Origin of the sequence: Bartonella sp. AP20NXHL, from assembly GCF_042196165.1 — a bacterium.
Lineage (GTDB): Bacteria > Pseudomonadota > Alphaproteobacteria > Rhizobiales > Rhizobiaceae > Bartonella.
The window spans coordinates 1-57671 of record NZ_JBHIPV010000010.1; the positions used below are offsets into that span (position 1 = coordinate 1).

At 37.8% G+C, this 57671-nt stretch carries 45 protein-coding genes, 1 tRNA gene and 1 pseudogene (1 of these 47 running past the window's edge); 35 read left to right on the forward strand and 12 right to left on the reverse strand.

All coding sequences use genetic code 11. The features are described 5' to 3' along the window. The 13 genes and pseudogenes from ACFILL_RS06670 to ACFILL_RS06730 form a co-directional block, all read left to right on the forward strand. Positions 1–65 (forward strand): annotated as a pseudogene (locus ACFILL_RS06670) (elongation factor Tu); the annotation flags it as partial. Between the two features lie 46 nt (positions 66–111). Continuing rightward, positions 112–187 (forward strand) — tRNA-Trp (locus tag ACFILL_RS06675). Positions 188–388: 201 nt separating this feature from the next. Then, complete coding sequence (secE, locus tag ACFILL_RS06680; RefSeq protein WP_273790652.1) at positions 389–601, forward strand: preprotein translocase subunit SecE; 213 nt, start codon at positions 389–391, stop codon at positions 599–601. A 20-nt stretch (positions 602–621) separates the two neighbouring features. Next, complete coding sequence (nusG, locus tag ACFILL_RS06685; RefSeq protein WP_273790740.1) at positions 622–1152, forward strand: transcription termination/antitermination protein NusG; 531 nt, start codon at positions 622–624, stop codon at positions 1150–1152. Between the two features lie 149 nt (positions 1153–1301). Continuing rightward, positions 1302–1730, forward strand: a complete 429-nt coding sequence (gene rplK / locus ACFILL_RS06690) for a 50S ribosomal protein L11 (RefSeq protein ID WP_273723157.1) — start codon at positions 1302–1304, stop codon at positions 1728–1730. A 4-nt stretch (positions 1731–1734) separates the two neighbouring features. Then, positions 1735–2439 (forward strand): 50S ribosomal protein L1, encoded by a 705-nt coding sequence (gene rplA / locus ACFILL_RS06695; RefSeq protein ID WP_375631242.1) that lies wholly within the window; start codon positions 1735–1737, stop codon positions 2437–2439. 361 nt (positions 2440–2800) lie between these two features. Next, positions 2801–3319 (forward strand): 50S ribosomal protein L10, encoded by a 519-nt coding sequence (rplJ, locus tag ACFILL_RS06700; protein WP_012755027.1) that lies wholly within the window; start codon positions 2801–2803, stop codon positions 3317–3319. A 101-nt stretch (positions 3320–3420) separates the two neighbouring features. Continuing rightward, positions 3421–3792, forward strand: coding sequence for a 50S ribosomal protein L7/L12 (rplL, locus tag ACFILL_RS06705; protein ID WP_273790654.1), 372 nt, complete (start codon positions 3421–3423; stop codon positions 3790–3792). Between the two features lie 289 nt (positions 3793–4081). Continuing rightward, on the forward strand, positions 4082–8230 hold the full coding sequence (gene rpoB, locus ACFILL_RS06710) for a DNA-directed RNA polymerase subunit beta (RefSeq protein ID WP_273790655.1): 4149 nt from the start codon (positions 4082–4084) through the stop codon (positions 8228–8230). Positions 8231–8402: 172 nt separating this feature from the next. After that, positions 8403–12614: a DNA-directed RNA polymerase subunit beta' gene (rpoC, locus tag ACFILL_RS06715; RefSeq protein ID WP_273790656.1), complete on the forward strand. Its 4212-nt coding sequence runs from the start codon at positions 8403–8405 to the stop codon at positions 12612–12614. Positions 12615–13159: 545 nt separating this feature from the next. Next, positions 13160–13546, forward strand: a complete 387-nt coding sequence (locus ACFILL_RS06720) for a MerR family DNA-binding transcriptional regulator (RefSeq protein ID WP_375631240.1) — start codon at positions 13160–13162, stop codon at positions 13544–13546. A gap of 206 nt (positions 13547–13752) precedes the next feature. Next, a complete protein-coding gene (locus ACFILL_RS06725; protein WP_375631245.1) occupies positions 13753–14442 on the forward strand; it encodes a nitroreductase in 690 nt (229 codons plus the stop codon). 341 nt (positions 14443–14783) lie between these two features. Beyond that, on the forward strand, positions 14784–16175 hold the full coding sequence (locus ACFILL_RS06730) for an L-serine ammonia-lyase (protein ID WP_375631239.1): 1392 nt from the start codon (positions 14784–14786) through the stop codon (positions 16173–16175). A gap of 1800 nt (positions 16176–17975) precedes the next feature. On the opposite strand, the gene ACFILL_RS06735 is transcribed toward ACFILL_RS06730, so the two are convergent. Beyond that, positions 17976–18254 carry a hypothetical protein gene (locus ACFILL_RS06735; RefSeq protein WP_273790659.1) on the reverse strand — a complete coding sequence of 93 codons (279 nt, stop codon included), beginning with the start codon at positions 18252–18254 and terminating at the stop codon, positions 17976–17978. Positions 18255–18286: 32 nt separating this feature from the next. Further along, the gene (locus ACFILL_RS06740) at positions 18287–19636 is read right to left on the reverse strand and encodes a D-alanyl-D-alanine carboxypeptidase (RefSeq protein ID WP_273790660.1); all 1350 of its coding nucleotides are present in this window, start codon (positions 19634–19636) and stop codon (positions 18287–18289) included. A 235-nt stretch (positions 19637–19871) separates the two neighbouring features. Between ACFILL_RS06740 and clpS the strand changes: the two genes are divergently transcribed. Together clpS and clpA are read left to right on the forward strand one after the other, a co-directional pair. After that, complete coding sequence (clpS, locus tag ACFILL_RS06745) at positions 19872–20243, forward strand: ATP-dependent Clp protease adapter ClpS (protein WP_375643552.1); 372 nt, start codon at positions 19872–19874, stop codon at positions 20241–20243. Between the two features lie 6 nt (positions 20244–20249). Further along, positions 20250–22601 carry an ATP-dependent Clp protease ATP-binding subunit ClpA gene (gene clpA, locus ACFILL_RS06750; RefSeq protein ID WP_375643549.1) on the forward strand — a complete coding sequence of 784 codons (2352 nt, stop codon included), beginning with the start codon at positions 20250–20252 and terminating at the stop codon, positions 22599–22601. Positions 22602–22608: 7 nt separating this feature from the next. Here clpA and ACFILL_RS06755 read toward each other — a convergent pair whose 3' ends face one another. Further along, a complete protein-coding gene (locus tag ACFILL_RS06755) occupies positions 22609–23031 on the reverse strand; it encodes an HIT family protein (protein WP_273790662.1) in 423 nt (140 codons plus the stop codon). A 134-nt stretch (positions 23032–23165) separates the two neighbouring features. Next, the gene (locus tag ACFILL_RS06760; RefSeq protein WP_375607219.1) at positions 23166–23627 is read right to left on the reverse strand and encodes a RidA family protein; all 462 of its coding nucleotides are present in this window, start codon (positions 23625–23627) and stop codon (positions 23166–23168) included. A gap of 145 nt (positions 23628–23772) precedes the next feature. Here ACFILL_RS06760 and ACFILL_RS06765 point away from each other — a divergent pair, with 145 nt between their 5' ends. The 13 genes from ACFILL_RS06765 (at position 23773) to lpxB (ending at position 37863) form a co-directional block, all read left to right on the forward strand. Then, positions 23773–24609 (forward strand): cell envelope integrity EipB family protein, encoded by an 837-nt coding sequence (locus ACFILL_RS06765; protein WP_273790664.1) that lies wholly within the window; start codon positions 23773–23775, stop codon positions 24607–24609. Between the two features lie 167 nt (positions 24610–24776). After that, positions 24777–25556, forward strand: coding sequence for a 30S ribosomal protein S2 (rpsB, locus tag ACFILL_RS06770; protein WP_273788135.1), 780 nt, complete (start codon positions 24777–24779; stop codon positions 25554–25556). Between the two features lie 102 nt (positions 25557–25658). Then, positions 25659–26582 (forward strand): translation elongation factor Ts, encoded by a 924-nt coding sequence (gene tsf, locus ACFILL_RS06775; RefSeq protein ID WP_273790665.1) that lies wholly within the window; start codon positions 25659–25661, stop codon positions 26580–26582. Positions 26583–26739: 157 nt separating this feature from the next. Then, positions 26740–27459, forward strand: a complete 720-nt coding sequence (gene pyrH / locus ACFILL_RS06780; RefSeq protein ID WP_273790666.1) for a UMP kinase — start codon at positions 26740–26742, stop codon at positions 27457–27459. Positions 27460–27496: 37 nt separating this feature from the next. Continuing rightward, complete coding sequence (gene frr / locus ACFILL_RS06785) at positions 27497–28057, forward strand: ribosome recycling factor (RefSeq protein ID WP_273790667.1); 561 nt, start codon at positions 27497–27499, stop codon at positions 28055–28057. Between the two features lie 724 nt (positions 28058–28781). Continuing rightward, positions 28782–29597: a phosphatidate cytidylyltransferase gene (locus tag ACFILL_RS06790; RefSeq protein WP_273790668.1), complete on the forward strand. Its 816-nt coding sequence runs from the start codon at positions 28782–28784 to the stop codon at positions 29595–29597. A gap of 15 nt (positions 29598–29612) precedes the next feature. After that, positions 29613–30761 (forward strand): RIP metalloprotease, encoded by a 1149-nt coding sequence (locus ACFILL_RS06795; RefSeq protein WP_273790669.1) that lies wholly within the window; start codon positions 29613–29615, stop codon positions 30759–30761. A 211-nt stretch (positions 30762–30972) separates the two neighbouring features. Next, on the forward strand, positions 30973–33369 hold the full coding sequence (gene bamA / locus ACFILL_RS06800; RefSeq protein WP_273790670.1) for an outer membrane protein assembly factor BamA: 2397 nt from the start codon (positions 30973–30975) through the stop codon (positions 33367–33369). A 65-nt stretch (positions 33370–33434) separates the two neighbouring features. Then, positions 33435–34481, forward strand: a complete 1047-nt coding sequence (lpxD, locus tag ACFILL_RS06805) for a UDP-3-O-(3-hydroxymyristoyl)glucosamine N-acyltransferase (protein WP_273790671.1) — start codon at positions 33435–33437, stop codon at positions 34479–34481. 1 nt (position 34482) lies between these two features. Continuing rightward, complete coding sequence (gene fabZ, locus ACFILL_RS06810) at positions 34483–34950, forward strand: 3-hydroxyacyl-ACP dehydratase FabZ (protein ID WP_375616791.1); 468 nt, start codon at positions 34483–34485, stop codon at positions 34948–34950. 24 nt (positions 34951–34974) lie between these two features. Continuing rightward, positions 34975–35799, forward strand: a complete 825-nt coding sequence (gene lpxA, locus ACFILL_RS06815; RefSeq protein ID WP_273790673.1) for an acyl-ACP--UDP-N-acetylglucosamine O-acyltransferase — start codon at positions 34975–34977, stop codon at positions 35797–35799. Positions 35800–35801: 2 nt separating this feature from the next. Then, complete coding sequence (locus tag ACFILL_RS06820) at positions 35802–36674, forward strand: LpxI family protein (RefSeq protein WP_375643547.1); 873 nt, start codon at positions 35802–35804, stop codon at positions 36672–36674. Further along, positions 36667–37863, forward strand: a complete 1197-nt coding sequence (gene lpxB, locus ACFILL_RS06825) for a lipid-A-disaccharide synthase (RefSeq protein ID WP_375643546.1) — start codon at positions 36667–36669, stop codon at positions 37861–37863. The genes ACFILL_RS06820 and lpxB overlap by 8 nt, the downstream gene beginning before the upstream one ends. 20 nt (positions 37864–37883) lie before the next feature. Here lpxB and ACFILL_RS06830 read toward each other — a convergent pair whose 3' ends face one another. From ACFILL_RS06830 to gltX (ACFILL_RS06860), 7 genes are all read right to left on the reverse strand, one after another. Next, on the reverse strand, positions 37884–38657 hold the full coding sequence (locus ACFILL_RS06830; protein WP_273790676.1) for an amino acid ABC transporter ATP-binding protein: 774 nt from the start codon (positions 38655–38657) through the stop codon (positions 37884–37886). 79 nt (positions 38658–38736) lie between these two features. Continuing rightward, positions 38737–39444, reverse strand: coding sequence for an ABC transporter permease (locus tag ACFILL_RS06835; protein ID WP_273790677.1), 708 nt, complete (start codon positions 39442–39444; stop codon positions 38737–38739). Further along, positions 39441–40163: an ABC transporter permease gene (locus ACFILL_RS06840; protein ID WP_273790678.1), complete on the reverse strand. Its 723-nt coding sequence runs from the start codon at positions 40161–40163 to the stop codon at positions 39441–39443. Before ACFILL_RS06840 ends, ACFILL_RS06835 begins: the two co-directional genes overlap by 4 nt. Before the next feature lie 79 nt (positions 40164–40242). Continuing rightward, the gene (locus ACFILL_RS06845) at positions 40243–40995 is read right to left on the reverse strand and encodes a transporter substrate-binding domain-containing protein (RefSeq protein WP_375631231.1); all 753 of its coding nucleotides are present in this window, start codon (positions 40993–40995) and stop codon (positions 40243–40245) included. Positions 40996–41335: 340 nt separating this feature from the next. Beyond that, the gene (locus tag ACFILL_RS06850; protein ID WP_273790680.1) at positions 41336–42088 is read right to left on the reverse strand and encodes a transporter substrate-binding domain-containing protein; all 753 of its coding nucleotides are present in this window, start codon (positions 42086–42088) and stop codon (positions 41336–41338) included. Positions 42089–42821: 733 nt separating this feature from the next. After that, a complete protein-coding gene (gltA, locus tag ACFILL_RS06855; protein ID WP_273790681.1) occupies positions 42822–44117 on the reverse strand; it encodes a citrate synthase in 1296 nt (431 codons plus the stop codon). 262 nt (positions 44118–44379) lie between these two features. Beyond that, positions 44380–45810, reverse strand: coding sequence for a glutamate--tRNA ligase (gene gltX, locus ACFILL_RS06860; protein WP_375643545.1), 1431 nt, complete (start codon positions 45808–45810; stop codon positions 44380–44382). Between the two features lie 111 nt (positions 45811–45921). Here gltX (ACFILL_RS06860) and ACFILL_RS06865 point away from each other — a divergent pair, with 111 nt between their 5' ends. From ACFILL_RS06865 to gltX (ACFILL_RS06895), 7 genes are all read left to right on the forward strand, one after another. Further along, entirely contained in the window at positions 45922–48180 is a 2259-nt protein-coding gene (locus tag ACFILL_RS06865; protein ID WP_375643543.1) for a ComEC/Rec2 family competence protein, read from the forward strand. Between the two features lie 482 nt (positions 48181–48662). Further along, a complete protein-coding gene (rpiA, locus tag ACFILL_RS06870; protein WP_273790684.1) occupies positions 48663–49367 on the forward strand; it encodes a ribose-5-phosphate isomerase RpiA in 705 nt (234 codons plus the stop codon). Between the two features lie 107 nt (positions 49368–49474). Then, on the forward strand, positions 49475–50044 hold the full coding sequence (locus tag ACFILL_RS06875) for a DUF2059 domain-containing protein (RefSeq protein WP_375643542.1): 570 nt from the start codon (positions 49475–49477) through the stop codon (positions 50042–50044). Positions 50045–50247: 203 nt separating this feature from the next. Next, positions 50248–51639 carry a glutathione-disulfide reductase gene (gor, locus tag ACFILL_RS06880; RefSeq protein WP_375643541.1) on the forward strand — a complete coding sequence of 464 codons (1392 nt, stop codon included), beginning with the start codon at positions 50248–50250 and terminating at the stop codon, positions 51637–51639. Between the two features lie 68 nt (positions 51640–51707). Next, positions 51708–53087 (forward strand): class II 3-deoxy-7-phosphoheptulonate synthase, encoded by a 1380-nt coding sequence (locus ACFILL_RS06885; protein WP_273790687.1) that lies wholly within the window; start codon positions 51708–51710, stop codon positions 53085–53087. A 124-nt stretch (positions 53088–53211) separates the two neighbouring features. Next, positions 53212–54873: an NAD+ synthase gene (locus ACFILL_RS06890; RefSeq protein ID WP_375643539.1), complete on the forward strand. Its 1662-nt coding sequence runs from the start codon at positions 53212–53214 to the stop codon at positions 54871–54873. Between the two features lie 10 nt (positions 54874–54883). Continuing rightward, complete coding sequence (gene gltX / locus ACFILL_RS06895; RefSeq protein ID WP_273790689.1) at positions 54884–56257, forward strand: glutamate--tRNA ligase; 1374 nt, start codon at positions 54884–54886, stop codon at positions 56255–56257. Between the two features lie 59 nt (positions 56258–56316). On the opposite strand, the gene ACFILL_RS06900 is transcribed toward gltX (ACFILL_RS06895), so the two are convergent. After that, on the reverse strand, positions 56317–57671 hold the 3' portion of the coding sequence (locus ACFILL_RS06900; RefSeq protein ID WP_375643538.1) for a DEAD/DEAH box helicase. The gene runs 49 nt beyond the window's last position; the window shows 1355 of its 1404 coding nt (coding positions 50–1404); its start codon lies off the right edge, out of view; it ends in the stop codon at positions 56317–56319.

Here is a 57671-nt window from a genome sequence, read left to right on the forward strand (position 1 = left end):
GTTTTGCTATTCGTGAAGGTGGTCGTACTGTTGGTGCCGGTATCGTCTCTAAGATCATTGAATAAATAATGCTTGTTAAAGGGTGTTAAAAGTGTTTTAGTTTTGAGAGTTAGGGGTATAGCTCAGTTGGTAGAGCGGCGGTCTCCAAAACCGCAGGTCGCGGGTTCAAGTCCTGCTGCCCCTGCCAAAGGGGGGGATTTTACATATAAGGGAGTGGATTTTGCTGCCTTTTTCGCTTTTTTTGATATGGGGCTTGTTTTTTTGTGTGTGAAACGGTATTGAATAGAAAGTAAGGAAATTGCATAAGTCTGAAAGTTGGCTTTTGCATTTTTTCCTGTTTATTTTGTTCTATAAAACACAATAGGACTAGAGAGAGTATAGTGTGACGATGGCATCTAAAACCAATCCGATTACCTTTTTGAAGCAGGTTTATGCAGAAACAATTAAAGTGAAATGGCCTACACGTCGTGAGACGGTTATTTCTACTATTATGGTTTTGTTGGTAACTGCATTGGCTTCAGCTTTCTTTTTTATTGTGGATCAGGTTATGCATTTTGGTGTTTGGCGGGTTATTGATCTTCTGAAATATCTTTTTAGTTGAGAATGTAAGGAAGTGTGACTGTGGCAGCTCGTTGGTATATTGTTCAGGCATATTCAAATTTTGAAAAGAAAGTAGCGGAAGCTATTGATAAGGAGGCAAAGCAAAAGGGACTTGATCATCTTTTTGAAAAGATTTTTGTTCCAACAGAGCGTGTTGTAGAGGTTCGTCGTGGACGCAAAGTTGATACTGAGCGAAAGTTTTTTCCTGGTTATGTTCTTGTTCGTGCTGAGTTAACAGATGAAGTTTATCATCTTATTAAGAATACGCCTAAAGTGACAGGTTTTTTAGGATCGGATGCGCGTCCTGTTCCAATTTCTGATCGAGAGGTTGAGCAAATTCTCAAACAAGTTCAGGAAAGGGTTGAGTCTCCAAAGTCCTCTGTATTGTTTGAAGTTGGAGAGCAAGTTCGCGTTGCTGATGGTCCTTTTGTTTCGTTTAATGGAATTGTTCAAGAGGTTGAAGAAGAGCGCTCTCGTCTTAAGGTTGAAGTGCTTATTTTTGGGCGTCCTACGCCTGTTGATTTGGAATTTGGTCAGGTTGAAAAACTCTGATTAAACTTAGAGTAGTTTTAATTACTTTAAGGAAGGAGTGGGAGGTGATTTATAGCTTTTGTCGGCTTAATGATCCGAACCACGTGACTGCAGCGGGTAACGGGCAAGGTGAATTGTCAGTATACCAGTGAAATTAAAGGCAGATTGTTATGGCAAAAAAAAGTATAGGTCAGCTTAAGTTGCAGGTTCCTGCAGGAGCTGCTACTCCATCTCCACCGATTGGTCCAGCTCTTGGGCAGCGTGGTATTAATATCATGGAGTTTTGTAAGGCGTTTAATGCAGCTACACAAGAAATGGAAAAGGGAGCGCCGATTCCAGTTGTTATTACGTATTATCAAGATAAGTCTTTCACATTTTCTCTCAAGACGCCTCCTGTATCATTCTTTTTAAAGAAGGAAGCAAACCTGAAATCTGGCTCAAAAGAGCCTGGTAAAGTGTCTGTAGGAAGCATTTCTCGCGATAAAATTCGTTCGATTGCGGAATCAAAGATGAAAGATCTTAATGCGAATGACATTGAGGCAGCAATGCGTATGGTTGAAGGTTCTGCTCGCTCGATGGGCTTGGAAGTGGTGGGCTAATATTATGGCAAAAGTAGCAAAAAGAATAAAAAATATCCGGAAAGATATTGATTTTAATGAACTTTACGCTTTAAAAGATGCCGTTTCAATGGTTAAGGAGCGTGCAGTTGCTAAGTTTGATGAAACAATCGAAATTTCAATGAACTTGGGTGTTGATCCTCGTCATGCTGATCAAATGGTTCGAGGTGTTGCTCATTTGCCTAATGGGACAGGGAGAAATATTCGTGTTGCCGTTTTTGCTCGTGGGGATAAGGCTGAGGAAGCTAAGGCGGCAGGAGCTGATATTGTGGGTGCCGAAGATTTATTTGAAAGCGTTAATAGAGGGACTATAGACTTTGATCGTTGTATTGCAACGCCGGACATGATGCCTCTTGTTGGTCGTCTTGGTAAGATTCTTGGTCCACGGAGTTTGATGCCAAATCCGAAGGTTGGTACTGTAACACTTGATATCGCCGGTGCTGTCAAAGCTTCTAAAGGTGGTGCTGTTGAGTTTCGTGTGGAAAAAGCTGGTATTGTGCATGCTGGTATTGGTAAGGCTTCTTTTGGTGTTGAAAAAATCGTAGAAAATATAAAAGCCTTTGCAAGTGCAGTTATTAAAGCTAAACCGCAAGGTGCAAAAGGTGAATATATTAAACGCGTTGCTGTTTCGTCGACTATGGGAGTTGGTGTTAAAGTTGATCCAGCAACGGTTCGTTCAGAGTTAATGTAAGCTGATTTATGATTTTGTTTTTTTGGGTATGGGAATATCAAAATTGTATTTTAAAGTGCTGGTTTTGATCAGCATTTAGCTATCTAAGCTTTATAGGGCTTAGGTTGTGCCCGGAGAAATTCCGGAATATCCTGTCCGAGATTGTAGGTGATACTTTTAAGTATCTTAATCAAAAAAAACCTGCATGAGACTGGGGTAAAAACTGAGAGTTAAAAGACTTAAAGGGTTTGAGCCAAGGTTGCCTTTGAACGCTGTGCGTGAAAAAGGGGACAGGATCCTCATCGGTGACATGAAGTATTTTATGTTATCAAAGGTAACCAACAGGTTTGTTTTAAGTAAATCTGTTAAATGGAGAGAGACAGTGAATAGAGCGGAAAAACGCGAATTTGTTACATGGCTTAACGAGGCTTTTCGGAAGTCTGGTTCTGTTGTTGTTGCACATTATTCCGGTCTGACAGTTTCACAGATGAATGATCTGCGTTCGAAAATGGGTGAAGCTGGCGGTGCCGTTAAAGTCGCCAAAAACCGTCTTGCTAAAATCGCTCTTCAGGGCACGGAATCTGAATCGATAGTGGGTTTGTTTACTGGACAAACACTTATTGCTTATTCAGAAGATCCAATCACAGCACCGAAAGTTGCTGTTGATTTTGCGAAAAGCAATGACAAATTTGTCATACTTGGCGGTTCAATGGGTGCAACAAGTTTAACTGTAGATGCTGTGAAGTCATTGGCTTCATTGCCTTCATTAAACGAGTTGCGTGCAAAACTTGTGGGTATGATTTCTACCCCTGCGACCCGTATTGCACAGGTTGTTAATGCCCCTGCTGGTCAGGTTGCACGTGTCATTGGAGCATATGCTCAGGAGGATAAGGCGGCTTAAGGCTGTTTGTATTCACGTTTATGGAAGAGCTTTAATGCTTTTCTGTTTTTTTGGATAAAATTTAATAATGGTTCAAATCTTTTAATTGAAGGAATTTAAAAATGGCTGATCTAGAGAAGATCGTAGAAGACCTTTCTAATCTAACCCTTTTGGAAGCCGCTGAGCTTTCTAAGTTACTTGAAGAAAAGTGGGGAGTTTCGGCTGCTGCTCCTGTAGCTGTCGCTGCTGTTGCTGGTGCTGCTGCTCCAGCTGCTGAAGAAAAAACAGAATTTGATGTTATTCTTGTTGAAGGTGGCGCACAAAAAATTAATGTTATTAAGGAAGTTCGTGCTCTTACTGGACTTGGTCTTAAAGAAGCTAAAGATCTGGTTGAAGGTGCACCTAAGCCTATTAAAGAGGCTGCTTCTAAAGAAGAAGCAGAAAAAATTAAATCTCAACTTGAAGCTGCTGGTGCTAAAGTGGAACTTAAGTAAATTTAATTTTATCGGCGGGCATTTATGTTCGCCGATTTCTTTCTCTTAATACAAAGAGGGAAAATAATGAGTAAAAAACCTTTTCCTAATGGTTTCGTAACAGGAATGGGATAGGTTTAGATTACTTACTCCTTCATCATAGAGTCAAAAAGATAAATGGCTTATGTTGGTGGGGAAAGTTAATGATGCTCATTATTGAGTGTCAAGTGAACTGGTCTGCATATGCAGGTTAATGATATAAGGCTTTCAAGGTTGGTCTACCTTGAAGAGTAAAGATCAAGGAGCGACGATGGCTCAGACTCACGCAATGATGTCTCAATTCAATGGTCGTAAGCGCGTACGCAAATTTTTTGGTAAGATTCCTGAAGTAGCAGAAATGCCGAATCTTATTGAGGTTCAAAAAGCGTCATACGATCAGTTTCTCATGGTTGAGGAACCGAAAGGTGGACGACCAGATGAAGGTTTGCAAGCTGTTTTTAAATCTGTTTTTCCTATTTCAGATTTTTCCGGTACAGCTATGCTTGAGTTTGTAGGTTATGAATTTGATTTACCAAAATTTGATGTTGAAGAGTGCCGTCAACGTGATTTAACTTATGCTGCCCCATTAAAGGTCATATTGCGTTTGATTGTTTTTGATGTTGATGAGGATACTGGCTCCAAAGATATCAAAGACATTAAAGAGCAAGGCGTTTATATGGGCGATATGCCTTTAATGACGACGAATGGTACCTTTGTTGTTAATGGTACGGAGCGTGTTATTGTTTCTCAGATGCATCGTTCTCCTGGTGTCTTTTTTGACCATGATAAAGGAAAGTCCCATTCATCAGGAAAGCTTCTTTTTGCTGCTCGTGTTATTCCGTATCGTGGTTCTTGGCTTGATATTGAGTTTGATGCTAAGGACATCGTTTATGCGCGTATTGATCGACGGCGCAAAATTCCTGTTACAAGTCTTTTGATGGCATTAGGTATGGATGCGTCAGATATTTTATCAACGTTTTATGATAAAGTGACTTATGAGCGTGATGGAGAAGGATGGCGAGTTCCTTATTCTGTTGATCGCTTTAAAGGAATGAAGCTCATTTCTGACCTTATAGATGCAGATAGTGGTGAAGTCGTTGCGGAGGCTGGTAAAAAATTAACAGTTCGTACTGCGAAGTCTTTGGCAGAAAAAGGACTTAAAGCGGTTAAAGTTAGTGAAGATGATTTATTAGGTTGTTATCTAGCTGAAGATATCGTCAATTACGAAACAGGTGAAATCTACCTTGAGGCTGGTGATGAAATTGACGAAAAAGTATTAAAAATTTTGCTTGATGTTAGTGCTGATCAAATCAATATTCTTGATATTGATCACATGAATATTGGCGCTTACATCCGCAATACTTTGAAGGTGGATAAAAATGAAAGTCGGCAGGATGCGTTATTTGATATTTACCGAGTAATGCGTCCAGGTGAGCCTCCAACAATCGATACAGCAGAAGCAATGTTCCATTCATTGTTTTTTGATCCAGAGCGTTATGATCTTTCTGCTGTTGGGCGTGTTAAGATGAATTTGCGTATGGATCTTGATTGTCCAGACACAGTTCGCATTTTACGCCAAGAGGATATTCTTGCTGTTGTTAAGATGTTGGTTGAATTGCGTGATGGACGTGGTGAAATTGATGATATTGATAATCTTGGCAACCGTCGCGTTCGTTCCGTTGGGGAGTTGATGGAAAATCAATATCGCATTGGTCTTCTTCGTATGGAGCGTGCGATAAAAGAGCGTATGTCATCGGTTGAAATTGATACAGTTATGCCACAGGATTTGATCAATGCAAAGCCTGCTGCAGCAGCAGTTCGTGAGTTTTTTGGGTCTTCACAATTGTCGCAGTTTATGGATCAAACCAATCCATTGTCGGAAATTACCCATAAGCGTCGTCTTTCTGCTCTTGGTCCAGGCGGTTTGACTCGTGAACGTGCGGGTTTTGAAGTCCGTGACGTACATCCTACGCATTATGGTCGTATTTGTCCGATTGAAACACCAGAAGGCCCTAATATTGGTCTAATCAACTCCTTAGCAACATTTGCGCGAGTTAACAAATATGGCTTTATTGAAAGTCCATATCGAAAAATTATTGATGGAAAAGTTACAAAAGAAGTTATTTATCTTTCAGCGATGGAAGAAGCAAAGCATTATGTCGCTCAGGCTAATTCTTCATTAGATAGCGAAGGTCGTTTTATAGAAGAGTTTGTTGTTTGCCGTCATGCTGGTGAAGTTTTAATGGCGCCGCGTGATCATGTTGATTTGATGGATGTTTCACCAAAACAGTTGGTTTCAGTTGCAGCAGCGCTTATTCCTTTTTTGGAAAATGATGATGCGAATCGTGCACTTATGGGATCAAACATGCAGCGTCAGGCAGTTCCTCTTGTACGCGCTGAAGCACCATTTGTTGGGACGGGAATGGAATCCATAGTTGCGCGCGATTCAGGAGCTGCTGTGAGTGCAAAACGTAGTGGTGTTGTTGATCAAGTTGATGCTACCCGTATTGTTATCCGTGCAACAGAAGATTTAGATCCTTCAAAATCAGGCGTTGATATTTACCGCTTACAGAAATTTCAGCGTTCTAATCAGTCCACTTGTATTAATCAGCGTCCTCTTGTAAATGTTGGTGATAGGGTAGAAAAAGGTGATATCATTGCAGATGGTCCATCCACGGATCTTGGTGATTTGGCTCTTGGGCGGAATGTTCTCGTAGCCTTTATGCCTTGGAATGGATACAATTATGAAGATTCTATTTTGTTATCCGAGCGCATTGTTGCTGATGATGTGTTTACTTCAATTCATATTGAGGAATTTGAAGTTGCGGCACGCGATACAAAACTTGGGCCTGAGGAAATTACGCGCGACATTCCTAATGTTGCGGAAGAAGCGTTAAGAAATCTTGATGAAGCTGGCATTATTTATATTGGTGCTGAAGTTCAACCGGGTGATATTTTAGTTGGAAAGATTACACCAAAAGGTGAAAGTCCCATGACGCCGGAAGAAAAGCTTCTGCGTGCGATTTTTGGGGAAAAGGCATCCGATGTTCGTGATACTTCTATGCGTATGCCTCCTGGGACTTTTGGTACTGTTGTTGAAGTTCGCGTTTTTAATCGCCATGGCGTGGAAAAAGATGAACGTGCGATGGCAATTGAGCGTGAAGAAATTGAGCGTTTAGCAAAAGACCGTGATGATGAACAGTCTATTCTTGATCGCAATGTTTATTCGCGCCTCACCGATATGTTGACAGGTAAAGTTGCTGTAGAAGGTCCGAAAGGCTTTTCGGGCAGCAAAAAGCTTGATAGTACAGTGATGGGGCATTATCCACGATCCCAGTGGTGGCAATTTGCTGTTGAGGATGAAAAACTTCAAAATGAAATTGAAGCTTTGCGCAAGCAATATGATGAATCAAAGGAAGCATTACAACGTCGCTTTATGGATAAAGTTGAAAAGGTCCAAAGAGGTGATGAAATGCCTCCTGGTGTCATGAAAATGGTGAAGGTTTTTGTGGCTGTGAAGCGCAAAATCCAACCAGGTGATAAGATGGCGGGACGTCACGGAAATAAGGGTGTTGTTTCACGTATTCTTCCCGTAGAAGATATGCCATTTCTTGAAGATGGGACCCATGCTGATATCGTCTTGAATCCGCTTGGTGTGCCTAGTCGTATGAATGTTGGACAAATTCTTGAGACGCACCTTGGTTGGGCATGTGCGGGGATGGGCAAGAAGATTGGTGATTTGTTAGAGTTGTATCAAGAGACTGGGGATATATTGCCGCTGCGTCAGCGTATTGAAAATCTTATGCCTGATGATAATCATAATGAACCAGTCCGTCAGTATGATAATGAAAGCCTCTACAAATTGGCATTACAGATGAAAAAAGGGGTTTCAATTGCAACGCCTGTTTTTGATGGAGCACATGAGTCTGATATTAACATGATGCTGGAAGACGCAGGCTTAGATAGTTCAGGGCAGGTTACGCTTTATGATGGTCGTACTGGGGAGCCTTTTGATCGTCCAGTAACGGTGGGATATATTTACATGTTGAAATTGCATCACCTTGTTGATGATAAGATTCATGCACGTTCTATAGGTCCCTATTCACTTGTGACGCAGCAGCCATTAGGAGGTAAGGCACAGTTTGGTGGTCAGCGTTTTGGTGAAATGGAGGTATGGGCACTTGAAGCTTATGGTGCTGCATACACTTTGCAGGAGATGCTAACAGTAAAATCAGATGATGTGGCTGGGCGGACAAAAGTCTATGAGGCAATTGTGCGTGGTGATGATACATTTGAGGCAGGGATACCCGAAAGCTTTAATGTGTTGGTAAAAGAAATGCGCTCACTTGCTCTTAATGTGGAGCTTGATGATGCGCGTGAACTTATTGCACAGCGGGCATTGTCTGATACGGCAGAGTAATAATTCAAGGAGCGCACTGGAAAAAGGCTGCGCTCTTATTACTTTAAGAGGCTCAATAACCTTATTAAGGCTATACAGGTCGTTTTTAAAAGTAAATGTCTTTTAAAGAAGATCTGTTATAAAATAAATGAGATATTACAACAGGTTCTAAGAATCTTTGAAGGAGAACAGCATGAACCACGAGGTCATGAATCTTTTCAATCCTCAAGCGCCAGCGCAGACATTTGACTCTATTCGTATTTCTATTGCGAGTCCTGAGAAAATTTTGTCCTGGTCGTATGGTGAGATTAAGAAGCCTGAGACTATTAATTATCGGACTTTTAAACCAGAACGTGATGGTCTTTTTTGTGCACGTATATTTGGCCCTATTAAGGACTATGAGTGTCTATGTGGCAAATATAAACGCATGAAGTATAAGGGCATTATTTGTGAAAAATGCGGTGTAGAGGTTACTCTTTCGCGCGTACGTCGTGAGCGTATGGGGCATATTGAACTTGCGGCACCTGTTGCACATATATGGTTTCTTAAATCATTACCAGGTCGTATTTCTACACTTTTAGATTTAACTTTAAAAGATATTGAGCGGGTTCTTTATTTTGAGAATTATATTGTAACCGAACCAGGGTTGACATCTCTTAAGCTCCATCAGCTTCTTTCTGAAGAAGAATATATGCTTGCTATTGATGAGTTCGGAGAAGATCAATTTACAGCTATGATTGGCGCTGAAGCTATTTACGAGCTTTTAGCTAGTATGGAGTTAGATAAAATCGCTAATGATTTGCGTCTCGAATTAGCTGAAACAACTTCAGAGTTAAAGCAGAAAAAATTGATTAAACGACTTAAAATCGTTGAAAATTTTCTTGAATCTGGAAATAAGCCAGAGTGGATGATAATGAAAACAATTCCGGTTATTCCACCGGATTTGCGTCCATTGGTTCCGCTTGATGGTGGGCGTTTTGCGACATCAGATCTGAATGATCTTTATCGGCGTGTTATTAATCGTAATAACCGCTTGAAACGGCTGATTGAATTGCGTGCTCCTGGAATTATCGTGCGCAATGAAAAGCGTATGGTACAAGAAGCTGTTGATGCATTGTTTGATAATGGACGGCGTGGGCGTGTGATTACTGGAGCCAATAAACGTCCTCTCAAGTCTCTATCAGATATGTTGAAGGGCAAGCAAGGACGGTTTCGTCAGAACTTACTTGGGAAGCGAGTTGATTACTCGGGGCGTTCTGTTATCGTGACGGGTCCTGAATTAAAATTGCATCAATGTGGTCTTCCTAAAAAAATGGCTCTTGAATTATTTAAGCCTTTTATTTATGCGCGGCTTGATGCAAAAGGCTATTCATCAACGGTAAAGCAGGCAAAGAAGCTTGTTGAAAAAGAACATCCAGAAGTTTGGGATATCTTGGATGAGGTTATTCGTGAACACCCTGTTTTACTCAACCGTGCGCCAACATTGCACCGTTTGGGGATTCAGGCTTTTGAACCTATCTTAATTGAAGGCAAAGCTATTCAACTTCATCCACTGGTGTGTACTGCTTTTAATGCAGATTTTGATGGTGATCAGATGGCGGTTCACGTTCCGCTTTCTCTTGAAGCACAGCTTGAAGCCCGTGTTTTGATGATGTCCACCAATAATATTCTTCATCCGGCCAATGGTGCTCCCATTATTGTTCCCTCACAGGATATGGTTCTTGGTCTTTATTATCTTTCAATTGTTTCTGAAAAAGAACCAGGTGAAGGAATGGCCTTTTCTGATATAGGTGAGCTTCATTATGCCTTGGAAAATAAGGTTGTAACGCTTCATACGAAGATTAAAGGCCGTGTTAAGAATATTGGGAAGGATGGAAAAGAAGTTTCTAAACTTTATGATACGACACCTGGTCGTTTGATTATCGGTGAGCTTTTGCCAAGAAGTGCGGATATCTCATTTGATATTGTCAATCAAGAGATGACGAAAAAGAATATTTCTAAAATGATTGATCATGTTTATCGGCACTGTGGACAAAAAGAGACGGTTATTTTTTGTGACCGTATTATGCAGCTTGGCTTTTCTTATGCTTGTCGTGCAGGAATTTCATTCGGTAAGGATGATATGGTTATTCCTGATAGTAAGTCTCGTTTAGTTGCAGAAACAGAAGCTTTGGCTAAGGAGTACGAACAGCAATATAATGATGGTTTGATTACACAAGGTGAAAAATACAATAAGGTTGTAGATGCTTGGGGTAAATGTACAGATCGCGTTGCAGATGAAATGATGAAACGTATTCAAGCCGTCGATTTTGATCCTAAAACAGGTCGTCAACGGCCGATGAATTCGATCTATATGATGTCGCACTCTGGTGCTCGTGGTTCTGCTAACCAGATGAGACAATTGGCCGGTATGCGTGGATTAATGGCAAAACCATCGGGTGAAATTATTGAAACGCCTATTATTTCAAATTTTAAAGAAGGTCTAACTGTTAATGAGTACTTCAATTCCACGCATGGTGCACGTAAAGGACTTGCTGATACTGCGTTAAAGACGGCGAACTCTGGTTATTTAACACGGCGTCTTGTTGATGTTGCACAGGATGCTATTATTTCAGCAGTTGATTGTGGTACCGCAAAAGGGCTTACCATGCAGCCGATTGTTGATGCAGGACAAATTGTTGCCTCCATTGGGCAAAGAATTCTTGGTCGTACAGCGCTTGTTGATATTCTACATCCTGTCTCTGGAGAGGTTATCCTTGAAGGTGGAGCAATGATTGAGGAAGCTGATGTTGCGAAGATTGAAGCAGCTGGGATTCAATCTGTTCAAATTCGCTCTGCTTTAACATGTGAAACACGTCTTGGTGTTTGTGCAAAATGCTATGGTCGTGATTTGGCGCGTGGAACACCTGTTAATCAGGGAGAAGCCGTTGGTGTTATTGCTGCTCAATCCATTGGTGAGCCGGGAACACAGCTTACTATGCGTACTTTCCACTTAGGAGGAACTGCGCAGGTTGTTGATTCATCGTATTTAGAGGCATCTTATGAAGGTAAGGTGGAGATTCGTAATCGTAATGTGGTTCGTAACTCTGAAGGCCAATTGGTTGTTATGGGGCGTAATATGGCTATCCTTATTAAGGATGAGTTAGGAAAAGAGCGCGTTGTACATCGTGTTAGCTATGGTGCTCATATTTTTGTTGATGATGGTGATGTGGTTAAACGTGGCCAACGTATAGCAGAATGGGATCCTTATACACGTCCAATTTTAACGGAAGTTGAAGGATATGTGGGTTTTGAAGATATGGTTGATGGTCTATCTGTCACTGAAACAGCTGATGAATCTACGGGTATTACAAAGCGTTTGGTGATTGATTGGCGCGCTAATCCACGTGGTGCGGATCTTAAACCAGCCATTATTATTCACACAGATAAAGAAGGTGAATCCATTGCTAAATTGTATAAGGGAGGTGAAGCCCGTTATATGATGTCAGTGGAAACTATTCTTTCTGTTGAGCTTGGTGCTCATGTTAAGGCTGGTGATGTTATTGCTCGTTTGCCAATGGAAAGTGCCAAGACGAAAGATATTACGGGTGGTTTACCACGTGTGGCTGAGCTTTTTGAAGCGCGTCGTCCAAAGGATCATGCGATTATTGCTGAAGTAAGTGGCACGATTCGATTCGGCCGTGGTTATAAGAATAAACGTCGTATCATTATTGAACCAAATGATGAAACTCTTGAGGCAGTAGAATATTTGATTCCAAAAGGTAAGTTGTTTCACTTCCAAGAAGGCGATCAAATTGAAAAGGGAGATTATATCCTTGATGGTAATCCAGCACCTCATGATATCTTGGCGATTAAGGGGGTTGAAGCTTTGGCATCTTATCTTGTTAATGAGATTCAGGAGGTTTATCGTTTACAGGGAGTTCTTATTAATGATAAGCACATTGAAGTGATTGTTCGTCAAATGTTGCAAAAAGTTGAAATTACTGAATCTGGAGATTCTGGTTATATTCCAGGTGATAATGTTGATCGTATTGAACTTGATGAAATCAATGATAATTTGATTGCAGAAGGGAAGAAACCAGCATCTGGTAATCCCATTCTTCTTGGAATTACAAAAGCTTCTCTTCAAACGCCTTCTTTCATTTCGGCGGCATCGTTTCAGGAAACAACACGTGTTCTTACTGAAGCAGCAGTTTCTGGTAAAATTGATACTTTGCAAGGACTTAAAGAGAACGTTATTGTCGGTCGTCTTATTCCAGCAGGTACAGGCGGTACGATTTCTCAAATCCGTCGTATTGCTGCGGTTCGTGATGATTTGATTGTAGATGAGCAGCGTAAGTCTAGTAATAACGAAGTGGCTAAGGCTATGTTGACAAATATGACAACCGGGGCCGTTGCTGAATAATTTAAATACAACATCACATAATATAAAAACGTCTGAATAGAAAGTTCAGACGTTTTTTTATCTCAAAATGCAGAAGTTACATATTTTCTTGAAAATGTCAAAAATTATAAGGCGACAGTTATTTGGAACGTCTTTAGTAGCTTATTATTTTGTAATGATGTTTATCTTTTTTGTTACTTTATTTTAAAGTTTCTTAATTTCTAAAAGCAGTATAGAATTTTTCCAAAATATGTAAAACTCAAAAGCCATATTCAAGGAAAAGAGTGATTATCTACAAATCAAATAATGATTGATTTTGAATTTTAGGAAAATTTTTGATTGATATCTTCTATAAAGATTTAAAAGGATTTATAATGAAAGGTCAATAGTCTTTTCTGTAATCTAAAAAATAATTGATTCTCTACTATACAATGCTTGTATGATAAGAATGTATTTTCTTATAAATTAGAATGCAGGAAAATAGAGATTAGGGTGCTTACTAAGTTTTTTATAAAAAATAGACACATTTCTTATAACAATGTGATCTATGCAGACAGAATGATAAAATGTACGAATATTATTCAATTGGAAAATTAACACGTGAGTTTTCAATAACAGCTCGAACTTTGCGTTATTATGAAGAAGAGGGACTTCTTAGTCCTTTTCGGCGTGGAAGTACACGGCTTTATACACAAACGGATCGTCATAAGTTAAAGCAAATACTGCGTGCTAAAAGAGTTAAATTTTCGTTGTCTGAAATATCTGATATGTTGACAATAGTTGGAAAACCACCAGATGATGAGAAAAAGCTTAAGAAATTAATTGCAGGAATTCATAAAAAACGAGCTGATTTAAAGCAGATGCAGCATGATGTTGATGATCTTCTACAGGATTTAGAACGAATTGAGGAGAGTTTTTTTGAGAGCTTAGCGGAGTTGGGGGTTAGTCATTGATTATAAAATTTATTTTGTCTGCTTTTAGACAATTTTCTTTCTCTTAAAAGGGATAGGTTATACTATCTCTAAGGGGGATATTTAACACTGCGTGAAATGTGTAAGTCATTTAAAGAAATAGAGTGTTTGAAAAAGCTGCAAAGGTATTTTCGCAGTATATTGTCCTTGATAAGAAAAAATTATTTTTCATAAAGAAAGTAAAAACAATGACAGTTTCTCCTATGAGTGTTTTTCAATCTATTTTGTCACGAAAGTCAATTCGCGCTTTTACTGATCAGCCAGTTAGTTTGGAAACAATCAAAGAAATCTTAAAACTTGCAGCACGTGCACCATCTGGAACAAATATTCAGCCATGGCAAGTGATTGTGCTTACAGGAAGTGTATTACAGAAAGTAGGGCAAGAGCTTTCACAACTTGTGCTTTCAGGTGTAAAAGGAGAGCGTGAATATAGTTATTATCCACGTCAGTGGCGTGAGCCTTATATTTCAAGGCGTCGAAAAGTTGGTTTGGATCTTTATCAGAGTCTTGGAATTCAAAAAGGAGATAAAGAAAAAATACTTCATCAAAAGGCGCGAAATTTTTTATTTTTTGATGCACCTGTAGGACTCTTATTTACAATGGATCACGACATGGAAATGGGGAGTTGGCTTGATTTGGGTATGTTTATGCAGACCATTATGTTAGCTGCACGTGGATTTGGATTAGATACCTGTCCTCAAGCTGCTTTTGCTGATTATCATAAACAGATTCGTACGCTTTTATCTATTCCTTCTGATCGCCATATTATCTGTGGTATGGCACTTGGTTATCGCGATATGAGTGCTCCAGAAAACAAGTTTGAAACAGAACGAGAATCGTTAGAAAACTTTGTACGTTTCATTGAAACATACCCATAAAATATTTCATACAATTAAGCATACGTTTTGAAGAACTTAGTGCATTATGAAAAATATTTCCGATAAGATTTCTCATCCTTATTGAATTTTAATATTGCATATTAACACTTATTTTACTACGCTTGGAACATTAGGAGTGGTGACTCTAGGGGCATTGCCCGTTTTGAAGGTTGGCTAATGGAAAACACTATAGAAAGAAAGTGTTGGGTGGTAGCAAGACGAGCGACATTCGTGTTTATTGCTGTTATTTTTTTAGTTTATCTCGCAATTTGATTTTAAACGGGAGAAACGTTATGAAAAAGCATATATGCTCAAACTGTACTATAGTTTTGAGGTGATACGTGTTTCTATCTGTTTTTGAACTTTTTAAAATTGGGATTGGTCCTTCTAGCTCACATACGATGGGACCGATGACAGCTGCTAATATGTTTTTGCAAAAGATAGGAGATTTTTCTCAGTCGTCTGATATTCAAGTTTCTCGTATACGTGTTTATCTTTATGGTTCGTTAGCTTTCACGGGTATTGGTCATGCAACAGATAGGGCTATCATATTAGGACTTTTAGGAGAAAAAGCTTCTACTGTTGATCCTGATAGCATGGGGTTTCTGTTAGAAAAAGTTATACGTGAAAAAAAAGTGCAACCAGAAGGCCATCCCGCTTATCAGTTTGATGTGCAATGTGATCTTATTTTTGAACGAAAGCAAATCCTCCCTGGACATACAAATGGACTAGCCTTTGAAGGACTTAATACTGATGGGAATGTTCTGTTGCGGCAGATTTATTATTCTATCGGTGGTGGCTTTGTTGTGACTGAGGATGAATTAAGCCATATGAATGATAATATACAACCAGAAGCATTTGAGGTACCATATCCATTCGATTCTGCTTGTACAATGTTATCAATGGCAGAAAAATCAGGACTTTCAATTGCTGAAATGAAGCGCTTAAATGAAGAAACAAAGATAGAGCGTTCTTCTCTTGATGTAGGGCTTGATGAAATTTTTTCAGCGATGACAAATTGCATTGATAGAGGTCTTTCACAAGAAGGTGAGTTGCCTGGTGGATTGCGTGTTCTAAGGCGTGCTAAAAAGCTGCATGAAACGCTTTTGGAAAATCAAAGGAAAAATCACAATTATCCACTTTGGGCAAATGATTGGCTTTCGGTATATGCTATAGCAGTCAATGAGGAAAATGCAGCAGGTGGTCGTGTTGTTACAGCACCAACAAATGGCGCAGCTGGTGTTGTCCCAGCCGTTTTGCGTTATTATCTTCAATTTAATGATGATTCAGATCGAGAGGGAATACATAATTTTCTATTAACGGCAGCAGCTATAGGCGGTGTTATCAAACATAATGCCTCTATTTCTGGTGCAGAAGTTGGGTGTCAAGGTGAAGTTGGAACGGCATCTTCAATGGCCGCAGCAGGGTTGACCGCAGCATTAGGTGGAACACCAGCTCAAATTGAAAATGCGGCAGAAATTGCGCTTGAACATCATTTGGGAATGACATGTGATCCTGTTGCAGGTCTTGTACAAGTTCCTTGTATTGAGCGTAATGCAATGGGAGCTGTTAAGGCGGTAACGGCTTCTTCTCTTGCATTATATGGTAATGGAGATCATTTTGTTTCTCTTGATGCTTGTATAGAAACAATGCGCCAGACTGGTCATGATATGAGTGAACGCTATAAAGAGACAAGTAAAGGTGGTCTTGCAGTCAATGCAATATCTTGTTAAGAGCTAGAACATTTTTCAATCCATAACTGGACGTTTTGGAGAAGAATCGTATTTCCTGATAAAGCTTATGTTTTTTGTTCCTTATAAATCAAAACTCCAAATTAATTCAGCAGCATGCTTAAAATAAATTTGAGATGGCTCAGTGCTTTCTTAACGAATAGTAGCTGTTGATACAAGTTTGGAGAGAGCGTATTGTTGATATATGTTTGATTTGTCCTAAAATGGAAAAAATAAAAAAGCGTAAAGTAAAATTAGTGATCAATTTACCATTATTTTTTTAGCTGGGTTTTATGGTTTTAAAAAGTTTCCATAGCCATATCTTTTAAGTAATGGAAGATTATACCTGAGTATCTAAGGAAAATTTATTTTAAATCTGAATAATTATGATAAAGAGAGATTTTTAAAGATTTTAATTTTTTAAAAGTGAAGTTTTTTGCTACCTATATGGTAAAAAAATATCTTGAAAAGAAACACTAATTTACAATAATTAAAGATATATTGGGAATATCTTTTTTATTTATAAATTCTGTACCGACAAAAAAATTAAAATAAATAATAACGTATACATTAGGAAATATTTATAAAAATTTTCATGAGAATAGAATGCACACGATAGAACATTATCGTGTTACTTGTTCGTGAGTTCGTTTAAAAAATATCTCTCAACGCTCCTAAGCTCATTTCGCGATGGCACCCGTGAATGATATAATAACGGTAAATCCATTGAGCTGTCCCATCTTTATGCTTAATAAAAAGAGTACGCTGGGCATGTTTGCACACTTTGCCAAGCCCCCCGTACAGGGATCAAAGCCCTTAGCATTTGAAATGGTTCATTATAGGTATTTTGAGTATTTTGGGTACAGTTTTACGCCACACACTAATCTCGCCCATAACATGCAAGAGAACGGTTTTTATTAATTCAACATAAACAAATTTCAAATGAGAGAATCTTACGATATTCGAGATTATCATCTAACATGAAAAATAATGAATTATCTTTATAAATCAGCATCTTGAATATGAATAGTATAATGTAAGTCATTCCATGGATGGTATAAAATCTATAGAGTATTAGCATCTTTATTTATAAAGGGAGAAAACCAGCACTATCATCCTTTTTTCAACGTTCAATGTTACAAAAGATCCTCGTACTTGAAATAATTCATAAGGGATATTTGATTCCTTTTTTAAATAGTTTATATGCCAATCTTTCTCGTGATGAGCAGGCGGACGATTTTGACTGATTCAATATAAGAAGGAAAATAAGAGAATTTTACGAAAATCTCTTATTCAATATGCAAAAAATAAATTATAATTATAAATTAAAATCTTATGGAAATCGTTATCATAATATTTAATCTGATAATTTCTTTTACGTTTTTTCATTGGTAGTATTTTTATTTTCCAATTTGCTTTGTCTGTTGAAAGAAATGCAAGTAAGAGGAGTGAGATTATTTTTTACAGCGTTTATGTTGTCAGGGGAGCATTAGTAAGAGGGACTTTCTTTATTGAACGTTTAGAATAATTCCTAAAATGATAAGCTTTCATCCAATGAAGCTATTCATTTTTCCAAAAAGATATCAAGGATAATTTTTTATATTAAATCCAAAAGTGGAAAAATATTGGATGTTTTTTATGTTCTTAACAATGGTTTTATTGAAGGCTTGGAGATATTGGATAGTTGGAAAAGCTGTCAAAACAATTCCACAATTTAAGAAAAAAGTATGTTTATAAAAGGGTTTTCTAAGGCTATAGATAATGGTTAATAATAAAATAGTTTTTTAGAGATGGTCTGTAGAATTAAATATTTGTTGCTCCTAGACGGATTTTAATAGGCACATTACCAGTTTGGCTCGCAACGCGTAAATGAATACGTACAGGAGGCATTATGAGACGACGGTTGCGCATTGTTTGGCAAATGAGAAGGTTAACAAGAGATTGTGTATCTAATGCAGTCGAATTATATTTTAAACCAGTAAGTTTTGCAGCAGCATCGTGAAGAGAACGCAATGAAAGGAGGGATGATTGCTTCAATAAAATTTCTTTTTTATGGAATGAAGCAAAAGCATTATCTGTCATAATACTATCCTTAACGCAGAATTCAAAATTTTTTAGTAGGCTACAGTATAGCAGTTAAAATTTGCTTTCTTTAATGTAGAACAAGCATCAAATGCAGCTTTTTTTGATTGAAACCCTGTAAAGCGCGCCCGGTAATAACGCTGCCCATTCTTTTCAAACAGTTGCATATGTGAAGATGCGTGCTTTAAAGTAGAAAAAGCTATATTTTTTGCTTTTAAAAGTAGAGTTTTTGCTTGTTCTTCACTAGGAAGAGAACCTATTTGGATAGCCCATCCGGCATTTTCGGACAAAGAGGCTGTTACAATTTTATGAGTCTCAACCGGTATAGTTTTTTGAGGGTTCGGTATTGGTATAATTACCTTATTTACAGCCGTTATTGCGATGTTGGAGTTTTTAGGTTGTTCTGCAAATGCTGTCAACATAGTCGAAATTTCATCGTCAAAATTACTTAAATCATCTTTAATGGTTGGTATAGGAGTATTGGCGCCAGTGGGTAAGTGATAGCGTACAGAAGCTATTAAACGTTCACCACTTTTCATTTGGCTTGCTTTGGGCAAATATTGATTCAATAAGCTAGCCATATGCTCGTCACGTGCAGTAGATGATTTTCCTCCCATAACAACAGCGACAATAGAGCGCCCCTCAAGACGCATCGAAGTTGCTAAATTAGAACCTGACATTTGTGTGTATCCTGTTTTAATTCCATCGACACCTTTCATTATTTTAACAAGTTTATTGTGGCTGTTAATTTTATGTCCACGGAAATTAAAACTTTTTGTTTTGAACAATTTATATTGTTTGGGAAAATGTTTACGTAAAGCTAAGGACAAAGTCGCTATATCTCGTGCTGTAGAATAATTGCGCACATCCGGAAGTCCTGAAGCATTTGCGAAATGTGTATGTTTCATGCCAAGTTTATGAGCTTTTGCTGTCATCATTTGAGCGAATTTTTTTTCACTACCTCCAAGATATTCTGCAATGGCAGCAGCAACATCATTTGCAGATCTTGTAATGAGTGCTTTAGCTGCTGATTCTGCAGAAATTGTTTGGCCTGCTTTAAACCCAATTTTTGTCGGTGGACGCATTGCTGCATAATGTGAAACAGGAATTGGTGTATTGGGTGTCACACGACGCATCTGCATAGCTTCAAAGAGTAAGTACAATGTCATCATTTTTGTTAAAGAAGCAGGATAACGTTTCAGTGTTGCATTGGCTTGAAATAGAGTTTTTCCCGTAGTAGCATCTATAACAATAGCTGCATACTTATCAGGATAGGCGCCTTGAGGTGTGGCTGATGCCCAACAGTAAGAAAAAGCTAACACAACAAAAGAAATTGCTATTGTTTTACAGTAGCGCATAATTTTTTGATAATTAATATACACTTGCAGTATCCTATTTCTCCATTTATCCTGAAAAACTTCTATAAAGCTTCCTTTTCTGTAATTTGTTGATGCAATTTAGACGAATGGTATTACTAATTTGTTTACAGAAGTTATTTTATGAGTGAGTAATTGAAGTCTAACCATAGAGGGAAATTTTTTTCTAATACAAACAGGTATTGCAATAGTTATGAAAGAATTTAAAATTAATAAAAAATGTGCTGCATGGAAAACGATAATGGGACAGACGCTCATAACAAACTCTATAGCTCATATTATGCATAATGAAAAGGGCAAGAATTGGGATGAAGGTAGGCATGGTGCGGTTATAATGCCTAAGGCTAGAGAAAAACTCGAAAAACCTAAATTATGTCGAGTTTTTTTGCTTAATGATGATTACACACCTATGGATTTTGTTGTTTTTGTTTTGAAGAACTTTTTTAAAAAAAGTTTCGAAGAGGCAACGCGGATAATGTTAAATGTTCATCACAATGGGATAGGAGAATGTGGGACTTATACTTATGAAGTCGCTGAAATGAAAATATTACAAGTGAGAGAATGTGCGCGTCAAAATGAACATCCGTTACAATGTGTAATGGAATGGAAGTGAGGAGCTATGCCATCTTTTACACCTAGTCTTGAAGAGGTTTTACATCGTGCATTAACAATTGCTACTCAAGCACGGCATGAATATGCAACATTAGAGCATCTTCTACTTGCGCTGTTAGATGATGCCGATGCAAATTCCGTTATTCAGGCTTGCCAAGTAGATGTGGAGGAATTGCGAGAGCGCTTAACCAATTATCTTCGCTCAGAGTTAGATGAACAGATTAGAGCTGATGAGGATACAAAGCCTACAGCTTTTTTCCAGCGTGTTATCCAACGTGCGGTGATTCATGCACAATCGGCTGGAAAAGATGAAGTATCGGGGGCAAATGTTCTTGTTGCAATTTTTTCTGAACGTGAAAGCCATGCAGCATATTTTCTTCAAGAGATGGGAATGACACGCTATGATGCTGTACGTTTTATTTCACAGGGTGTCACGCGTGATGATGGGTTATCCATGTTACTTGAAGGACTTGAAGAGCAATTAGATCAGCAGATTTCGGATAATGGTGAAAGAGGAACAAGTGCTTTAACGAATTATTGTGTTGATCTCAATTGTAAAGCACGTAATGGAAAAGTTGATTTATTAATTGGCCGTGAAATAGAAATTTCACGCATGATTCAGATTTTATGTCGAAGGTCGAAAAACAATCCGCTTTTGGTTGGTGATCCTGGAGTGGGGAAAACCGCTATAATTGAGGGATTGGCAAAGCGCATTGTTGATGGGCAAGTGCCTGAAGTTTTATCAAATGCAACAATATTTTCTCTTGATATGGGGGGACTTGTTGCAGGTACACGTTATCGCGGTGATTTTGAAGAACGCTTAAAGCAAGTTATTAAAGAGTTTGAGCTGTATCCCGATGCTATTTTATTTATTGATGAAATTCATACCTTAATTGGAGCAGGAGCGACATTAGGGGGAAATATGGATGCAGCAAATCTTTTGAAACCTGTATTATCTTCTGGAACTATGCGATGTATTGGTTCGACGACTTATAGAGAATATCGCAAATTCTTTGAACAAGATCGTGCTTTAGAGCGTCGTTTTCAGAAGATTGATATTAATGAACCTTCTGTTACAGATGCGATTAAGATTTTGCAAGGGATGAAGCCTTACTTTGAAGATTTTCATCAGATTAAATATACAGATCAGGCGATGAAGGCATCTGTAGAATTATCTTCACGTTATATAATTGATCGTAGGTTACCTGACAAAGCAATTGATATTATTGATGAAAGTGGCGCAGCGCAAAAGCTTTTGCCACAAAAACAACGCAAGAAGAGTATAGGTGTTAAAGAAATTGAAGCGACTGTTGCTACAATTGCAAGAATTCCACCAAAAACAGTTTCTCGGAATGATCAGAAGATACTGAGTAAGCTTGAAAGAGAACTCAAACATGTTGTTTATGGTCAAGATCAGGCAATTTCCGTCTTAGTTTCATCCATAAAATTGGCGCGAGCAGGTTTACGCGAACCGGATAAACCAATAGGAAGTTATTTATTTTCAGGACCAACAGGTGTAGGAAAAACTGAAGTTGCAAAACAGCTTGCATCATCTTTAGGCATTGAATTATTGCGTTTTGATATGTCAGAATATATGGAACGGCATACGATAGCACGTTTAATCGGAGCACCTCCAGGTTATATAGGGTTTGATCAAGGAGGTCTCCTTACAGATGCCGTTGATCAGAAACCTCACGCAGTTCTATTGCTAGATGAGATTGAGAAAGCGCATCCAGAGTTATTTAATATTTTATTGCAGGTAATGGATTATGGTAGATTAACAGACCATAATGGTAAGAAAATTGATTTCCGCAATGTTATTTTGATTATGACGACCAATGCGGGTGCTTCAGATATGGCAAAATCAGCTATTGGATTTGGGAAAGTACATCGTGATGGTGAGGATATAGAAGCAATCAATCGGTTATTTACACCAGAATTTCGTAATCGGTTAGATGCAATTATTCCGTTTGCACCTTTATCTCATTTAATCATCAATCAGATAGTGCAAAAATTTATTTTTCAGCTTGAAGCACAATTAGCTGATCGGGGAATTTGTTTTGAATTAAGCCCTTCAGCAACTTTATGGCTTTCCAATAAAGGATATGATTCTCAGATGGGAGCACGCCCATTAGGGCGTGTTATACAAGAATATATTAAAAAGCCATTAGCTGATGAAATTTTATTTGGAAAGTTACGCAATGGTGGTACCGTTCGCGTATTGACACAAAAATCAAATGGTAAAAAAGAAAGCTTACAGTTAGAAATTTCATCTTCCGATATATCTGTAAGTTCAAAGAAAAGTAAAATGGAAAATTTTACAAAAAAACGTGTAGGAAAAAAAAGCTCAACAACTTAAGAGTGTGTTATAAGGCAGCACGGATTTTTTTTGCATTCTCTTCAAGTATTTCTGTAGGTGTTATCATATCATTATGAGGGGTAAGTTCTATTCCCTTCATACGTGGTATAATATGAAAATGGAGGTGATAAACGGTTTGTTGACTAGCTGCTTCATTAAATTGCATGACAGTTATGCCATCTGCCTGAAAGGCTTTTTTGACGGCATTTGCAATTTTTTGAACAGCTTTAATAACAGGAAATAATGTTTCAGTATCCGCATCAAGTAAGTTTCTCGAGCCTTTTTTAGGAATGACTAGCGTATGACCTGGTGCCTGTGGCATGATATCCATAAATCCAATAACATCATCATCTTCGTAGACACGAACAGAAGGGATTTCATTGCGAATCAATTTAGCAAAAATATTGTTATTGTCGTAAGCTTGTTTCATACAAATATTTCCTTTTATTGTAATTTTAAGATTCTAATTTAAAAACGAAAAAATGCAAGGTTTATCAGAGTGTAAGACAAAGAAGTATTTTGACTTCAGTTATATTTAGGATGGTGCACTGTCTTAATGAAGGTTTAGATTTCTATGATGGCTTCAACTTCTACAGGAACATCCATAGGAAGAGAGGCAACACCAATAGCAGAACGGGCGTGTTTTCCAATTTCACCAAGGATATTGACGAATAAATTAGAAGCTCCATTGGCAACAAAAGGAATATCGGTAAAATGAGAATCTACAGCCACAAAAACAGTAATTTTTACCACACGTTTTATTTTATTTAAGTCACCCAGAGTTGCCTTGAGTTGCGCGAGAATATTGAGAGCGCAAGCTTCGGATGCTTTTTGGGCTTGTTCGGTATTCACAGTTGCACCAACTTTACCGATGGCTATTGGTTTTCCATTAATAAGAGGGAGTTGTCCAGAAATAAAGAGTTGATTGCCACTTTGTGAAGTGGTGATGTAATTGGCAAGGGGGGAGATTACTTCAGGAAGAGTGATTCCGAACTTCTCTAAGTTTTTTTCAATCATATTGGTCATAATGTTAACTCCATAGCTGCTCTATAATATATTCATTGCATAATCTATTTTTTGATTTAAGAAAATGTGTGGTTAATTGAGAAATTAGCCTTTTTTGCCTTATTGTATGATGTTATGCAACGGGGATAAAGTTCGGAAGTTGGGAATGATTAGATCATTATTTATAATAATTTTATATATTGTTTTTTTATGTACTGCGAGAGCTGAAGAGCCCATTTTTATTGTGCCTCATCGAGCAATTTATGATTTTCATCTCGATAGTGTTTCTCATGAAATGACAATTTCTGCGATGTCAGGACGAATGGTTTACGAGCTTACTGGTTCGGCATGCCAAGGCTATAGCACACGTTTTCGTTTCATTAGCCGTGTTCACATTGAAGATATGCCAGTACGTTTGACGGATCAACAGACGACGAGTTATGAGACAGGAGACAGCCGTACATTTCGTTTTAATATCACAGATCAAGAGGGAGAAGAGGTTGTGCATCGTGCCGAGGGGGTTGCGGAGCGTACTCAAGATGGTATTACAGTTACCTTAAAAAAGCCAAAGGAAAAAGAGTATAAGCTTGCAATGGCTGAATTTCCAATAATGCAACTAAAAAATATTATCCGCCATGCAAAAGCAGGAGATCATTTTTACAATGTTACTGTATTTGATGGGACAAATAAAGCAGATAAAGTTATAAAAGAAAGTATCGTCATAGGGGAAAAGAAGACGCTTTTATCTGATAGCGAAACGGAAAAAGTAAGAAAATTGGATGAAGAAGAATATTGGCCTGTTACAATTTCTTATTTTGATGATGGAGAAAATAAAGATGGTTTGCCGGTTTATCGTAGCAGTTTTCTCTTACATGAGAATGGTGTCATGCGTGATCTTCATATAGATTATGGAACTTTTTCAGTGCGTGCAAAATTGAACAGTCTCGAATTCTTGGAACTTGGAAAAGATCTTAATCAATGTGAAAATGCAAATATTAAATGATTAAAGAAAATAACTTGAAAAAGAATCAAATATTAGTATGTTTGCGCTATTCCACACGCGGAGTCTGGGTGTTTGCAAATGATCTGTGAGAAAATTCTAGCAAGCATCCGCCGGTAGCAGGTCTTCCTGCTTTTTCCGCGGAGGTTGAACCGGAAAGGATAAGATTTATGGCACTACCCGATTTTACTATGCACCAGCTTTTAGAAGCCGGTGTGCATTTTGGTCACCAGACTCATCGCTGGAATCCCAAAATGACTCCCTATATTTATGGTCAGCGTAATAATATCCATATTATTGACCTTGCTCAGACCGTTCCACTTTTACACCAAGCGCTTAAACTTGTTTCAGATACTGTAGCGCGTGGTGGTCGTATTCTCTTTGTTGGTACGAAACGGCAAGCATCTGACATCATCGCAGATGCGGCGAATCGTTCCGCCCAGTATTACGTTAATGCACGTTGGCTTGGCGGCATGCTCACAAACTGGAAAACGATTTCCAATTCGATCCATCGTTTGCGGAAGCTTGATAAAATTCTTGCTGCTGAAGCGCAAGGCTTTACCAAAAAGGAACGTTTAAATCTTGAACGTGATCGTGAAAAGCTTAATCGTGCGCTTGGTGGTATTAAAGATATGGGTTCTGTTCCAGATCTTATCTTTGTTATCGATACGAATAAAGAAAATATTGCACTCCAAGAAGCAAAACGTTTAGGTATTCCAGTGATTGCTATTATTGATACCAATTGTGATCCCGATGACGTAACACATCCAATACCAGGTAATGACGATGCTTCACGTGCAATTTCTCTTTATTGCGATCTTTTTGCCCGTGCAGCTCTTGATGGTATTGCACGCCAGCAAGGAGCAATGGGTATCGATTTAGGAGCTCAAGTTGATGCACCTGTGGAGCCTATTTTGGAAGAAAATGCAGTTTCAGAAGTTTCTGAATAATATAAAACGCCTAATTAAGGTACTTTTATTGTCTAAAGAAGAAGTTATAGGCGTGCAGAGGGATTTTGCGCGCTTTCACCGTTACAAAATAAAGAGGCAAATATGAGCATTACTGCTGCACAAGTAAAAGAACTTCGAGAATTATCTGGCGCTGGTATGATGGACTGTAAAGCCGCTCTAGCAGAGACCAATGGTGATATGGAAGCTGCTGTTGATTGGCTTCGTAAAAAAGGAATAGCTAAAGCAGATAAAAAGGCTGGTCGTACAGCAGCTGAGGGATTAATCGGAGTCGTATCAAAAGATTCACATGCAGTTTTGGTTGAGATTAATTCTGAAACAGATTTTGTTGCACGCAATGATGGATTCCAAGACATTGTGCGTAAAGTAGCAACTGCTGCCTTAGATACGCTAGGGGATGTTGAATCTGTTTCTGTTTCTCTTTATCCAGGCTCTGAGAAGACTGTAGAGCTTACGATTAAAGATGCAATTGGTACAATTGGCGAAAATATGACATTTCGTCGTTCCGCTAAATTGTCTGTTGAGAATGGTGTTGTTGCGACTTATATACACAATAGTGTGGCTGATGGGCTTGGAAAACTTGGTGTTTTGGTTGCGATTGAAACAACAGGAAATAAGGAAGCTGCTCTTGCTTTTGGTCGGCAGGTCGCGATGCATATTGCGGCAACCAATCCATTAGCACTTACAGCTCAAGATGTTGATGCTGCTGCTGTTGAGCGTGAAAAAGCAATTTTTTCAGATCAAGCACGTCAGTCTGGAAAACCTGAAAATATCATTGAAAAAATGGTAGAAGGACGTATGCGTAAGTTTTTTGAAGAGGTTGTTTTGCTTTCTCAAGCTTTTGTTATGAATCCTGATATAACTGTTGAGGCCGCTTTAAAGGATGCTGAGAAATCAATTGGTGCTCCAGCAAAAATTACAGGCTTTATTCGTTTTGCATTAGGTGAAGGTGTGGAAAAAGAGGAGTCTGATTTTGCTGCAGAGGTTGCTGCTGCTGTAAAAGGCTAGTTATTGCAAACTCTTGAACAGAGATTAAAAGTCATATCGTTGGTTGTAGAATCTCTGAGGGGAACAATGTAATTGTTGAGAGGGCGTCACGTGAAAAAAGTGGTGCCCTTCGTGATGTCAAAAGCAAAAAGTAAATGGGCTTTTGGGGAGATTATTAATGGCATTAGCACTTCCGTATAAACGTATTCTTTTAAAGGCTTCTGGTGAAGCTCTTATGGGAGGGCAGAATTTTGGCATTGATGTTTCTGTTGTAGACCGTATTGCCGCTGATATTGCAGAAGTGCGCACAATGGGGATAGAAGTTGCGGTTGTTATCGGTGGGGGAAATATTTTTCGTGGCGTTGCTGTTGCTTCGCATGGTGGGGACCGAGTGACAGGTGATCATATGGGAATGCTTGCAACTGCTATTAACTCTTTAGCATTGCGAACATCTTTGACAAAATTAGGGGTTGAAACTGTTGTACTCTCTGCGATTGCTATGCCACAAATTTGTGAAAGTTTCTCGCAACGTAAAGCAATAGCTTATATGAATCAGGGAAAAGTTGTTATTTTTGCAGGTGGTACAGGAAATCCATTTTTTACCACTGATTCTGCTGCTACTTTACGTGCAGCAGAAATTGGTGCGGATGTCCTTCTTAAAGGAACACAAGTTGATGGTATTTATTCAGCAGATCCAAAAATAGACCCTACGGCTAAGCGTTTTGACCAATTAACACATGTTGAAGTTTTGCAATGGGGATTATCTGTTATGGATTCAACGGCGGTCACTTTAGCACGTGAGAACAATGTACCGATTATTGTGTATTCCATTCATGAAAAAGGCGGTTTGGCTAAGGTCTTGAATGGAACAGGACGCTTTACAATAGTATCGGAATAAGGGTAAGCTTCAAAGGACAATTGAAGGAGACAGAAATATGAATGTTACATCAATTATGGATGATCTGAAACGTCGCATGGATGGTGCCATTACGGCTTTTAAACATGAATTAGGTGGTTTGCGGACTGGACGTGCATCGGCCAGTTTATTAGAGCCGTTGACCGTTGAATCTTATGGTTCTGTTGTGCATATAAATCAGGTTGCTAATATTTCTGTTCCCGAACCTCGGATGCTTTCTGTTTCTGTATGGGATAAAACGATGGTCGGAGCTGTAGAGCGCGCTATTCGCGATTCTGGTCTTGGTTTAAATCCCATAACTGATGGTACGAATCTACGTATTCCTTTGCCTGAGTTGAATGAAGAGCGCCGTAAAGAACTTGTAAAAATTGCGCATCACTATGCAGAGCAAGCGCGTGTTGCTACACGTCATGTCCGTCGGGATGGTCTGGACAATTTGAAAAAGTTAGAAAAAGATGGTGAAATTGGACAAGATGAAGCCCATAGTTTGTCTGAAAAAGTTCAAAAACTCACAGATGAAACTATTGCTGATATTGATAAAATTTTAGCCGTAAAGGAATCTGAAATTATGCACGTTTAAGACGGTTTTGTCGCTAGAAAAAGGATGTTACACTCCTAAGCCTGTAAATTGTTTCTAGGGATAATAGGAGGGGTGGTGTGTTCTGTGATAGCAAGGTGTGATGCAGGAAGGTATTCTATCATTTTGATATGGGAGAGACTGATTTGAAAGGGCAGATGTTTAAATTTTTTAATCTGCGTGGTAAATCATGCCCTTTGCTGGAAGACACTATTTAACAGCATAGTGTGGGCTTTTAGTTGAGTACGTCTTTGTTAAACTGCATAATGAAAGCATTATTAGAAATTATTCAAATATTCTAAGATGAAGGTTGGGGAAAGAATATTAAGCCTAACCTTTCTCTTATTTCTCATTATAAAACATGTGGGTATGATCGATCAAGCAGATGTCATGTGGCGTAATTCGTTTTTTAATGACGAATAGTTGATAGAAAAGTGTTTTTATACGAAACCTATATTAGTTAATTTGTATGGGGCAGAGGTAGCTGCTTTTTCATTTTATATTTGAGAAAATATTAAAAAAATATTTAGGATTAATCTTGACTGAGATTTTTGAAGCTGTTTTCATTGATTATTAGTCTCATAAGCGCTATCTTAGTAGACTGAATTATTTATGATAAATTATAAGAGAAATTATACAGGTATGAGATAAAAACACTGCGTAGGGGAATTTTTCTTGCGTTAATTTCAGGGCTTGTATTTTCTATTTTTATTGTTTGGATGTTGTTTTGTCTAATTTGGTTTATCGTATTCTGACAGCTTTTGTTTTTGGCGTTATTGCGTTGTATCTAACATGGTTGGGAGGAAACTTCTTTTTTTTATTTGTATGGTGTATTGGCGGTTTTGTTCTTTATGAGTGGATGAGTATTACTAAAGAGAAGTGGTGTGTTTTACAAAAAATATTAGCAAGTATCTTTTACTTGATCTTTGGCTTTTTTTTAGTGTTGAGTGTATCTGCTCCGTTGATTTTTTGTGTTTTAATCGTTTTGGCTGCGGTGTTGGCTATTATATCTATAAAAAAGAGTGGTTGGGTTTTTTGTGGTTTTTTATATGCATCTTTTCCTGTTGTTGCTTTATGCTTTCTACGGGATCATGAAATGTTGGGGTTCCAAGTTGTTATTTTCTTATTTACGATAGTGTGGGGAACAGATATTGGTGGTTATTTTATCGGACGTGCATTAGGGGGCCCTAAATTAGCACCACAATTTTCTCCTAATAAAACATGGTCAGGAGCACTTGGTGGTACATTTGTCGGAGTTTTCGGTGGTATATGGGTTGCTTTTGGATTTTTTGATATAAATTTAGCTAGTTTTTTTGTGCCACTCCTTACACTTGTTTTATCAATTGTTTCACAATTGAGTGATTTAGGGCAATCGTGGCTCAAAAGACGGTTTTCTGTTAAAGATTCTAGTTCTTTATTGCCTGGACATGGTGGTTTTATGGATCGTATAGATGGATTGGTAGGGGCAGCTTTTCTTCTTTATTTAATTGGTTCATTTATGTCTGATATGGATGCGCCTTTTAATCTTTTTAGTATGATCTAATTGGGAGAAGATCGTTTGGAACTTTTAAATCATATCGTCACTATGGGTGATTTTCTTTTAAGAAGTTTGAGTATTCTTTTCATCATTATGATTATCATTTTTGTGCACGAATTTGGGCATTATCTCATTGGTCGGTGGTGTGGTATTAAGGCGTTAATTTTTTCGCTTGGATTTGGACCAGAAATAGCGAGTTATACAGATAAGCATGGCACGAAGTGGCGTTTAGCACTTATCCCCTTAGGAGGTTATGTAAAATTTGTTGGGGATGAGGAAAAAATCGATACGGAATCATCCCAATCATCTCTGATTGTTGATGGTTCATTTGCTAGTGCGCATGCTTGGAAAAAAGCAGCAACTGTTTTTGCCGGTCCTTTCTTCAATGCCCTTTTTACTGTTGTTATTCTAACATTTTTTTTCTTTATCTATGGTCGTGTAGCCATTGAGCCCGTTGTTGGTTCTTTGGTAAAAGATAGCCCTGCTCTTCAATCCGGTTTGGAATTAGGTGATCGTTTTGTTGAAATGGATGGACGACGGGTTGAAAGCTTTGAAGATTTGATGAATTATGTAGCTTTTCATGGAAGAGAACCCATAGAGTTTAAAATAGAACGCATGGGGCGAGTCTTTACAACCATGATTACCCCGAAAGTCGTTGAGCGAGATGATGGATTTGGTAATCGAACACGAAGTGCTATGATAGGTGTAGGTGTTCCTGTTGATTTAAATAATCCAGCACATTTAGATCCAACTTATATAAAACATATTCGCTATGGTTTTGTAACAGCTGTAAGAGAAGCGTCAGACCGTACTGTGTTTATCGCCACTCAAACCGTTCTTTTTATGAGTCGTTTAATAGGAGGAAAAGAGGATCGTTGTCGGCTAAGTGGACCTTCTAAAACCGTTAAAATTGCTTGGAAAGTGAGCGAGACAGGTTTTATCTCTTTGTTGAATTTGGCAGCTTTTCTTTCAATAAGTGTTGGGCTTATTAACCTTTTTCCGATTCTACCGCTTGACGGTGGGCATCTTTTATTGCATGTCATTGAGGTCATTACTGGGAGGAGAATATCTACCAAAATTCAGGGAATTGTTTTTCGTTTAGGTTTTTCCATTCTTCTCCTTTTTATGATCTTTGTCTTTTTTAATGATTATTTTTGTTGGTTTAGCTAATTAAATTATGGAAAACGCTTTATAAATTAAGTAATAATAGCAAAAACAAATTTAAGGTTGTTTACCATGTCTACAAAATGTTGTGGCGTTGTAGATTATAATGAGTAATTAAGGAATGAAAAGTCTCGCTGTAAAGCTGTAAAAAGGTTGTTATGGCAGTTAGCTTTTTAAGGCATCATGTCCAAGGAACGAGAGTAAGGTAAAAAAGCCAATGACTACGAATTCAAAGTTTTTAAATGCAGCATCTGTATTGGTGTTAAAGATGGGGATGATTGCCCCAGCAACGGTTTTTATGTCAATTGCTGCGGTCGGAGAAATACAAGCGTCTGTAGTCCGCTCTATTGAGGTTCGTGGGAATAAGTTTGTAAGTTCTCAGGCGATTCGAGACAATATGGGGATTAAGGTTGGGCAAGGTGTTTCCAGTGGTGATGTTGATAGTGCTGTGAAGAACCTTTTCGAATTGGGTTTATTTTATGATGTTAAAATAAATCCGGTGGGTGATAAATTGGTTGTATTCGTAAAAGAATATGAGGTTGTCAATCAAATATTGTTTCAAGGAAATAAATCTTTTAAAGACCCAGATCTTAAGCGGTTTATTTCTTTAAAACCGAATGAGCCTTTTAATTCTGCTAAGCTTTCTGCTGATATAAATACAATTCGTGAGGCTTATAAAACTCTTGGTCGTAATAATATCACTGTTAACGTTCAAACGATTAACCTTGGAAAAGGGCGGGTTAATGTGGTATTTAATGTCGTTGAAGGGAAAAAAACAAAGATTGGTGATATCACTTTTAAGGGCAATAGTGTCTTTGGAAGTCGCCGTTTGCGTGATGTGATTTCAACAAAAACTTCAGGAATTTTTTCGAAGTTGTTGGGAGGTGATGTTTACAGTGAAGAGCGCCTCGCTGTTGATGAAGAAGCTTTACGTCGCTTTTATTATAACCGTGGTTATGCAGATTTTCGTGTAGTCTCTTCTAAAGCAACTTTTGATGCAGCAAGCAATACGTATAAAATTTCTTTCGTTCTTGATGAGGGTGCGCTCTATAAAATTAGCGATATTCAGGTTGAAAGTGATGTTGATGGAATTGACGTTCAATCTGTGAAAAGGGTGCTTAAAACCCAGCCAGGTAATGTTTATAGTGCAGAAGATATTGAACAGTCTGTTGCAACTATTAATAACAAAGTTGCTGATTCGGGATATGCTTTTGCTAAAGTTGAACCGCGGGGAAATCGTAATTTAGCAAATCATACAATTTCAATTTTATATAATATTGAACAGGGTACACGTGCTTATATTCAACGTATTGATATACGTGGCAATGAGAAAACGCGTGATTACGTCATTCGCCGTGAGATTGATTTAAATGAAGGAGATGCTTACAATCAAACTTTACTACAGCGGGCGAAACGTCGTCTAGAAAGTTTAGGTTTCTTCAAAGCCGTTAATATTTCAATGGTTCCCACAGATCAATCTGACCAAGTTGTTTTGGTAATAGATGTCGTTGAAGCTTCAACAGGAGATCTCTCTCTTTCTGGAGGGTATACAACAGGGGGAACAAGTCCTGGTATGTCACTTGAAGTTTCTGTTACTGAACGTAATCTTGGGGGACGTGGTCAATATGTTCGTTTAGGATTAGGTGCGGGGCAAGAAAAATCTCGTAATTATAATTTATCCTTTGTTGATCCTTATTTCTTAGGATATCGTTTATCTGCTGGCGTTGATGTTTTTCGTAGTACTTATCGTGCTGATAAAGCCTATGATGTACGGCAGACAGGTGGATCGTTGCGGTTTTCGTTACCTATTAATAATCAATTATCTGCTAATGTAGCTTATTCTTATGTGCAGGAAGAATATGATTTTGGCGGAGAGTATGATTTTGACAAAGAGGGTGACATAATAGAATTATATGGGAAATATTCTGGTGCGATTGTTCAAGCTGCAAAACACAGCCCTTGGAAACGTTCATCAATTAGTTATGGTTTCACCTATAATACGATTGATGATATGAGATCCCCCCATGATGGGTGGTACGTGCATCTGCTTCAGGAATATGCAGGGCTTGGTGGGAGTGCAAAGTTCTTGAAGACCACGGGTAAGGCGATGATGTACAAGACTCTTTCTGACCAGAAGGATATCGTTGGTTTGCTTTCCTTTGGGGGTGGTTATATCCATGAAGTAGGCAAAGAAGGTGTTCGTATTTTCGATATGTTTAAAGTAAATTCTGATATGATTCGAGGGTTCAAATATAATGGAATAGGTCCGCGCCAGGTTTCCAGTAAGGGTGAGGTTTATTTCTTGGGGGGAACGACATATATGAATGCGACTGCTGAAGTACAGTTTCCTATCCCTGTTGTGCCTGAAGGATTCGGGTTGCGCGGTGCTTTATTTGCGGATATTGCCACGCTTTATGGCAATAATTATAAAGCCGTTTTTCAGGGTGAACCGTCTGTTACCAATACCAAAAGTGCTTGGCGTTCATCTGCAGGTGTGAGTTTGATGTGGGATTCTCCGTTTGGTCCTTTGCGTTTTGATTATGCTTGGCCAATAACGAAGCAGGAAGGTGATCGTTTGCAACAATTGAATTTTGGTATTTCTACGAAGTTCTGATTTGAGCGATTTTAAGAAGGAAAAATTTGAAGAGAATAGCTTAAGCTGGGAGAGAAAGTGTTTTGATGGCGGATACATTTTTTTTTACGCCGTCCCGACGATTGACAGTTGCAAATGCTGCTGAGTTGACGGGTGCAAAGCTTCTTAATCCAGAGTTTTCTCATAAAGTTATCAATACTCTTTCTTCACTTGAGAGTGCGGTGGAAGGTTCGCTTGTTTTTGTAGAGCATCGGAAGTTTTCTGATGCTTTACTGGACAGTTCTGCTGTTGCTGTTTTGTGTACGAATGAGATTGTTTTTAAAGTTCCCGAAACTATGGCAATTTTGGTGACATCCACACCACAGCGTGACTTTGCTCAGATTGGTCGTATTTTGTTTCCAGATTCTGTCAAGCCAATGCCTTGGTTGGGGCAGAAGGGGATTTCATTACATGCGCATATTCATCCAACGGCTAAGTTGGCACATGATGTGTGTATTGAAGCTGGAGCTGTTATTGGTAAAAATGTTGAGATTGGTGCAGGAACTCTTATTTCATCCACAGCTGTTATCGGTGAAAATTGCCGTATTGGATGTGACTGCTATATTGCTCCTAAGGTAACAGTTCAGTGTTCTATAATAGGTGATAAGGTTCAGCTTTATCCTGGCGTTTGCATTGGACAAGATGGTTTTGGTTATGTTGGAGGTGGAGTTGGGATCGAGAAAATTCCACAGCTTGGTCGTGTTATTATTGAGGATGGTGTAGAAGTTGGTGCGAACACGACAATTGATCGTGGGACATTTCAAGATACTGTTATTGGTGAAGGAAGCAAGATTGATAATCTTGTACAAATTGCCCACAATGTAAAAATTGGACGCTATTGTCTTATTGCCGCTCAATGTGGCATTGCGGGAAGTACATCTATAGGGGATATGTCTCAGCTTGGCGGAAGTGTGGGAGTAGCTGATCACATCATAATAGGTAAATCTGTTCAGATTGCTGCTCGTAGTGGTGTTATGAATGACATTCCGGATGGCGAAAAATGGGGAGGTAGTCCAGCGCGACCATTTAAACAATGGTTTCGTGAAGTAGCGGCGTTGCGCAGTATGGGAAAAGTTAAAAAGGAGAAACGCTGATATGATCAGCAGTGAAAAAACTAAAAACTTAGAGGCTGTCGATATTGAAAAACTATTATCAATATTACCGCACCGTTATCCATTTTTATTGATTGATCGTATCGTTGATATTGATGGTGAACAAGAAGCGATTGGTATTAAAAATATAACGATTAATGAGCCACATTTTACGGGACATTTTCCCTCAAAGCCTGTTATGCCTGGAGTTTTGATTTTAGAAGCTATGGCACAAACGGCAGGAGCAATAGCACTTTTAAATTTAGGCAATAAGCAAACAAATTTAGTTTACCTTATGACGGTTGATAATGCGAAATTTCGTAAGCCGGTTATGCCTGGTGATCAGCTCAAGATTCATGTTCAGCTTTTGAAAAAAAGATCTGGTATGAGACGTTTTTCATGTGTTGCAAAAGTAGAAGATGTCCGCGTCGCTGAAGCAGAAATTGCTGCAATGATTGTCGAAGAAGAATAAACGATATTTGATGGGAATTTAAAAATGTCCGGTACGAAAATCCATCCAACTGCTCTTGTGGAGAAGGGAGCGCAGCTTGGTGAGAATGTACGCGTTGGACCATTTTGCCATATTAGTTCAGAGGCTGTTATTGGTGATGAATGTAGTTTGACAAGTCATGTTGTAATAATGGGAAAGACAACATTAGGAGCCAAGAGTAAAGTATTTTCTCATGCTGTTTTGGGGGCAGATCCGCAAAATAATAAACATAAAGGAGGAGCTACAACTCTTTTTATTGGTAAGAATTGTACGATTCGTGAAGGTGTAACAATGCATAGGGGTTCCGATTCGAGTGTAGGAATGACAGTTGTTGGTGATAATTGCCAATTTTTTTGTTATGCGCATATCGCTCACGATTGTTATGTAGGCAATCATGTAACATTTGCCAATAACGCAATGATTGCTGGTCATGTCACTGTTGGTGATTATGTGATTATTGGTGGTGGTGCTGCTGTTCATCAATTTGTTCGTGTTGGACATCATGCATTTATCGGCGGCGTATCTGCACTGGTTGGTGATCTGATACCTTATGGAACAGCTGTTGGTGTGCAGGCAAAACTTGCCGGCCTCAATATTATTGGCATGAAGCGTGCAGGACTTGAGCGTCAAGATATTCATGCACTCCGTCATGCGGTTGCCATGCTTTTTGATCATAGCAAACCATTTAAAGAGCGTGTTAGTGATGTTGCTTCTTTTTATTCTTCTTCTCAGTCTGTTTCTGAAGTTGTTAATTTTATTAAAGAAGAAGGAAAGCGTTTTTATTGTACACCAAAATTTGAAGGTGATAAAATAAAAGAACATAAGGATTAAAAATGCCTATTTGGGGAGCCAGAAGTTTTCTTTCCGGCCGTACTGCTATTATAGCAGGAAATGGTGTTCTACCGATTACTGTTGCGCAGACTCTTGAGAAGAATGGAGAAAATCCTTTTCTTGTGCTTTTGCATGGTGAGGCAGATTCTGTTCTTTATCGCTATGAGCATTGCGAGCTATCAATTGTAGAGTTAGCGCGACTCGTTAAAATTTTAAAAGAGGCTGGTGTATATAATGTTGTTTTGGCAGGTGGTGTGAAAAAGCGTCCACTTCTTAAACAATTGCGACTGGACTGGACAACATTTTTAGCTCTTCCTAAGTTAATCGGAGCTTTGAAGAGGGGGGACGATGCGTTATTAAAAGCTTTTATACGGGTTATTGAAGCACACGGTTTTTGTGTTATCGGTGCTCACGAAATAGTCCCAGATCTTTTAGCTCCCATAGAATTTAATTTAACAGTACGGCGCGCTACTCCAAAAGAGAAAAAAGATATTTTTTTAGCAGTAGAAGCAGCAAAGCTTTTAGGTCAATTAGATATCGGGCAAGCCGTTGTCGTTGTCCAAGGAAGGGTGGTTGCTCTGGAGGGTGCTGAGGGAACTGATAATATGCTGTGGCGTGTTTGTGAAATGCGAGAAAGAGGGCAAATTCCCCTTAAAGGTGGCATTCTTGTAAAATGTGCAAAACCACAACAGGATAATCGCGTTGATTTGCCATCAATTGGGCCAGCGACAATAATGAATATTGCAAAGAGTGGTTTATCTGGTGTTGCGGTGGAGGCAAATAGAAGTCTAATATTATCGGTGAAAACAACAATAGAAAAAGCCAACAAATATTCTCTATTTATAGAGACATTTGAAAGGTTTGGTCATGAATAATTGTTTCTTAAAGATTGCTGTGGTTTCAGGTGAGGAATCTGGTGATTTACTTGGGGCCGATTTAATTACTTGTTTATCACAACAGATAGGATGCAATATTCATTTGATTGGTGTTGGGGGGAGGCATTTAAAGGCATTAGGTTTAAAAAGCTTTTTTGATTCCCATGATATTGCTTTAATAGGTTTAAAGGAAGTATTGAAAAAACTACCATTGTTGTTGCTACATATTCGCAATTTATCCAAATTTATTGCACAAGAACAACCTGATTGTTTAATTATTATTGATAGTCCTGATTTCACACATCGTATTGCAAAAAAGGTACGTGCTTTAGCGCCTTCTATTCCTATCATTAAATATATTGCACCAACCGTTTGGGCATGGAGGCCAGAGCGTGCAAAAGCTATGCGTGGATTTGTTGATCATGTTTTAGCGGTTTTTCCTTTTGAAGAAAAGATTATGCAAGATTTGGGAGGCCCTGCCACGACCTATGTTGGACATCGTCTTTTGACATATCCTCCCCTTTTGAGAGTTCAGTCAGAAAAAAAAAGCCAATTAGAACAAAGAAATTTGATCGATACACAAATATCATCGCCTACATTAGTTATTTTGCCAGGATCACGCAATTTAGAAATTCGTTCCTTAATGCCTATTTTTCGAGAAACAGTAGAGATTCTTGTACAACGTATTCCTCATTTGCGTATTATTTTACCAACCTTACCTCATTTGGTAGATAGAATCCGTGATTTTGTGCAAGGCTGGAAAAGCAAGATAGAAATTGTCGTTGGTGAAGATGAAAAATGGCGTGCTTTTGCACAAGCAGATGTTGCTCTTGCGGCACATGGAACTGTTTCACTTGAATTAGCCTTAGCAAAAATTCCTATGGTTCTTTGCTATAAACTTGATCGTTTTTCTAAATTATTTATTTTTCCTAAAATGATGTTATGGAGTGCTGCTCTTCCAAATATTATTGCTGATAAGCCTATTGTTTCGGAATATTTGAATGAATTAATCCGTCCTGGTATGTTAGCAAGACAAGTAGAACAACTTTTGGCTAATCCTTTATTGCGACAGGCACAACTTGATGCCTTTGAGATGGTAGAACAGAAAATGAAAACTGAAGTACCATCGGGGGTTGTTGGCGCACAAACAATTATCGCTCTTTTAAAAAACAGGAATAAAATTGTATAAATAAAGCAATATTTTAATGATTAATATTTAATTTTAGCAAGAAAATTACAAGCACGTTGGCTTTTAGGATTGGTAAAAAATTCTTCAGAGGCTGTATCTTCAACAATTTTTCCATTTTCTAGAAAGAGTATTCTTTCTGAGACTTTACGTGCGAAGCCCATTTCATGGGTAACACAAAGCATTGTGATCCCTGTATCGGACAATCGAGCCATCACTTCCAAAACTTCTCCCACACTTTCTGGATCAAGAGCAGAGGTTGGTTCATCAAAAAGCATGACTTCAGGTTCCATACAAAGTGCACGGGCAATCGCAACACGTTGTTGTTGCCCACCAGAAAGTTGTAAAGGATATTTTTCACAGTGTTTTTCAATACCAACATGTGTTAAGTAACGAATTGCCCGTTCTTGTGCTTGTTGTTTGGAAAGCCCTTGAACGGTCATAGGTGCTAAAATACAATTTTGTATAACGCTCATGTGGGGAAATAAATTAAAATTCTGAAAGACCATTCCTATCTTACGAAGAACTTTTTTTTGCTGTTGTATAGGAGCGGTATGGATATCAACGTTATGGATACAGATTGAACCTTTTTGTGCTTGTTCTAATTGATTAATACAACGAATTAACGTTGATTTTCCTGATCCGGATGGTCCACAAATAACGATATGTTCACCAGCTTGAACATTAAAGTTGATATCATGTAGGACCTGAAAGTTTCCATACCATTTATTTAGATTTTGAATAGAGATCACTGGTTTTTTATTGGGAGAGATCGATTTATTATTTTTCAAATTCATCTTATTTTATTCTTTCATTGATGAATAACGTGATTAATTCAACATTTTGGTTTGGTAAAGTTTTTTATGATCATTTTATTTAACGTAAATATCGAGTGAGGCGCTGTTCGATAAAAACAATAAAACGATGAATGAGTTCAACGATAAAGAGATAGATAAGAGCAGCCCAAACGTAAACTTGAAAATCAAAAGTCCGTGAATAAGTGAGTTTAGCAACTCCCATTAAATCATAAACAGTAATAAGTGAGGCAACAGCACTGGATTTAATCATTAAAATCAACTCATTTCCTAGGGGGCGTAATGCTACAATCATTGCTTGTGGAAGAATAACTCTAAAAAATGTGACAGAGTTGCTTAAACCTAAAGCTTTTGATGCTTCACGCTGTCCAGTTGTTACGGATAAAAAACTTCCTTTAAAGATCTCAGATTGATAGGCAGCAGAATTGAGTGTAAAAATAAAAAGACAACAATACCACGCATTTTGAAAAAACCACCATAGTCCCACCTGTTGCCAAAAACTATTCATTGAACCAAGCCCATAATAAAAAAGAAAGAGTTGAGCTAATAAAGGAGAGCCACGGAAAAAATAGACATAAGCATTTGCAAAATATTGTAAAAATGTATTCTTTGATAGACGAGCAAAAGCGATAAGCATACCAAGAAAAAGACCTAGAGAACAAGAGATAGAAACAAGCTCAACAGTAACAATAAAGCCATTAATAAATTTGGGTCCATAATGGCTTAAAAGATCAGGATTAAAAAGGAAATAAAGCCACTCAGGAATCATTGACCTAGCACCTTTTTATAGCCTATTTGAGTGTATGTTTCCAAATGGCGTAAGATTGCAGTAAAAACCGCTGAAAATAACAAATAGAGTAAGCATGCTACAAAATAAAATAGCATGGGTTTATTGGTAGCAGCGACAGCTAAATTCGTTTGTCGCATGAGGTCAACAAGCGCGATGGTAGAAACAAGGGATGTATCTTTCAGTAAAGTAAGCCAATTATTAGAAAGTCCTGGCAAGGCATTTCGGATGAGCTGAGGGAAGACAATACGAAAAAATGTGGTTGACCGTGAAAGTCCTAAAGCTTTAGCCGCTTCATATTGACCTTTATCAAAAATATTAAATGCTCCAAGCCAAACTTCACAAGAAAAAGCTGCAAGAACCATACTAAGGGCAAGAACACCAGCAACAAATGCATTGATACTGAACATGATTTCAAAATTAAAATAGTCAAATAAATTTTGAATAAGGCTTTGTAATCCGTAGTAAACTAAAAACAAAGTTAAAAGCTCTGGTAGCCCACGGAATACTGTTGAAAAGAGGCGTGCCATAGCTTTGGCCATCTTAATATTGGATCGAATCATCACTGCATTGAGAAGTCCTAGAGGAAATCCAAGAAAGCCACAACATAATGCCAATGACAAAGTCATTCCTGCACTGGAAAGTATAACCACTCCCCATCCACCATTGCTAAATGATAGCAATGCTAAATTTTCAATCATTCCTGTGTTCCTCATGAAAGAGTTCGATAATATTTTTTAGCAATAACCAGTAAGTTTCATTTAAATATCATATCGATATTTAATAAACATCACCTGTAAAATACTTTCTCATAATTTTTTCATAAGTTCCATCCAAACGGATTTCTTTTAGCGCCTTATTGAACTTATTTTTAAGTTCATTATTATTTTGACGGACTGCAATTGCAATAGGAAATCTTGTTTCTTCTAGAGTTCCCAAGAGGAGACAGCAATCTTTTCCTTCATTTTTAAGCCAATTTAATGCTTGTAATTTATCAACAATAATCACATCAAGTCGATGATTTAAAAGGTCACGATTCACTTCTATTGTGGAAGGGTAGAGTTTGATTTTCACCTCTTTAGAAGCATAATGATCTTCTGCATAGAAAGCTTGTGTTGTATTTGATTGCACACCAAGATTTTTACCTCTAAAGTCTTGTGTCGAGATTTCTTTAATTCCCGAAGCTTTGGTAACGATAACAGCCAGTGCTGTATCGTAGTAAGGATCTGTGAAGTCAATTTTTTGTAAGCGCTCTTGTGTGAGAGAGAGGGAAGCAATGATAGCATCATATTTTTTTGCAATAAGTCCAGGGATCATTCCCTCGAAGTCTTGTGTAACAATAGTACACTCAACATTCATTTTTTTACAAAGTGCATAAGATATATCAATATCAAGTCCCTGCAATTTATTATTTGAGTCAATATAACTAAAGGGAGGGTAGGTGCCTTCACTCGCAATTTTTAATGTTTTCGCATCAGCCAATTGGGTGAATAGTACGGCGCTTATTATAAGAGCTCCTGCTAATAATTTCATGATGTTCTCCTATTGGATAAGCGGGCAAATATGAAATCATTATGTTTTTATAATCTGTAAGCTTTTTTGGAGCAATTCAAAAATTTATTAATGCTTATTTTAGATCATTATGTTGGGCATTATTATCAAAAAAAATAGATTTTGATACGATAAAAATACAACTTTATCGTTGTCATTAGATTCTATAAAGTGTTTAAATATTGAGGAACAATTAAAAATTATTTTGATAAATGTAAATTTTCTTATAGAAACGCCGAATTTCCAATTATACCTGCATGTCCAATAAAGAGTTAAAGATACTCCTTAAATATACAGATTGAATTTTAATTCATAGTGAGATCTAATCGATATCGAAAGTAAAATATTTTCTCATAATTTTCTCATAGGTTCCATCGGCGCGGATTTCTTCTATTGCTTTATTAAAACTGTTTTTAAGATCATTATTATTTTGACGGAGTGCAATTGCAATAGGAAAATTTGTTTTTTCTAGAGTTCCCAATAGGAGACAGCAGTCTTTTCCTTCATTTTCAAGCCAATTTAATGCTTTTAATTTATCAAAGATGATGATATCAAGCCGATGGCTTAAAAGATCACGATTAACTTCTGCTGCTGTAGGATAAAGTTTGATATTAACTCCTTCAGAGGCATAATGATCTTCCGCATATGCAGCTTGTGTTGTATTTGATTGTACACCAAGGTTTTTACCTCTAAAGGCTTGTGTTGAGATTTCTTTAATTTCCGAATTTTTGGTAACAATAACAGCGAGTGCTGTATTGTAGTAAGGATCTGTAAAATCAATTTTTTGTAAGCGCTCTTTTGTAGGAGAAAGGGAAGAAACAATAGCATCGTATTTTTTGGCAAGAAGACCGGGAATCATCCCCTCGAAGTCTTGTGTGACAATAGTACATTCAACATTCATTTTTTTGCAAAGAGCATAAGATATATCAATATCAAACCCTTGAAGTTCGTTATTTGAGTCAATATAACTAAATGGCGGATAAGAAGCATCGCTTGCAATTTTCAGCGTTTGAGAATTAGCCGATAGGGTAAATAGTGTCGCGCTTATTATAAGAACTCCTGCTAATAATTTCATTATGTTCTCCTATTAGATAAGCTGGCAAATATGAAACCATCATGAATTTTTATAATCTGTAAGCTCTTTTGGAGCAATGTAAAAAATTTATCTGTGGTCATTTTGCTATCATTATGCTGAATATCATTGTCAAAAAATAATTTCTTTTTATCAAGTATGGGAATAAAAAATACAGGAAAGAAGGACACCTCTATTGATTATATGATTTAATGATTTTACTTAAAAAATCAATAATTTATCTTTAAAAGAAAAACTATTAACTTAAATACAAAGAAAATTTCAGCTCTTAACAGGACAAAATGTAAAGTATTTTTATTCGAATCTATTTGAAGAGGGATAAGAAGTTTTGGCATCTTAGAAAAGCACTTAATGTAAGCCTTTTGCAATTTTATCTGAAGAAGATAGAAAGAAAAATTCTGACATTGCTAGATTTTAATATGTAATAGGGCTTTTAAACATGGGGGAATGATAGAGAATACATTTCTATTAAAGATAATGAGGATTATAAGGTAAAATTTTCAATTTCTTTTTGCTAAATGTTTGGCTAATTCGCAGAAAAGTATTCTCAATTTCTTTACAGAGCTAAAACTTAGAATTTTTTAGTAAATTTTTATGATGATGTTATCTCTGTAGAAAGAGTTTTAAAATCACGTTTTATAAAAATTCTTAAAGGATGTTTTTTGATTACTCTCAATAAAGCTTCAGTAAATTGAAGCTTTATTGATCTCTTTTTTTAATTTGCACGTTCATCTATAGGAACATAGTCACGCATAGCATAGCCTGTGTAGAGTTGTCGAGGACGACCAATTTTTTGTGCAGGGTCTTCAATCATTTCTTTCCATTGTGCCACCCACCCGACACTGCGCGCCAATGCAAAAAGGACAGTAAACATTTCAGTTGGAAAACCTAGAGCTTTTAATGTAATGCCGGAATAGAAATCAACATTGGGATAAAGCTTTTTCTCAATAAAATATTCATCACTTAAGGCAATTTTTTCAAGCTCTATTGCAATATCAAGAAGAGGGTCATCTTGAATGTTGAGTTCTTTTAAAACTTTATGACAGGTTTTTTGCATGATTTTTGCACGTGGATCATAATTTTTATAGACACGGTGCCCAAAGCCCATAAGGCGGAAAGGATCATTTTTATCTTTTGCACGTGCAATAAATTCAGGAATTCTTTTAATAGAACCTATTTCTTGTAGCATTTTTAGGCATGCTTCATTGGCACCACCATGTGCTGGTCCCCAAAGGCATGCAACTCCTGCTGCAATACAGGCAAACGGATTAGCACCTGAGGATCCAGCAAGACGTACCGTAGATGTAGAAGCATTTTGTTCATGATCTGCATGAAGGATAAAGATTTGATCCATCGCCCGAGCAAGCACAGGGTTTGTTTTATATTCTTCACAAGGAACTGCAAAGCACATATGGAGGAAATTTGCAGCATAATTAAGATCATTACGTGGATAAACAAATGCTTGTCCGATACTGTATTTATAGGCCATAGCAGCAAGCGTTGGAACTTTTGAGATAAGACGAACAGAAGCAATCATTCTCTGGTGAGGATCTGTAATATCAATAGAGTCGTGATAGAACGCAGACATAGCGCCAAGGCAGGCAACCATGACGGCCATAGGATGAGAATCACGACGGAAGCCATGGAAGAAGCGTGCAAACTGTTCGTGTACCATGGTATGCTGCATAATACATCGATCAAATTCATTTTTTTCTTGCTGTGTTGGGAGTTCACCATAAAGTAAAAGATAACAACTTTCGAGAAAGTCTCCTTTTTCAGCCAATTGATCAATAGGATAACCACGATAAAGCAATATACCTTTATCACCATCGATATAAGTAATTTTTGATTCACAAGAAGCTGTTGAAGTAAAACCAGGATCATAAGTAAAAATATCGGTTTTTTTGTAGAGAGAAGCAATTTCAATGACTTCAGGTCCACTCGTGCCTTTACGCAAGGGAAGCTCTACTTTTTTATCATTCACAATAATATATGCGTTATTCTCAGACATTCGGTATTCCTTTCAGATCCTTCACTTCTAAAAATTAAGACTCTGCTTCATCAGAGTGGGGGATGTATAACTGAAGCTTTTCTTACTTATATTAAGGGTAGATTGCCTCTAAAAGTGAGTACATGCAATCTAAAAATATTTCCTTATTGATCATTATTACTCAATAAGAAATGTATTTCAATGATATAACATAAAAAACTCTTTTAAGGCGCGTTGAGATATCTGTATAGATCCTTATTTGAGGAAATATACTCAGTGCACATCATGGGCATATTGTTGTGATAAGTTGGTCCTTGATGCGATGAAGGGATTCATCGCGTCCTAATAAAATAAGAATATCCAAAACACCTGGTGATGTTGCACATCCTGTAAGAGCTGCGCGAAGTGGTTGGGCGATAGATCCAAATTTGAGATTCTGTGTTTGGACACAAGAGCGAAGTGTTTCATCTAGAGTTTTTGTATCCCAAGAGGGGCACGCTTTCAGAGCAAGATAAAGATCGTTTAAAATGGTTCGTCCATTTTTATCTAAGAGCATTTGAGCTTTTTCATCAAGTTGTAAAGGTCGTTGCGTAAAAATGAAGGAGGCATTGTCAATCAGTTCGCACAGTGTTTTTGAACGTTCTTTCAAATGCGGGATTGCTTTTAAAAATTGAACACGGCGTTTTTCATCAAGTTTTTCAATAATTTGTGCTCCCCTATCGGTTTCTGGTAGAATATTAAGAGTGGCATCAAAAAGTTCTTGATCATTACTCATACGCATATAGTGTCCGTTGATGGAATCGAGCTTTTTGAGATCAAAACGAGCAGCACCTTTGTTAATATCCTCAATATCAAACCAAGAAATCATATCTTTAAGTGACATCAGTTCGTCATCACCATGACTCCAACCTAAACGGACAAGGTAATTGCGCAAAGCAGCAGGAAGATATCCCATTGTTCGGTAGGCATCAACACCGAGCGCACCATGTCGCTTTGATAATTTTGCACCGTTTTCACCATGGATAAGAGGAATATGGGCCATAACAGGAATGTCCCATCCCATTGCTTTAAAGATAATCGTTTGTCGGGCTGCGTTGGTAAGATGATCGTCACCACGTATAATATGTGTGATGCCCATATCATGATCATCAACGACAACAGCATGCATATAGGTAGGCGAACCATCAGAACGCAAAATAATGAAGTCATCGAGATCTTTATTAGGAAAACGGACATCACCTTGAACACGATCATGTACAATCGTTTCTCCATCTTGAGGGGCTTTGATGCGAATAACAGGCTTAACACCTTTAGGAGCTTCAGAACTATCACGGTCGCGCCAACGTCCATCATAACGTGGTGGGCGCCCTTCTGCACGGGCTTTTTCACGCATTTCAGCTAACTCTTCAGGTGAAGCATAACAATAATATGCTTTACCATTCTTGACCAACTGTTCAGCGATTTGGCGGTGACGTTCTGCACGTTCGAATTGCGAAATAGGGGCGCCATCGTAACTAAGACCCATCCAGTGCAAGCCATCTATAATGGCTTTTACAGCTGCTTCTGTTGAACGCTCTCGGTCTGTATCTTCAATTCGTAAAAGCATTTTTCCACCGGTATGTTTTGCATAAAGCCAATTAAAAAGAGCAGTACGAGCACCACCAATATGAAGGAAGCCAGTGGGTGAAGGGGCAAAACGAGTAATAACAGACACGAATATTTTCCTTTAAACTAAGATATTACTTATGGAATTTTATAGAAAAGTCATGTTAGCATAAGTGATGGGGCGTGCAATAGCCGTATTGCGAGTTAAAGTGGGGGACTGATGTTTTATAAAAGTAAAGAGGGTTTATCCGAAAAATCTGTTACAGAAGGAAAAAAGCCATGTCAGATAGGGCAGAGTGTTTTTTCTAGATATGATGATGCAAAGAACGGTAGCTATAACCAACAAAAACTTTTTTTATTGACACTCTTAAAAGAAGTAATCATTTTTTTTCGCAAATGGTTAGAAGATTGTATCAATAAAGAAGTTTCTTTTGGTATCCTTTTTTCGCTGATTTTAGTCTTTTTTGCCCTAGGAATCATTTTCTATTTTCATTTAGAGTGGGAACCAAGTTGGGGACAATTGGGGGCGTTGGTCAGTATTTTTCTGGGAATATTCTATGTTGCACGTTTTTATCGAAAAATATGGATTCCCGTGGGGTTTCTGTTTTGTATTATATTGGGTGCTTTAGCGGCAAAAATAGAAACGTGGCGTATTGCAACACCCATGCTAAGCAGTGACATTGTCACTACATTGACGGGAAGAATTGTTTCTATTGAGTCAGGTGCCAAAGGAGGATTTCGTTTAGTTTTGGAGATTTTGAATACAGAAAATCCTGTATTACGACATAGTCTTCATCGTGTTCGTTTATCGGCAAGATATTTGCCATCTGGCTTAGCGATTGGTGATGGACTGCATGGAAAAGTTAAGATTCGTGCATTCTCTGGGCCTGTGCGTCCAGGAGGCTACGATTTTAGTTTTCATAATTATTTTAAAAGAATTGGAGCACAAGGCGTTTATTTAGAAAAACCAAGAAAAATATTCGTTTCGCAGCCTGATGGAATATTCGCTATCATTCTACAGAAAATTGAAAATTTACGCACGAAGATGACACAAAGAATCCATATAGCCCTTGAAGGAGAAAAGGGGAGTGTTGCAGCTGCCCTCATAACAGGGCAGCGTGCTGGTATTTCAAATGAGACAAATGAAGCATTACGTACAGCTGGATTAGCTCATATTTTATCAATATCAGGTTTACATATGGCGTTGTTAAGCGGCATAGTTCTTTTGAGTATCCGTAGTTTTTTAGCATTTTTTCCAGTTTTTTCTTCCTATTATTCCAGTAAAAAATTTGCTGCTATCGTTGCTTTTATGATAACAGCTTTTTATTTGTTATTGTCGGGCTTAGCAATATCAGCGCAAAGAAGTTTTGTGATGATTGCTGTTATGTTGGTTGCTATATTGTGTAATCGCTCTGCTATAACAATGCGTAATTTTTCCATTGCAGGGTTGATAACTCTAGCGATGACACCCCATGAAATATTAGGTCCTAGCTTTCAAATGTCCTTTTCTGCGACTGCTGCTTTGATCGCTTTTTTTGATTGGTGGAGTGGAAGGTCATTTTTTCGTAAAAGAAAAACAACTCCCTCTTATGTTGGAGGAGGAGTGATAAATTTTGTTTTCTCATCGATGCTTTCAACATGTGCTTCTTCCTTTGTTGCAGGGAGTGCAAGTGGAATTTATGCTGCTTATCATTTTTCTAATATGGCATCTTTGAGCATTATTAGTAATGCTTTTGCTTTGCCTGTCATCTCAATTTTTGTCATTCCCTTTGGATTAATCGCAGTTCTTGCAATGTTAGGAGGATTCGAATGGCTTCCTCTTCAAATTATGGGTTTTGGAGTTGATCTTGTAATAAAGATTGCACATGCTATCAAGGCTATTTCTCCTGATTTGAATCCTGGTTTTATGCCGTTATCAGCGTTAGTTTTATTGAGTATAGGCTTGGTTGGACTGACTTTTTGCAAAACACCCATCCGGCTCTTTTTTAGTTTGTTTATTTTGGCAGGTATTTCTATTTGTGTAATGCATTCACCTGTACAACTGATTATAGCAGATAATATGCGTCTCGTGGGCGTTATCCATGATAAAAAATTATATATTGATCGTTACCATATTTCTAAGTTCACGACATCCATATGGAAAAAGTCATTTCGTGTGAATGAAACGATTAAACCAACAAAATATGGTCCTTCGTTGCACGGACAATTTATTTGTGATTATCATGTATGTACATCTTTATTGGATAATGGATTAAAAGTGATCGTTTTACAGAGAGAAACAGATCAATGTGTAGAGGCAGATATTCTCATTCAGACATTTATGATGCATAATCCAACTTGTTACAAGAAGGCAAAAATAATATTTATGCCTCAACAATTGTTATCACGAGGAAGCGTTATGATGACCAAAGGTGGAGATATTATTTGGTCTTCTCTAGGGTTTCATAGACCATGGAATATGCACAGACAGCATTCATAAAAACATATAATCGGTCATATTTTGCTTCACATTTGGATAATGACAAAACAAAAAATAACAGAAGACTTTTCTCATAATATTTTACGGTATTTAGATTGGTAATTTTATCAATGTCATTGAAACGAGATAATAATCTACAGTTTTCTAGAAATAGATGATTTTTTATATCTGATCATTTTAATTTTTTCAAAAAAATTGATATGTGCATCTTTGTGCATCCTATTGATAGCACAAGATAAATCAAAAATTCTTATTGAATGAAAAAAATGCTAACAAATCTTCTCAAAGAAATAAAAAAGATAATTGTTGATTATTCTATTTTATTCTTATCATATATTTCTATAACGGGTAACATCTCTTCAAGCAAAAGATGATGGTAAATTTAAATAGATTGCGTCAAGAGGTTATCTTTTATTATCATTATTATCGGTGGTAATAGGGGTGATAAATGCTGCTTATGCGGATAGAAGGCAAAGTCATTCATGAATGTTCAGCAGTTAAAAAAAATGGCAGCTATTAAAGCGCTTGAGTTTGTTGAAGATGGTATGCGGCTTGGTATCGGATCTGGTTCGACAGTCAATGAATTTATTCGTCTTCTAGGTGAGCGTGTTGCGGATGGTTTGCGTGTGACTGGTGTTGCTACTTCAAGATATTCTGAACAACTCTGTCATAAGTTTGGAGTGCCTGTTAGCACTTTAGAACAAATACCTGAGCTGGACCTTGATATTGACGGAGCAGATGAAATTGGTCCTGAGATGATGCTCATTAAAGGGGGAGGGGGAGCATTGTTGTATGAAAAAATTGTAGCATCGGCATCTCGTGCAATGCTTGTCATTGCGGATGAAACAAAGGTGGTAAAAAGACTTGGTGCTTTTGCACTACCAATTGAAGTTAATCCATTTGGTATCCACACAACATGCAGAGCCATTGAAAAAGTCGCTGATGATTTAGGGCTTTCTGGAAAAATTTCATTGCGAATGAATGGAAAAGATCCTTTTGAAACAGATGGTGGCCATTTTATTCTTGATGCATTTTGGGGCTGCATTTTGCAACCAAAACCATTATCGGATGCACTTCTTGCTATTCCTGGTGTTGTTGAGCATGGCCTTTTTTTGGGGTTGGCTTCACGTGCAATTGTCGCTATGGCTGATGGTCAAATAAAAGTTTTAGAACCGTTTGATTTTTAGAAAAGGCATTTACATGATGATATGTTAGCACAGTAAATAAAGGGTCTTAAAGATTTTAGGTAGAATAACGAATTAAAATTATAATTAGCTATCGGGGTAATCATTAAATGAAAATAATATTTTCTTTTCAGCGTTTTGTCGTATATTTTAGTGTAATTGCTATTTTTTTTGTAAATGTTGGAACGGTTTATGCACAAGGTGTGAGTGATCAACATTTGGATTCAGCGCGAAAGGCAATCAGAGCTATTCATGCAACGGATCAATTTGATAGTTTTTTACCAAATGCGGTCCATGATTTCAAAAATGAACTGATCAGCGATGATCCGAATTTAGCAACAGCTATTTCTGATATTGTTGATAAGCAGGCGCTTGCTTTAATTAAAAGGCGCTCTGATCTAGAAAAAGAGATTGCTCATGTATATGCAAAATATTTTACTCAAAAAGAGCTTGATGCGATAACAACATTTTATAATTCTGATACCGGTAAAAAGTTTTTGACAGAAGTCCCCAATATTGCACGTGATTCTTATTCAGCATTTGATATATGGCGTACTGCTCTTATGCGGGATCTTGTAGAAAATGTGAAAAAAGAGATGTCTGAAACACTTAATTTGAATAATTCTACTATGCCTACAAATATGCCAATAAAATCAGAATCTTCAGAAAATAAAAAATAGCTTGATCGATATCATGACAACAATGGGCAATTTCTGATTTTTTTAATAGCGGCGGTTTTCCCGCCGTTTTTAATATTTTAATGAGAGTAGGTCTTTTTAGAATACTGCTTTATAAAAAATGCTTCTTCAAAAGAAAAAAAGACTTTCATTTGATAATAAAAGACCTTAGCCTACTCTTGCAGCTATATAAGAAGGAATAATTCGTGGGCTCTTTTGATTTTGATTTATTTGTTATTGGAAGTGGTTCTGGTGGAGTGCGTGCAGCACGGCTTGCTGGAGGTCTTGGCAAGCGGGTCGCTATAGCAGAGGAATATCGTATAGGGGGCACTTGTGTTATTCGTGGTTGCGTTCCCAAAAAACTTTATGTTTATGCATCACAATATGTAAAAGAATTTAAGAAAAGTGTTGGTTTTGGGTGGGAATATGCGGATCCAATTTTTAGCTGGGAAAAGTTGGTTGCAGCTAAAAATAAAGAAATATCAAGGTTAGAAGGGCTGTATCGTAAGGGATTAGAAAATAACAATGTGCATATTTATGAAAGTCGTGCTACTTTTATAGATGATCACACATTAGAGCTTTCTGCCACGGGTGAGCGGGTAAGTGCAGAAAAAATTTTGATTGCAACGGGAGCAAAATTTGCACAAAATACTCCCATAGAAGGTGGTGAATTTTGCCTTACTTCTAATGAGATTTTTGACCTTGATCAACTCCCAAAATCAATAGTCATTGTTGGTGGAGGGTATATTGGTGTTGAATTTGCTAATATTTTTCATGAATTAGGTGTAAAAACAACACTCCTCCATCGGAGTGATTTAATCCTTCGTAATTTTGATCATGATTTGCGGCAATTGCTCAGCGATGCAATGATTGAAAAAGGGATTTCTATTCTCTACGGAATAACAATTTCTAAAGTGCAGGCTGCAGAAAATTGTTATGAAGTTGTTTTATCAAATGGGAAAATAATCAGTGCCGATCAGATTATGTTGGCTACGGGGCGTGTACCAAATACAACGGGTTTAAGACTTGATAGGGCAGGTGTTAAAGTGGATGAATTTGGTGCAGTTGTTGTTGATGAGAAAATGACAACAAATATCCCCCATATTTGGGCTGTTGGTGATGTAACAGGTCATATTCAATTAACACCTGTTGCGATTCATGATGCAATGTGTTTTGTTAAGACAGCATTTGAGAATATTCCCACAACACCTGATTATGATTTAATTACAACAGCAGTTTTTTCACAGCCAGAGATTGGAACGGTGGGTCTTTCAGAAGAAGAGGCGGTAAAGCGTTATAAGCGTCTTGAAATTTATCGTACAGTTTTTCGTCCTATGCGTAATGTTCTTTCTGGTAGTTCAGAGAAAATGCTTATGAAACTCATTGTTGATGGTGAAAGCCGTATTGTTGTGGGCGCTCATATTTTAGGGGAAAATGCTGGTGAGATGGCACAGCTTATAGGGATATCTCTCAAGGGTAAGCTGACGAAGGATATCTTTGACGAGACGATGGCAGTGCATCCAACGATGGCAGAAGAATTGGTAACAATGTATAAACCAAGTTATATATATGAAAATGGGAAGAAAATAGAAAGTTAAACAGCATATATTATGGTAAAAAGTTTTTGATATGCTAATCTTTAAGCTTAATCTTTAGAGAGAGTGTAATGATAAAAGAATGGGCGCCTGACACTTGGAGAACAAGGCCAATTAAACAAGTTCCGACTTATCCGGATAAGTCTATGTTAGAAGATGTTGAGCGAAAACTGAGAAGCTATCCTCCTTTAGTTTTTGCAGGTGAAGCACGTGATTTAAAAAATGAATTAGCAGCCGTTGCGAAAGGCCAAGCTTTTTTATTACAAGGTGGTGATTGTGCCGAAAGCTTTGCAGAACATGAAGCTGATAATATCCGTGATTTTTTTCGCGTATTTTTGCAAATGGCGATTGTTTTAACCTTTGGTAGTTCTAAACCGGTTGTTAAAATTGGTCGTATTGCTGGTCAATTTGCAAAGCCTCGCTCTTCTGATATAGAAAGAAAAGAGGGGGTTGAATTTCCTGCTTATCGTGGGGATATTATTAATGGCATTGAATTTGAAGCCGGTTCTCGTATTCCAGATCCGCAACGGATGTCTATGGCTTATCGCCAATCTGCGGCAACACTTAATCTATTGCGTGCTTTTTCACAAGGTGGCTATGCTAATTTAGAAAATGTTCACACATGGATGTTGAGTTTTGTTTCTAACAGTCCGCAGGGGGAACGTTATGAATTATTGGCAGAGCGTATTTCTGAAGCAATTGATTTTATGCGTTCTATAGGGATTACATCCAAAACACATTCTTCATTGCGTGAAACATCTTTTTATACCAGTCATGAAGCACTGTTGCTTGGTTATGAAGAGGCTTTGACTCGGATTGATTCAACTTCAGGAAATTGGTATGCAACATCTGGTCATATGCTATGGATTGGTGACCGTACGCGTCAGATTGACCATGCTCACGTTGAATATTGTCGCGGCATTAAAAATCCTATAGGATTAAAATGTGGTCCTTCCATTGAGTCTGATGAGCTTTTAAAATTAATTGATATTTTAAATCCTGAAAACGAGTTGGGGCGGCTTACTCTCATTACGCGCTTTGGTTATGATAAAGTTGAACGTTATCTGCCTAAACTCATCCGTGCCGTTGAACGCGAGAAGCGTGCGGTTATATGGTCATGTGATCCAATGCATGGCAATACAATTACTGCCAATGGTTATAAGACGCGTCCCTTTGATTATGTTTTAAAAGAAGTAGAGAATTTTTTTGCAGTGCATCGTGGAGAAGGAACTTATCCAGGGGGCATTCATATTGAGATGACAGGTCGTGATGTTACTGAATGTACAGGAGGGGCGCATGCCATTTCTGTGGACGATCTATCTGATCGTTATCATACGCAATGTGATCCTCGGCTAAATGCAGATCAAGCGTTAGAATTGGCTTTTCTTGTTGCTGAACTCCTTAAAAAAAATCGTGCGACTGACTCGTTAGCAATTGCTGCTGAGGGGTAGGCAAAAATTTACTTAATATTTTTTTTAGGTCATTATGGCAGAAGAGAATTTTTAAAAAAGTGATATTTCCGATGATGAAGAATAAAGTTGTGGTTGCTAAACTGATGAAATGATACAAAGGCTTATGAAAAATGATTTTCGGGTATCAATTGCCCAATTAAATCCTATTGTCGGTGATATTGAGGGGAATTTTTCTTTAGCTGTCATGGCGCATCAAAAGGCCAAAGAAGAGGGGGCTGATCTTGTTTTATTCACGGAACTTTTTATAAGCGCTTATCCGCCGGAAGATCTTGTTCTAAAACCTGCTTTTACAAAAACATGTGAAGAGACTGTTGAGAAATTAGCAAAGATAACCGTAGGCGGACCAGGAATTGTCATTGGTCTTCCATTAAGGCGCAATGGTAATATTTACAACGCTGTCATGGTTCTTGATGAAGGGAGAGTCATTGCCGAAAGTTTGAAGTTTGATTTACCTAATTATGCTGAATTTGATGAAAAGCGTTTATTTTCTTCAGGTCCACGTCCTCAGCCTATTGTCTATCATGGAATCAAATTAGGAATAGTCATTTGTGAGGATCTTTGGAATGATTCCTCTCTGAGTACAGAGCTTAAAGATAAAGGAGCGGAAATTATTCTTGTCCTTAACGGATCTCCCTACTATCGTAATAAAACTTTAAAACGTATAGATGTTATTCATACGCAAGCTCTACAATCTGGAGTGCCAATTATCTACGCTAATCAAGTAGGTGGTCAAGATGAGCTCGTTTTTGATGGTGGGTCTTTTGCCTTGAATGGACAAGGCAAAAAGATATTTCAAATGAAACACTTTGATAGCCATATTGCTTTAAGCCATTGGCAAAAAACAACGACGGGATGGCACTGTATTTCAGGTCCTAATGAAAGTCTTCTCAATGGATTAGCGGCTGATTATCAAGCTTGTGTTTTGGGGTTGAAAGATTACGTTAATAAAAACGGCTTTAAGGATGTTATTCTTGGTCTTTCAGGAGGAATTGATTCAGCCCTGTGTACGGCAATGGCGGTGGATGCTCTTGGTGCTGAGAGGGTTCGCACCATTATGATGCCCTATCATTATACTTCGCAAGAATCATTAAAAGATGCTAAAGAATGTGCTGATCTTTTGGGATGTCGTTATGAAATCATACCGATTGAGCAAGCTGTTGAAGCTTTTCTTGAAACAATGGCACCTGTTTTTTCAGGGTTACCCTCTGATATAACAGAAGAAAATCTTCAAAGTCGTATACGTGGTACAGTTTTAATGGCTCTTTCAAATAAATTCGGTTCAATGGTGGTAACGACAGGCAATAAGTCAGAAATGGCTGTGGGATATGCAACACTGTATGGTGATATGAATGGCGGGTTTAATCCTATAAAAGATATTTATAAAATGCAGGTTTATGCATTAGCTGAGTGGCGCAATAAAAATCACTTGCACAATTTAAGAGGACCAGAAGGGATTGTCATTCCATCCAATATTATAGAAAAAGCGCCTTCTGCAGAGCTGCGAGAAAATCAAAAAGATGAAGATTCTCTTCCGCCTTATCCTATTTTAGATGATATCTTACAATCTCTTGTAGAAAATGACATGAGTATTTGTGATATTGTTAAACGTGGACACTCACGAGAAACTGTTGCGAAAGTTGAACAGCTTCTTTATGGTGCCGAATATAAAAGGCGTCAATCTGCGCCTGGTGTAAAAATCAGTTACAAAAATTTCGGACGCGATCGTCGCTATCCCATAGTCAATCATTTTCGCGATAAAAATTGAGTATTATTTTATGGTTAAAGTTCGTTTTGCTCCCTCTCCAACAGGTTATATTCATATTGGCAATATCCGTATTGCGCTTTTCAACTGGCTTTATGCGCAAGCGTATAAGGGAGAATTTATTTTACGCTATGATGATACAGATATTGAACGTTCTAAACAAGAATATATCGATGCTATTGCTGTTGACCTTGAATGGCTTGGTATTCAACCAGATGCAATTTATTACCAATCCAAGCGATTTAATCGATATGATGAAGTGGCAGAAATTCTCAAACAACGTGGTCTTCTTTATCCTTGTTATGAGACAACAGAGGAATTAGAGCGGCGTCGTAAAATCCAGCTTTCACGCAAATTGCCTCCTGTTTATGACCGTGCAGCATTGAAGTTGACAACAGAAGAGAGAAAAAACTTTGAATCACAAGGTCGTAAACCCCATTGGCGTTTTCTTCTTCCTAATTTTGAAAGTGATCCTTTACACACAAAGCGAACAGAAGTTTGCTGGAATGATGCAATAAAGGGAAAGCAGACGATTGATTTAGCTTCTCTTTCAGATCCTGTTCTTATTCGTGAAGATGGAACCTATCTTTATACATTGCCGTCTATTGTTGATGATGTAGATATGGCTATTACGCATATTATTCGTGGGGATGATCATATTACAAATACAGGCGCTCAAATTGCTCTTTTTAAAGCTCTTAATGCAGAATTACCGGTTTTTGCTCATACCAATTTATTGGCGACAGTTTTAGGAAAAGGATTTTCAAAACGTAATAATGATCTTTCTATTCGTTCTCTACGGGAAGAAGGATTTGAATCTATAGCTGTTCAATGCCTTGCCGTTTTGATTGGGACATCGCAAAATGTGCATCCCTATCCCAATCAAGCTGCGCTTTTAGAGCATTTTAATCTCCAAGATACGTCAAGATCCGTTGCAAAATTTGATATTGCTGATCTTCTTGCTTTGAATAGTCATCTTGTCCATGAGTTAACCTATGAGGAAGTAAAAATGCGCCTTAAAAAACTTTCTATTGAGGGAGATAAGGCGGAATATTTCTGGAACGCGATAAGAAGCAATATTAATAAAGTCAATGATGCTGTTTTTTGGTGGAAAATCATTCATGATGAACAGAATTTTGATACAGTAGCACTAGAGGATCGTGCTTTTGTGCACCAATCACTCGATTTCTTACCTGAAGGTGCTTTGAATGAGGAAAGTTGGAAAATTTGGACAACAGCATTAAAAGAAAAAACAGGTCGAAAAGGAAAAGCTTTATTTATGCCATTACGTCAGGCACTTACGGGCATGGATCATGGACCTGAAATGGGAAAAATTTTGCAGCTTTTAGGGCGTGAAAAGGTAACGGAAAGGCTCTCTAGGAAATAAGAGCGGATTTTTTAAAAGTATTTCGTTCATTTCACTCTTAAAGAGAGTAAAGAACGGGTTTATTTACACGTTTTTATAAGCATGAAAGCAGGAATATCATCACCAAATCCAATGGGTGTGTAATTCTTATTTTTTCGTGAGCGTTGTTGCTCAGATGGCTTCTCCTTATTCTTTGCATTTTTGATATATTCTGTTTTATTCTCTTCTACAGATTTTTTAGTGTGAACAACAGGCTCTTTTGGAGCAGTTTTCTTTGATGGTTTTGAAGATTTTTTCTTTACAACAATATCTTCTGTTTGATCATCAGCTATTAAAGTTGAGAGATCTCCATTGAGCCATTCAATTTTTTCATTACTCATTTCTTCGATGGCATTGATATATTTTTGATCAGCTTTTGTGACAATTGTAAAAGCTTTTCCGCTGCGATTTGCACGCCCTGTACGACCAATTCGATGGATATAGTCTTCAGCATGTGTAGGAACATCATAGTTAAATACATGACTTACAGCTGGAATATCGAGTCCACGGGCAGCAACATCAGAAGCAACAAGAAGTGTAAGTTTATTATTTTTAAAATCAGCTAGGGTGTTCATGCGCGAATATTGGTCCATATCTCCATGAAGTGCCCCTACATTAAAGTTATGTTTGATGAGCGATCTAAAAAGTTCAGAGATATCTCTCTTTCGATTACAGAAAATGATTGCATTTTGAAGCTCTGCACCTTCATTTTGGATAAGCTCTCGTAAAACCGCTCTTTTATCCCATGATTTATTTCCAGATTTGACAAGCCGCTGTGTAATTGTGGTTGCAGTTGAGGATGCTTTTGTAACTTCAACAGATACAGGAGAATGTAAAAATTGTTTCGTTAGTTTTGTAATTTCTGGCGCCATTGTTGCAGAAAAGAACAAAGTTTGACGCGTAAAAGGAGTTAGCTTACAGATGCGTTCAATATCAGGAATAAAGCCCATATCCAACATGCGATCAGCTTCATCAATCACAAGGATTTCAACGCCCATCAGGAGCAGTTTACCGCGCTCGCAATGATCAAGAAGGCGCCCTGGTGTTGCTATAAGAACATCAGCTCCCCGTTCAAGTTTGCGATCTTGGAGTTCAAAAGAAACTCCACCAATCAAAAGAGCAACATTTAAACGATGATTTATTCCGTATTTATCGAAATTTTCTTCAACTTGAGCTGCAATTTCTCTTGTTGGTTCTAAGATGAGCGTACGGGGCATTCGTGCTCTTGCACGACCTTTTTCAAGGAGAGTGAGCATAGGCAATACGAAAGAGGCAGTTTTACCTGTTCCCGTTTGGGCGATTCCTAAAACGTCTTTTCTTTGAAGGACATGCGGAATTGTTTCGCTTTGAATAGGTGTTGGAGCTGTATACCCCGCTGATTTCACCGCATTAATAA

Excerpts from the sequence above, each read along its gene's own strand:
- secE (WP_273790652.1), top strand. The coding sequence starts at position 389 with ATGGCATCTAAAACCAATCCGATTACCTTTTTGAAGCAGGTTTATGCA.
- rplK (WP_273723157.1), top strand. The coding sequence starts at position 1,302 with ATGGCAAAAAAAAGTATAGGTCAGCTTAAGTTGCAGGTTCCTGCAGGA.
- rplA (WP_375631242.1), top strand. The coding sequence starts at position 1,735 with ATGGCAAAAGTAGCAAAAAGAATAAAAAATATCCGGAAAGATATTGAT.
- rplL (WP_273790654.1), top strand. The coding sequence starts at position 3,421 with ATGGCTGATCTAGAGAAGATCGTAGAAGACCTTTCTAATCTAACCCTT.
- rpoB (WP_273790655.1), top strand. The coding sequence starts at position 4,082 with ATGGCTCAGACTCACGCAATGATGTCTCAATTCAATGGTCGTAAGCGC.
- rpoC (WP_273790656.1), top strand. The coding sequence starts at position 8,403 with ATGAACCACGAGGTCATGAATCTTTTCAATCCTCAAGCGCCAGCGCAG.
- ACFILL_RS06720 (WP_375631240.1), top strand. The coding sequence starts at position 13,160 with ATGTACGAATATTATTCAATTGGAAAATTAACACGTGAGTTTTCAATA.
- ACFILL_RS06725 (WP_375631245.1), top strand. The coding sequence starts at position 13,753 with ATGACAGTTTCTCCTATGAGTGTTTTTCAATCTATTTTGTCACGAAAG.
- ACFILL_RS06735 (WP_273790659.1), bottom strand. The coding sequence starts at position 18,254 with ATGACAGATAATGCTTTTGCTTCATTCCATAAAAAAGAAATTTTATTG.
- clpS (WP_375643552.1), top strand. The coding sequence starts at position 19,872 with ATGGGACAGACGCTCATAACAAACTCTATAGCTCATATTATGCATAAT.
- clpA (WP_375643549.1), top strand. The coding sequence starts at position 20,250 with ATGCCATCTTTTACACCTAGTCTTGAAGAGGTTTTACATCGTGCATTA.
- ACFILL_RS06755 (WP_273790662.1), bottom strand. The coding sequence starts at position 23,031 with ATGAAACAAGCTTACGACAATAACAATATTTTTGCTAAATTGATTCGC.
- ACFILL_RS06760 (WP_375607219.1), bottom strand. The coding sequence starts at position 23,627 with ATGACCAATATGATTGAAAAAAACTTAGAGAAGTTCGGAATCACTCTT.
- ACFILL_RS06765 (WP_273790664.1), top strand. The coding sequence starts at position 23,773 with ATGATTAGATCATTATTTATAATAATTTTATATATTGTTTTTTTATGT.
- rpsB (WP_273788135.1), top strand. The coding sequence starts at position 24,777 with ATGGCACTACCCGATTTTACTATGCACCAGCTTTTAGAAGCCGGTGTG.
- tsf (WP_273790665.1), top strand. The coding sequence starts at position 25,659 with ATGAGCATTACTGCTGCACAAGTAAAAGAACTTCGAGAATTATCTGGC.
- pyrH (WP_273790666.1), top strand. The coding sequence starts at position 26,740 with ATGGCATTAGCACTTCCGTATAAACGTATTCTTTTAAAGGCTTCTGGT.
- frr (WP_273790667.1), top strand. The coding sequence starts at position 27,497 with ATGAATGTTACATCAATTATGGATGATCTGAAACGTCGCATGGATGGT.
- bamA (WP_273790670.1), top strand. The coding sequence starts at position 30,973 with ATGACTACGAATTCAAAGTTTTTAAATGCAGCATCTGTATTGGTGTTA.
- lpxD (WP_273790671.1), top strand. The coding sequence starts at position 33,435 with ATGGCGGATACATTTTTTTTTACGCCGTCCCGACGATTGACAGTTGCA.
- fabZ (WP_375616791.1), top strand. The coding sequence starts at position 34,483 with ATGATCAGCAGTGAAAAAACTAAAAACTTAGAGGCTGTCGATATTGAA.
- lpxA (WP_273790673.1), top strand. The coding sequence starts at position 34,975 with ATGTCCGGTACGAAAATCCATCCAACTGCTCTTGTGGAGAAGGGAGCG.
- ACFILL_RS06820 (WP_375643547.1), top strand. The coding sequence starts at position 35,802 with ATGCCTATTTGGGGAGCCAGAAGTTTTCTTTCCGGCCGTACTGCTATT.
- lpxB (WP_375643546.1), top strand. The coding sequence starts at position 36,667 with ATGAATAATTGTTTCTTAAAGATTGCTGTGGTTTCAGGTGAGGAATCT.
- ACFILL_RS06830 (WP_273790676.1), bottom strand. The coding sequence starts at position 38,657 with ATGAATTTGAAAAATAATAAATCGATCTCTCCCAATAAAAAACCAGTG.
- ACFILL_RS06835 (WP_273790677.1), bottom strand. The coding sequence starts at position 39,444 with ATGATTCCTGAGTGGCTTTATTTCCTTTTTAATCCTGATCTTTTAAGC.
- ACFILL_RS06840 (WP_273790678.1), bottom strand. The coding sequence starts at position 40,163 with ATGATTGAAAATTTAGCATTGCTATCATTTAGCAATGGTGGATGGGGA.
- ACFILL_RS06845 (WP_375631231.1), bottom strand. The coding sequence starts at position 40,995 with ATGAAATTATTAGCAGGAGCTCTTATAATAAGCGCCGTACTATTCACC.
- ACFILL_RS06850 (WP_273790680.1), bottom strand. The coding sequence starts at position 42,088 with ATGAAATTATTAGCAGGAGTTCTTATAATAAGCGCGACACTATTTACC.
- gltA (WP_273790681.1), bottom strand. The coding sequence starts at position 44,117 with ATGTCTGAGAATAACGCATATATTATTGTGAATGATAAAAAAGTAGAG.
- ACFILL_RS06865 (WP_375643543.1), top strand. The coding sequence starts at position 45,922 with ATGTTTTATAAAAGTAAAGAGGGTTTATCCGAAAAATCTGTTACAGAA.
- rpiA (WP_273790684.1), top strand. The coding sequence starts at position 48,663 with ATGAATGTTCAGCAGTTAAAAAAAATGGCAGCTATTAAAGCGCTTGAG.
- ACFILL_RS06875 (WP_375643542.1), top strand. The coding sequence starts at position 49,475 with ATGAAAATAATATTTTCTTTTCAGCGTTTTGTCGTATATTTTAGTGTA.
- ACFILL_RS06885 (WP_273790687.1), top strand. The coding sequence starts at position 51,708 with ATGATAAAAGAATGGGCGCCTGACACTTGGAGAACAAGGCCAATTAAA.
- ACFILL_RS06890 (WP_375643539.1), top strand. The coding sequence starts at position 53,212 with ATGAAAAATGATTTTCGGGTATCAATTGCCCAATTAAATCCTATTGTC.
- gltX (WP_273790689.1), top strand. The coding sequence starts at position 54,884 with ATGGTTAAAGTTCGTTTTGCTCCCTCTCCAACAGGTTATATTCATATT.